55 protein-coding genes and 1 pseudogene (1 of these 56 running past the window's edge) are annotated in these 57,671 nt (G+C 37.8%); 15 read left to right on the top strand and 41 right to left on the bottom strand.

Annotated elements, in window-relative coordinates:
* From rlmN to MUB24_RS09820, 4 genes are all read right to left on the bottom strand, one after another.
* Nucleotides 1–957, bottom strand: partial view of a dual-specificity RNA methyltransferase RlmN gene (gene rlmN, locus MUB24_RS09835; protein WP_244703541.1) — the 5' portion only. It extends 108 nt beyond the left edge of the window; the window shows 957 of its 1,065 coding nt (coding positions 1–957); the start codon lies at nucleotides 955–957; its stop codon lies beyond the left edge, outside the window.
* Between the two features lie 270 nt (nucleotides 958–1,227).
* Nucleotides 1,228–2,133: a homoserine O-acetyltransferase MetA gene (gene metA, locus MUB24_RS09830; RefSeq protein WP_244703539.1), complete on the bottom strand. Its 906-nt coding sequence runs from the start codon at nucleotides 2,131–2,133 to the stop codon at nucleotides 1,228–1,230.
* A gap of 496 nt (nucleotides 2,134–2,629) precedes the next feature.
* Nucleotides 2,630–4,423 (bottom strand): ABC transporter ATP-binding protein, encoded by a 1,794-nt coding sequence (locus MUB24_RS09825; protein WP_244703536.1) that lies wholly within the window; start codon nucleotides 4,421–4,423, stop codon nucleotides 2,630–2,632.
* Nucleotides 4,413–6,146, bottom strand: a complete 1,734-nt coding sequence (locus tag MUB24_RS09820; RefSeq protein ID WP_244703534.1) for an ABC transporter ATP-binding protein — start codon at nucleotides 6,144–6,146, stop codon at nucleotides 4,413–4,415. The genes MUB24_RS09825 and MUB24_RS09820 overlap by 11 nt, the downstream gene beginning before the upstream one ends.
* Nucleotides 6,147–6,329: 183 nt before the next feature.
* Here MUB24_RS09820 and msrA point away from each other — a divergent pair, with 183 nt between their 5' ends.
* Nucleotides 6,330–6,854: a peptide-methionine (S)-S-oxide reductase MsrA gene (gene msrA, locus MUB24_RS09815; protein WP_280516943.1), complete on the top strand. Its 525-nt coding sequence runs from the start codon at nucleotides 6,330–6,332 to the stop codon at nucleotides 6,852–6,854.
* Between the two features lie 44 nt (nucleotides 6,855–6,898).
* Here msrA and MUB24_RS09810 read toward each other — a convergent pair whose 3' ends face one another.
* The 6 genes from MUB24_RS09810 to trhO form a co-directional block, all read right to left on the bottom strand.
* Nucleotides 6,899–8,473 carry an FAD-dependent oxidoreductase gene (locus MUB24_RS09810; protein WP_244703532.1) on the bottom strand — a complete coding sequence of 525 codons (1,575 nt, stop codon included), beginning with the start codon at nucleotides 8,471–8,473 and terminating at the stop codon, nucleotides 6,899–6,901.
* Between the two features lie 133 nt (nucleotides 8,474–8,606).
* Nucleotides 8,607–8,789 (bottom strand): cold-shock protein, encoded by a 183-nt coding sequence (locus tag MUB24_RS09805; RefSeq protein WP_244703529.1) that lies wholly within the window; start codon nucleotides 8,787–8,789, stop codon nucleotides 8,607–8,609.
* A gap of 189 nt (nucleotides 8,790–8,978) precedes the next feature.
* Nucleotides 8,979–9,809: a DUF421 domain-containing protein gene (locus MUB24_RS09800; RefSeq protein ID WP_244703706.1), complete on the bottom strand. Its 831-nt coding sequence runs from the start codon at nucleotides 9,807–9,809 to the stop codon at nucleotides 8,979–8,981.
* 60 nt (nucleotides 9,810–9,869) lie between these two features.
* Nucleotides 9,870–10,076, bottom strand: a complete 207-nt coding sequence (locus MUB24_RS09795; protein ID WP_244703515.1) for a DUF1657 domain-containing protein — start codon at nucleotides 10,074–10,076, stop codon at nucleotides 9,870–9,872.
* 59 nt (nucleotides 10,077–10,135) lie between these two features.
* The gene (locus MUB24_RS09790; RefSeq protein ID WP_244703514.1) at nucleotides 10,136–10,339 is read right to left on the bottom strand and encodes a DUF1657 domain-containing protein; all 204 of its coding nucleotides are present in this window, start codon (nucleotides 10,337–10,339) and stop codon (nucleotides 10,136–10,138) included.
* A gap of 125 nt (nucleotides 10,340–10,464) precedes the next feature.
* The gene (gene trhO / locus MUB24_RS09785; RefSeq protein WP_280516942.1) at nucleotides 10,465–11,439 is read right to left on the bottom strand and encodes an oxygen-dependent tRNA uridine(34) hydroxylase TrhO; all 975 of its coding nucleotides are present in this window, start codon (nucleotides 11,437–11,439) and stop codon (nucleotides 10,465–10,467) included.
* A 221-nt stretch (nucleotides 11,440–11,660) separates the two neighbouring features.
* Between trhO and MUB24_RS09780 the strand changes: the two genes are divergently transcribed.
* Nucleotides 11,661–12,578, top strand: coding sequence for a YitT family protein (locus MUB24_RS09780; protein ID WP_396426726.1), 918 nt, complete (start codon nucleotides 11,661–11,663; stop codon nucleotides 12,576–12,578).
* Nucleotides 12,579–12,592: 14 nt separating this feature from the next.
* Here the strand turns inward: MUB24_RS09780 and mobB are convergent, their stop codons facing one another.
* Entirely contained in the window at nucleotides 12,593–13,132 is a 540-nt protein-coding gene (mobB, locus tag MUB24_RS09775; protein ID WP_244703512.1) for a molybdopterin-guanine dinucleotide biosynthesis protein B, read from the bottom strand.
* Nucleotides 13,102–13,377: a hypothetical protein gene (locus tag MUB24_RS09770; RefSeq protein ID WP_244703698.1), complete on the bottom strand. Its 276-nt coding sequence runs from the start codon at nucleotides 13,375–13,377 to the stop codon at nucleotides 13,102–13,104. Before MUB24_RS09770 ends, mobB begins: the two co-directional genes overlap by 31 nt.
* Nucleotides 13,378–13,584: 207 nt before the next feature.
* Between MUB24_RS09770 and MUB24_RS09765 the strand changes: the two genes are divergently transcribed.
* Entirely contained in the window at nucleotides 13,585–14,334 is a 750-nt protein-coding gene (locus tag MUB24_RS09765) for a TPM domain-containing protein (RefSeq protein ID WP_244703509.1), read from the top strand.
* 205 nt (nucleotides 14,335–14,539) lie between these two features.
* Here the strand turns inward: MUB24_RS09765 and MUB24_RS09760 are convergent, their stop codons facing one another.
* The 3 genes from MUB24_RS09760 to MUB24_RS09750 form a co-directional block, all read right to left on the bottom strand.
* Nucleotides 14,540–16,456 (bottom strand): vWA domain-containing protein, encoded by a 1,917-nt coding sequence (locus tag MUB24_RS09760; RefSeq protein WP_244703506.1) that lies wholly within the window; start codon nucleotides 16,454–16,456, stop codon nucleotides 14,540–14,542.
* 12 nt (nucleotides 16,457–16,468) lie between these two features.
* Nucleotides 16,469–17,347 carry an ATP-binding protein gene (locus MUB24_RS09755; protein ID WP_244703504.1) on the bottom strand — a complete coding sequence of 293 codons (879 nt, stop codon included), beginning with the start codon at nucleotides 17,345–17,347 and terminating at the stop codon, nucleotides 16,469–16,471.
* A 93-nt stretch (nucleotides 17,348–17,440) separates the two neighbouring features.
* Nucleotides 17,441–17,914, bottom strand: coding sequence for a Rok-like winged helix domain-containing protein (locus MUB24_RS09750; RefSeq protein WP_244703501.1), 474 nt, complete (start codon nucleotides 17,912–17,914; stop codon nucleotides 17,441–17,443).
* Between the two features lie 239 nt (nucleotides 17,915–18,153).
* On the opposite strand from MUB24_RS09750, the gene sda reads away from it, so the two are divergent.
* Nucleotides 18,154–18,276, top strand: coding sequence for a sporulation histidine kinase inhibitor Sda (gene sda, locus MUB24_RS09745; RefSeq protein WP_244703498.1), 123 nt, complete (start codon nucleotides 18,154–18,156; stop codon nucleotides 18,274–18,276).
* Between the two features lie 122 nt (nucleotides 18,277–18,398).
* Here the strand turns inward: sda and odhB are convergent, their stop codons facing one another.
* Nucleotides 18,399–19,652 (bottom strand): 2-oxoglutarate dehydrogenase complex dihydrolipoyllysine-residue succinyltransferase, encoded by a 1,254-nt coding sequence (gene odhB, locus MUB24_RS09740; protein WP_244703496.1) that lies wholly within the window; start codon nucleotides 19,650–19,652, stop codon nucleotides 18,399–18,401.
* Between the two features lie 42 nt (nucleotides 19,653–19,694).
* A complete protein-coding gene (locus tag MUB24_RS09735; protein WP_244703494.1) occupies nucleotides 19,695–22,532 on the bottom strand; it encodes a 2-oxoglutarate dehydrogenase E1 component in 2,838 nt (945 codons plus the stop codon).
* 334 nt (nucleotides 22,533–22,866) lie between these two features.
* Here MUB24_RS09735 and MUB24_RS09730 point away from each other — a divergent pair, with 334 nt between their 5' ends.
* The gene (locus MUB24_RS09730; protein WP_244703491.1) at nucleotides 22,867–24,135 is read left to right on the top strand and encodes an MFS transporter; all 1,269 of its coding nucleotides are present in this window, start codon (nucleotides 22,867–22,869) and stop codon (nucleotides 24,133–24,135) included.
* A 149-nt stretch (nucleotides 24,136–24,284) separates the two neighbouring features.
* Here the strand turns inward: MUB24_RS09730 and xylB are convergent, their stop codons facing one another.
* Complete coding sequence (gene xylB / locus MUB24_RS09725; RefSeq protein WP_244703488.1) at nucleotides 24,285–25,784, bottom strand: xylulokinase; 1,500 nt, start codon at nucleotides 25,782–25,784, stop codon at nucleotides 24,285–24,287.
* A gap of 31 nt (nucleotides 25,785–25,815) precedes the next feature.
* Nucleotides 25,816–27,141 carry a xylose isomerase gene (xylA, locus tag MUB24_RS09720; protein WP_244703485.1) on the bottom strand — a complete coding sequence of 442 codons (1,326 nt, stop codon included), beginning with the start codon at nucleotides 27,139–27,141 and terminating at the stop codon, nucleotides 25,816–25,818.
* A gap of 131 nt (nucleotides 27,142–27,272) precedes the next feature.
* Between xylA and MUB24_RS09715 the strand changes: the two genes are divergently transcribed.
* Nucleotides 27,273–28,445, top strand: coding sequence for an ROK family transcriptional regulator (locus tag MUB24_RS09715; protein WP_244703482.1), 1,173 nt, complete (start codon nucleotides 27,273–27,275; stop codon nucleotides 28,443–28,445).
* Between the two features lie 69 nt (nucleotides 28,446–28,514).
* Here the strand turns inward: MUB24_RS09715 and MUB24_RS09710 are convergent, their stop codons facing one another.
* From MUB24_RS09710 to MUB24_RS09700, 3 genes are read right to left on the bottom strand one after another with little or no spacing between them, the layout of a single operon-like run.
* Nucleotides 28,515–29,492 (bottom strand): ABC transporter permease, encoded by a 978-nt coding sequence (locus MUB24_RS09710; RefSeq protein WP_396426725.1) that lies wholly within the window; start codon nucleotides 29,490–29,492, stop codon nucleotides 28,515–28,517.
* Nucleotides 29,489–30,436 (bottom strand): ABC transporter ATP-binding protein, encoded by a 948-nt coding sequence (locus MUB24_RS09705; protein ID WP_244703480.1) that lies wholly within the window; start codon nucleotides 30,434–30,436, stop codon nucleotides 29,489–29,491. The genes MUB24_RS09710 and MUB24_RS09705 overlap by 4 nt, the downstream gene beginning before the upstream one ends.
* Before the next feature lie 2 nt (nucleotides 30,437–30,438).
* A complete protein-coding gene (locus MUB24_RS09700) occupies nucleotides 30,439–31,599 on the bottom strand; it encodes a COG1470 family protein (RefSeq protein WP_244703478.1) in 1,161 nt (386 codons plus the stop codon).
* Between the two features lie 142 nt (nucleotides 31,600–31,741).
* Between MUB24_RS09700 and MUB24_RS09695 the strand changes: the two genes are divergently transcribed.
* The 5 genes from MUB24_RS09695 (at nucleotide 31,742) to MUB24_RS09675 (ending at nucleotide 36,967) form a co-directional block, all read left to right on the top strand.
* Nucleotides 31,742–32,338: an RNA polymerase sigma factor gene (locus MUB24_RS09695; protein ID WP_244703476.1), complete on the top strand. Its 597-nt coding sequence runs from the start codon at nucleotides 31,742–31,744 to the stop codon at nucleotides 32,336–32,338.
* Entirely contained in the window at nucleotides 32,328–32,996 is a 669-nt protein-coding gene (locus MUB24_RS09690; protein WP_244703475.1) for an anti-sigma factor, read from the top strand. The genes MUB24_RS09695 and MUB24_RS09690 overlap by 11 nt, the downstream gene beginning before the upstream one ends.
* Before the next feature lie 250 nt (nucleotides 32,997–33,246).
* Nucleotides 33,247–35,523, top strand: coding sequence for a ribonucleoside-diphosphate reductase subunit alpha (locus tag MUB24_RS09685; protein ID WP_396426729.1), 2,277 nt, complete (start codon nucleotides 33,247–33,249; stop codon nucleotides 35,521–35,523).
* Complete coding sequence (locus MUB24_RS09680) at nucleotides 35,508–35,951, top strand: flavodoxin (RefSeq protein WP_244703473.1); 444 nt, start codon at nucleotides 35,508–35,510, stop codon at nucleotides 35,949–35,951. Before MUB24_RS09685 ends, MUB24_RS09680 begins: the two co-directional genes overlap by 16 nt.
* Complete coding sequence (locus MUB24_RS09675) at nucleotides 35,903–36,967, top strand: ribonucleotide-diphosphate reductase subunit beta (protein WP_396426724.1); 1,065 nt, start codon at nucleotides 35,903–35,905, stop codon at nucleotides 36,965–36,967. Before MUB24_RS09680 ends, MUB24_RS09675 begins: the two co-directional genes overlap by 49 nt.
* A gap of 320 nt (nucleotides 36,968–37,287) precedes the next feature.
* On the opposite strand, the gene MUB24_RS09670 is transcribed toward MUB24_RS09675, so the two are convergent.
* Together MUB24_RS09670 and ku are read right to left on the bottom strand one after the other, a co-directional pair.
* Nucleotides 37,288–37,488 carry a cold-shock protein gene (locus tag MUB24_RS09670; RefSeq protein ID WP_244703470.1) on the bottom strand — a complete coding sequence of 67 codons (201 nt, stop codon included), beginning with the start codon at nucleotides 37,486–37,488 and terminating at the stop codon, nucleotides 37,288–37,290.
* Nucleotides 37,489–37,839: 351 nt separating this feature from the next.
* Nucleotides 37,840–38,667, bottom strand: a complete 828-nt coding sequence (ku, locus tag MUB24_RS09665; RefSeq protein WP_244703468.1) for a non-homologous end joining protein Ku — start codon at nucleotides 38,665–38,667, stop codon at nucleotides 37,840–37,842.
* A 131-nt stretch (nucleotides 38,668–38,798) separates the two neighbouring features.
* On the opposite strand from ku, the gene MUB24_RS09660 reads away from it, so the two are divergent.
* Nucleotides 38,799–40,637 carry a DNA ligase D gene (locus MUB24_RS09660; protein WP_244703465.1) on the top strand — a complete coding sequence of 613 codons (1,839 nt, stop codon included), beginning with the start codon at nucleotides 38,799–38,801 and terminating at the stop codon, nucleotides 40,635–40,637.
* On the opposite strand, the gene MUB24_RS09655 is transcribed toward MUB24_RS09660, so the two are convergent.
* Both MUB24_RS09655 and MUB24_RS09650 read right to left on the bottom strand, forming a co-directional pair.
* The gene (locus MUB24_RS09655; RefSeq protein ID WP_244703464.1) at nucleotides 40,634–41,344 is read right to left on the bottom strand and encodes a hypothetical protein; all 711 of its coding nucleotides are present in this window, start codon (nucleotides 41,342–41,344) and stop codon (nucleotides 40,634–40,636) included. The two genes, MUB24_RS09660 and MUB24_RS09655, sit on opposite strands and share 4 nt — an antisense overlap.
* Nucleotides 41,345–41,665: 321 nt before the next feature.
* A complete protein-coding gene (locus MUB24_RS09650) occupies nucleotides 41,666–42,016 on the bottom strand; it encodes a DUF4870 domain-containing protein (RefSeq protein WP_244703462.1) in 351 nt (116 codons plus the stop codon).
* A 330-nt stretch (nucleotides 42,017–42,346) separates the two neighbouring features.
* On the opposite strand from MUB24_RS09650, the gene MUB24_RS09645 reads away from it, so the two are divergent.
* The gene (locus MUB24_RS09645; protein ID WP_244703461.1) at nucleotides 42,347–42,910 is read left to right on the top strand and encodes a GNAT family N-acetyltransferase; all 564 of its coding nucleotides are present in this window, start codon (nucleotides 42,347–42,349) and stop codon (nucleotides 42,908–42,910) included.
* 45 nt (nucleotides 42,911–42,955) lie between these two features.
* On the opposite strand, the gene MUB24_RS09640 is transcribed toward MUB24_RS09645, so the two are convergent.
* Nucleotides 42,956–43,711, bottom strand: coding sequence for a CAP domain-containing protein (locus MUB24_RS09640; protein WP_244703460.1), 756 nt, complete (start codon nucleotides 43,709–43,711; stop codon nucleotides 42,956–42,958).
* Nucleotides 43,712–44,097: 386 nt separating this feature from the next.
* Between MUB24_RS09640 and MUB24_RS09635 the strand changes: the two genes are divergently transcribed.
* On the top strand, nucleotides 44,098–44,343 hold the full coding sequence (locus MUB24_RS09635) for a DNA alkylation repair protein (protein WP_244703459.1): 246 nt from the start codon (nucleotides 44,098–44,100) through the stop codon (nucleotides 44,341–44,343).
* A gap of 251 nt (nucleotides 44,344–44,594) precedes the next feature.
* Here the strand turns inward: MUB24_RS09635 and MUB24_RS09630 are convergent, their stop codons facing one another.
* The 8 genes and pseudogenes from MUB24_RS09630 to MUB24_RS23470 all read right to left on the bottom strand — a co-directional run.
* Complete coding sequence (locus MUB24_RS09630; RefSeq protein ID WP_313898439.1) at nucleotides 44,595–46,082, bottom strand: lmo1851 family serine protease; 1,488 nt, start codon at nucleotides 46,080–46,082, stop codon at nucleotides 44,595–44,597.
* Nucleotides 46,083–46,273: 191 nt separating this feature from the next.
* A complete protein-coding gene (gene deoD / locus MUB24_RS09625) occupies nucleotides 46,274–46,975 on the bottom strand; it encodes a purine-nucleoside phosphorylase (RefSeq protein WP_244703458.1) in 702 nt (233 codons plus the stop codon).
* A gap of 103 nt (nucleotides 46,976–47,078) precedes the next feature.
* Nucleotides 47,079–47,252, bottom strand: a complete 174-nt coding sequence (locus MUB24_RS09620) for a YozD family protein (RefSeq protein WP_244703457.1) — start codon at nucleotides 47,250–47,252, stop codon at nucleotides 47,079–47,081.
* A gap of 53 nt (nucleotides 47,253–47,305) precedes the next feature.
* Nucleotides 47,306–47,527, bottom strand: a complete 222-nt coding sequence (locus MUB24_RS09615) for a YozE family protein (RefSeq protein WP_244703456.1) — start codon at nucleotides 47,525–47,527, stop codon at nucleotides 47,306–47,308.
* Between the two features lie 406 nt (nucleotides 47,528–47,933).
* Entirely contained in the window at nucleotides 47,934–48,089 is a 156-nt protein-coding gene (locus MUB24_RS09610) for a YjcZ family sporulation protein (protein WP_244703454.1), read from the bottom strand.
* 172 nt (nucleotides 48,090–48,261) lie between these two features.
* Nucleotides 48,262–48,849: a YpmS family protein gene (locus MUB24_RS09605; protein WP_244703452.1), complete on the bottom strand. Its 588-nt coding sequence runs from the start codon at nucleotides 48,847–48,849 to the stop codon at nucleotides 48,262–48,264.
* Between the two features lie 21 nt (nucleotides 48,850–48,870).
* Nucleotides 48,871–49,668 carry an SGNH/GDSL hydrolase family protein gene (locus MUB24_RS09600; protein ID WP_244703450.1) on the bottom strand — a complete coding sequence of 266 codons (798 nt, stop codon included), beginning with the start codon at nucleotides 49,666–49,668 and terminating at the stop codon, nucleotides 48,871–48,873.
* Nucleotides 49,669–49,857: 189 nt separating this feature from the next.
* Nucleotides 49,858–49,977 (bottom strand): annotated as a pseudogene (locus MUB24_RS23470) (fatty acid-binding protein DegV); the annotation flags it as partial.
* Nucleotides 49,978–50,275: 298 nt separating this feature from the next.
* Between MUB24_RS23470 and trhA the strand changes: the two are divergent.
* Nucleotides 50,276–50,926: a PAQR family membrane homeostasis protein TrhA gene (gene trhA / locus MUB24_RS09590; RefSeq protein ID WP_244703447.1), complete on the top strand. Its 651-nt coding sequence runs from the start codon at nucleotides 50,276–50,278 to the stop codon at nucleotides 50,924–50,926.
* A gap of 66 nt (nucleotides 50,927–50,992) precedes the next feature.
* Here the strand turns inward: trhA and MUB24_RS09585 are convergent, their stop codons facing one another.
* The 6 genes from MUB24_RS09585 to MUB24_RS09560 form a co-directional block, all read right to left on the bottom strand.
* Nucleotides 50,993–51,478, bottom strand: a complete 486-nt coding sequence (locus MUB24_RS09585) for a dihydrofolate reductase (protein ID WP_244703446.1) — start codon at nucleotides 51,476–51,478, stop codon at nucleotides 50,993–50,995.
* Nucleotides 51,475–52,269 (bottom strand): thymidylate synthase, encoded by a 795-nt coding sequence (locus tag MUB24_RS09580; RefSeq protein ID WP_244703445.1) that lies wholly within the window; start codon nucleotides 52,267–52,269, stop codon nucleotides 51,475–51,477. The genes MUB24_RS09585 and MUB24_RS09580 overlap by 4 nt, the downstream gene beginning before the upstream one ends.
* A gap of 20 nt (nucleotides 52,270–52,289) precedes the next feature.
* Entirely contained in the window at nucleotides 52,290–52,976 is a 687-nt protein-coding gene (locus MUB24_RS09575; protein WP_244703444.1) for an anthrax toxin lethal factor-related metalloendopeptidase, read from the bottom strand.
* Nucleotides 52,977–53,094: 118 nt separating this feature from the next.
* Nucleotides 53,095–53,706: a YpjP family protein gene (locus tag MUB24_RS09570; RefSeq protein ID WP_244703443.1), complete on the bottom strand. Its 612-nt coding sequence runs from the start codon at nucleotides 53,704–53,706 to the stop codon at nucleotides 53,095–53,097.
* 371 nt (nucleotides 53,707–54,077) lie between these two features.
* Nucleotides 54,078–54,908: an ATP-binding cassette domain-containing protein gene (locus tag MUB24_RS23820; protein WP_483869167.1), complete on the bottom strand. Its 831-nt coding sequence runs from the start codon at nucleotides 54,906–54,908 to the stop codon at nucleotides 54,078–54,080.
* Between the two features lie 951 nt (nucleotides 54,909–55,859).
* Nucleotides 55,860–57,425, bottom strand: a complete 1,566-nt coding sequence (locus tag MUB24_RS09560) for a polysaccharide deacetylase family protein (RefSeq protein WP_244703440.1) — start codon at nucleotides 57,423–57,425, stop codon at nucleotides 55,860–55,862.
* Between the last annotated feature and the right edge of the window lie 246 nt (nucleotides 57,426–57,671).

The following is a 57,671-nucleotide window of genomic DNA, read 5'->3' as shown; positions in this document are numbered from 1 at the left end:
TAAAGTATCGAAGAATGCCATAATGTCCTTTTGTTCGCTTCTTTCATACTGGATATGTTCATTTACTGGATTATAAGGGATCAGATTCACATAGGTTAAATGTCGTTTATTTTGTAGTAATTTAGCAAGCTGTAAAGCTTCTTCTACATGATCATTTACATCCTTCAATAAAATATATTCAATCGTCACTCTTCGATTATTTCTCTCTAGATAATAATCAAGAGCTGACATTAATTTTTCAATGGAGAATGCCTTATTTATTTTCATAATCTGCGTTCTTAGTTCATCATTTGGTGCATGTAAGGATAAGGCCAAATTCACTTGCAAATTCTCATCGGCAAATTCACGGATCTTGTGGGCAAGTCCACTCGTTGATACTGTAATATGCCTTGCACCGATAGCCAGTCCCTTTGGATGATTGACAACACGAAGAAAATTCATCAGGTTTTTATAATTGTCAAATGGCTCGCCAATGCCCATTACAACAATATGACTAACTCGTTCCTCTTCCCCTTTTTCATCAAGATGCTGCTGAACCTTCATAATTTGTTCCACAATTTCCCCGCTGTGTAAATCTCTGTTCTTCTTCAATAATCCACTTGCACAAAAACTGCAACCAATATTACAGCCAACTTGTGTCGTGACACAAACGGAAAGACCATACGAAAAACTCATTAACACTGTCTCAATGAGATTGCCATCCTGCATCTCAAACAAAAATTTAATCGTTCCATCTGCAGATTCTTGCTTGACTGCTTGTTTTAGCGTTTGAATCGTAAAATGTTCTTCCAGTAATTGTAAACATTCTTGATTAATATTTTTCATATCTGAAAAGTTGGTCACTCTTTTTCTATACAACCAATCCCAAATTTGTTCTGCCCGATACTTTTTCTGTCCTCGTTCCAACAACCATTCTGTCAGTTGATCGCTGGTTAAACCGTAAATCGATTGTTTCACTTTGAATACCTCATTTCAAAAAATGCATGTAGTTATTATAATACTAAGGTTGAAAAAAGGAAACAACCCTCTTACGAAACAGATCCCAAATTAAAGTTGGATATACGAAAAGTCCAAGGTTCATCGAAAACGTAGACACAATGTGGTTGGATGTACGAAATGTCATTACAAAAAAAGAATGCCTCAGTTGAAAATGAGACATTCGGGCCTACAGGATGTTGGTCACTTAGGCGAAGACGTGCGGATGCGGCGAATTTAGCCCTAAGACCATTATTTCCATTCATATGGAGTTTCTTGATAAACATAATAGTTTAACCAATTGGAGAAAAGTAAATGGCTATGCGAACGCCATGTATGAACAGGTTTTTTGGTATAATCATTATTCGGAAAATAGTTCTCTGGTGGTTGGATAGAGATCCCTTTATTTAAATCCCTTTTATATTCCTCTGCCAGCGTTGTTGCATCATACTCTAAGTGACCTGTTATCATAATATTTTTCTCATCTTTAGACATGATCATGAATGGTCCAGCCTCCCCTTTAGAAACAAGAAGTAAATCTGGGTGTTGGTCAATCTCTTCTTCACTAACACTAGTGTTTCGTGAATGAGGGGCCAAAAATACATCATCAAATCCCCGAACTAATTTCAGTTTTGGATATTTAAGTTCATGTGCAAAAATCCCCGAACATTTTTCCTGTAATTCATATTTGTCGATGCCATAATGATAATAAAGGGCTGCCTGTGCTCCCCAGCAAATGTGCATAGTAGATGTTACCTGGGTTTCTGTCCATTTCATAATTTCTTTTAATTCTTCCCAATATGTCACTTGTTGAAAAGGTAAATGTTCTATAGGTGCCCCAGTAATAATCATTCCATCAAAATATTTGTCCTTTACTTGGGAAAACGTGGTATAAAATTGATCTAAATGCGTTTTATTAACCGTCTTCGATTGATGTGTAGCCATATGTAAAAAAGATACATTCAATTGAAGAGGAGTATTTCCTAATAGGCGTAATAGCTGCACCTCTGTTTTTTGTTTTTCAGGCATCAAATTTAATATTAAAATATTAAGTGGACGGATATCTTGTGTAATGGCTCTGTCTTCATCCATTACAAATATTTTCTCTTTCTCTAATATTTCTTTAGCTGGCATTTTTCGCGGTATATTAATAGGCAATCCATATCCCCCCTAAAATATTCTAATATGAATTATTATAGGGTTGAATAGGCATTTCGGCAAGCGATGTTGGAAAATATCTTTCTTTTATTTAACTTGTATTCACTTTAAGGGATATATTATTCGTTCACAATCCTTCCGCTTTTCTTTACAGGATAGGAAAGTATAAATTTTGGCTAATGTTGGATCTAGCTCCAGCGCCCAGCGACTAGCAAACTTTCGGTGCCTTCCTATGATAAGTCAACATCGATTCACCCTTCGGGTTCATCGTGTTTCCTTTATCTCGTCAGGCCCCTAAAAAGTTTGTACGTCGCTAAACGGGCGCTTGCGCTTTTCTTACGGGATAGGAAAGTATAAAAATTGGCTAATGTTTGGATCTAGCTCCAGGCGCCATCGGCTCGAGGTCAAATAACCTGAGACAATAAAAGTCAAGACCGGACTTTTCTTGTCTCAGAACATTTGCTTGTCGCCGATAGGCGGGCGCCTTGCGCTTTTCTTATGAACCTACTTCCTCCTTTATTTGGCTATGGAATAAATCATAATAGAAGCCATGTTGTTGGAGAAGAGATGTGTGTGTGCCTCGTTCGATTAACTGTCCTTGATTTAGTACGAGAATCTGGTCAGCATTTTGGATTGTATTCAGTCTGTGGGCAATTACCACACTTGTTCTGCCTTTCATCAAACGAAACAGTGCCTCCTGGATTTTCATTTCTGTAATGGTATCAATATTACTTGTAGCCTCATCTAATATAAGCAAAGATGGGTTGGAAAGCATCGCTCTCGCTATCGACAGAAGTTGTCTCTGCCCTTGGCTAATTCCACTGCCATCCTGTTTGAGAATAGTATCATATTTGTTTGGTAATTTCATAATAAAAGAGTGAGCATTTGCCATTTTGGCCGCTTCTTCCACTTCTTCATCTGAAGCATCTAGTCTTCCATAGCGAATATTTTCTCGGACGGTTCCTTGAAAAAGATACGCATCCTGCAAAACAAAGCCCATATGCCTTCTTAGATCATTTCTTTTTATTGTCCGAATATCCATACCATCGATTAATATTTCACCTTGATTGGTTTCATAGAATCGGGCTAGTAGATTAATAATCGTTGTTTTCCCTGCCCCAGTCGGTCCTACAAGTGCAACGGTTTCCCCTGGTTTCACGCGAAAGCTAATATCTTTAACCGTTTGATCTACATCATTCAGATCATAAGAAAAAGATACATGTTTAAATTCAATCTCCCCATTTATCTGCGCGATAGAACGACTGGATGCTTCATCTCTTTCTTCCGGTTCACCCAAGATTTCAAAAACTCTTTCCGCACCAGCTACGGCAGAAAGTAATGTGTTAAACTGGTTCGCTAATTCATTCAAAGGACGGGTAAATTGACGGGAGTATTCCGTAAACACGACAATGGTTCCAATACTAACATATTCGTTCAACGCCAGTAGTCCCCCGGCACCTGCAATGATCGCAAAATTTAAGTTGTTCAGCATATTCATCAACTTTGGAATAAAACCGGAGTAAACTTGTGCCCAGTAACCGGCATTTTTTAATCGTTCATTTTTTTCCATAAATTCCACAATAATTTTTTCCTCTTGAGAAAAAGTTTTCACAATCGTTTGGCCGGCAATGGTCTCTTGAATAAATCCATTTAAATCCCCAAGATGTCTCTGTTGCTCTTTAAAAAGTCTCCCTGTACGATTTGTGATCCATTTCATTCCGAAATACATGATAGGTACAACAATCATCGTAATCAATGTCAACAAAGGACTTAACATCAACATAACGGTGATGGTCCCTACAAGGGTAATAATACTTGAAGATAATTGGATCACAGATGTATTAAGCGTTTGACTGACATTATCAATATCATTCGTTAAACGACTCATTAACTCCCCGTGTTGACGTTTATCAAAGAACTTAATAGGTAATTTATGAAGCTGATGAAACAACTGTTTCCTCATTGTAAAAACTGTTTTTTGACCAATTCCAATCATCCAATAGTTTTGTATAAAGCTGGTGAATGAAAAGAAGAAGTAGACAAAAGCAATCATCACAAGAATAAAGACTAACGTATTTCCGCTATTTTCCGCAATATATTTATCGATGGTTTGACCAATTAAATAAGGTCCTAAAAGCCCAAGCCCCGAGCTCGCTAATACAGTGAAAAAAACAAGAAATAATTGGCCTCTATAGACATCAAGATATCGCCAAATGCGAATTAACGTTTTTTTCCAGTTCTTTGCTTTTTCAACCTTCAGGGGCTGACCCATTCTTCTTTTATTGGACATCTGCGAACGCCCCCTTTGCAAATTGGGACTGATAGATATTTTGATAAAGGGGGGAGGTTTTCATTAATGTATCATGGCTTCCATATGCTACTAATTCCCCTTCATCTAATAATAAAATTTTGTCTGCTCTCATGGCTGTTGTTACCTTTTGTGTAATGATAAATAGCGTACAATCATACTTCTCGATCGCTTCCAATAATTTTCCCTCTGTTTTCATATCAAGTGCACTCGTACTATCATCTAAAAATAATAACTTAGGTGTTCGAACAAGCGCTCTCGCGATGGAAAGCCTTTGTTTTTGACCACCGGATAAATTGACCCCTTTCTGGCCAATTTTCGTTTGATACTGCTGGGGCAATCTTCGGATCGTTTCATGTATTTGCGCATCTGTTGTGCTTTCCATAATTTCTTCCATGGACGCATCTTCTTTCCCCCAAGCAATATTGCTTTCAACGGAACCAGTAAAAAGAATGGACTCCTGTGGAACAAAGCCGATTTGTTTCCTTAGAGAAGTTAATGTCATCGTCTTAATATTATGATCATCAATCTTTATAGATCCTTCATTCACATCATAAAGTCTTGGAATTAGCTGGAATAAAGCTGACTTTCCTGCCCCCGTTGCCCCCATTACAGCGATGGTTTCACCGGGATTTGCTGTAAAGGAAATATTCGAAAGCACAAAATTATCTGTTCCGGGGTATTTAAAACTTACATTCTGAAATTCTACTTTTCCACTTTGGATCTTTTTATCCGATAAAGCTGATCCATCATCTTCCAAATCTACAGAAGTTTTGAGGACTTCCGTAATTCGTTCGGAGGATGCTTTTCCCCGAGAAAAAGCTGTAATGATCCACGATAACATGGATAAAGCCATTGTAATTCGAAAACCATAATTGACAATGGCTACAACCTCTCCAACATTGATTCTCGCTTGGTGGACATCTGCAGCTGCAAACCATAATATAATTAAAATAGCTAGATTCATAATAAATAGCAGAAGCGGTCCAAGCAATTCTACAAGTCTCAACGTTTTTACTGTCTGCTTTCGCAAATCTTCATTAGCCCCGCCAAAACGTCTTTCTTCAAAATCCCCCCGAATAAAAGCTTTAATCAAGCGCATAGAAGCTAGATTTTCTTGCATGACATTATTGACTTTATCCAATTTATCTTGTACCAATCGAAATAGCTTACCCGTTATTTTCATCATCCAAAACAGTAAGACGACAAGAAAAGGAATGGGAACAATTAAAATGAGTGCTAACTTGACATTGACAAAGAATGCCATCGTCACTCCACCAACGATGAGTAAAGGTGTTCGTAAAGCGACTCGTAAACTCATGTGAACAGTATTTTGAATTTGCGTAATGTCATTTGTAAGGCGGGTGATAAGAGAGGATGTTTGGAATTGGGCTAAATTATTAAATGAAAACGATTGCACCTTTTTGAACAAAGCAGCTCGTACATCGTACCCAAACCCCTGACTTGCCTGGGAGGAAAAAAATGAATTCGTAATCCCAGCTACAAATCCAAGCAAGGACATGCTAACCATAATCCCTCCCCATTTCATAATGGCATTTAGATCCTCTGTTAATATCCCCTCATCAATAATATTTGCCATAAACATCGGATGCGATAATTCTACTGCTAATTCCACAAGCATCAGCATCCAGGCAATAATCATGGCCCACCGATAAGGTTTTAAATAAGAGATGACTTTCCTCATTTGCATTCCCCCGGATCGTTCGTATATCTAAATATAATGTCACTACCTATCTTAAATGAAAATCAAAAAAATGTCATCTGATCATGCTGGCTTTTCAAAACTTACAAAATAATCTTGTTGGTGGAAGATTGTTAAAAAATATGATTAAATAAAAAGATCAACTTTGTTTTGAAGGGATATATAATGAAAAATTTTGAAAAAGCAACATTTGCAGGCGGCTGTTTTTGGTGTATGGTGAAACCATTTGATCAATGGGATGGGATTGAAAGCATTATTTCCGGTTACTCTGGAGGAACTCTTTCTAACCCTACCTACGAAGATGTGAAATCAGGAAAATCCGGACATTATGAAGTTGTTCAAATCACTTATGATCCTCAGTTGATGCCCTATGAACAACTACTTGAAATTTATTGGCAGCAAATTGATCCAACAGATGCTGGTGGACAATTTCATGACCGAGGTCCATCCTATCGAACGGTTATTTTTTATCATAACGATGAACAAAAGAAGTCAGCAGAAAGGTCGAAAGCTCAACTGATTGCAAGTGGGAAATTTAAAAAGCCCATTATCACTGAGATACAACCTGCTCAAAAATTCTACCCTGCGGAAGAGTACCATCAAGATTTTTATAAAAAAAATAAAGAAGCCTATTTAGAAGACCGAAAAAAGTCAGGGCGTGATGAGTTTATCCAAAGATTTTGGAAATAGGGCTGTTCCGTAAGTGCCAAGCACTTATGGAACAGCCCTGTTTTCTAATCTTTAAAAAGGATGTTTGAAGTTGAATAGTCAATGTCGTCAGGATCGATCGTTTTTAATGGCGTTTCTGCAGGGCCTTCCATGACTTCCCCTTTATAAGTAAAGCGGGAACCATGGCAAGGGCAATCCCAAGAGCGATCACCACCATTCCAATTGACTTCACATCCCATATGGGTGCAGGTGGTGTCAACAATATACAATTGGCCCTGTTCGGTTTTATAGGCACCAGCCCGTCTGCCCTTAATGCTTATCGCAGCCCCTTCTCCCTCTTTAATATCTTTTAACTCTTTATCCGGTGTCTCCAATTTTCCACTGACAAGCTGCGAGGCCACATTTACATTTTCTTTGATCACCTTTTTAAAACTAGGATCGGCCTTAAACCTTGCAGGTGTATACAACTCTTCATAAGGATTCGCTTTACCTGTAATTAAATCTTTAATGATATTTGCGGCTACATGGCTGTTCGTCATCCCCCACTTACGGAAACCTGTTGCAACATATACATTATTTCCTTGCGATAACCGGCCAATATAGGGGACTTTATCGGGTGTTACTAAATCTTGAGTGGACCATCGATATAATACTTGTTGAACTCCAAAGTTTTCCTTAGCAAATTTTTCCAATGCCTGATAATGTTTGAGTTCCTCTCCGCCTTGCCCCGCCTTATGACCATCGCCACTAAATAAAAGCATCTCCTCGCCTTCGATAAGGACGGGTCTAATAGAACGGGTTGGTTGCTCCACATTAATATACATTCCTCCGACAAAAGGCTTAGCTGGTTTGGCAGCAATGACATAGGAGCGTTCTGGATAAAGACGGGCAAAATAGCCGCGTCCATCATGAAATGGAAAATGAGAGGCAGAGATCACGTACTTCGCCTTGACTCTTTTTCCATTTTTAAAGCGGATCGTTGCTGGATTACCGTCCTCTAATTGGCTTGCAACACAATTTTCATACATTTGAACACCTTGCGCTTGCATTAGTTCGACCATCTTCGATAAATAATGAAGGGGATGAAAATGAGCCTGATCTTTCATAACAACAGCACCTTTGTGTGGTACGGGAAGGGGAATTTCATTCCTAAATTCGCCTTGAATACCTAATCTTTCATAGGCATCTGCTTCCTGTTTCAATGTTTCTATATAATCATCTGCATTTGTATAAACAAAAGCGTCCTCTTTTTGAAAATTGCAATCCACCTCATTGGTTTTAATCCATTCTTCCATCTGGTTCATCGCATTCTGGTTAGCCTGATAATACAGTTTTGCTTTGTCTTCCCCAAAATGCTGGATCAGTTCTTTGTAAATCAGAGCGTGTTGCGCTGTAATCTTTGCTGTTGTATGACCTGTCGTTCCATTGAAAAGTGAATTCGCTTCAAATAGGGCTACTTGAATCCCTTCTTTCGCTAACAAATAAGCGGTTGTAATTCCAGTAATACCGCCTCCAACAATTGCTGCTTCTACGTTCATATCTTCTTCTAATATTGGAAAATCAGGCATTTTTGTTGAATGAATCCACCATGATTCAGGTGAGTTGGGAAGTTGTCCTTTTTTATCAATAAATTGGTCCATTAAGTTAAGCCCCCTCTTATGGTTTCTATTCATTGATATTCCCCAATCATAAGAAATGTATGTATAAAAAGTAAAAAGGATTGCCCAAGTGGACAATCCTTCATTCTAGTTCTAACATGCGTTTTGTTTAGAATTAACTGATTACAGGTAAAACTCGTATCTCTTTTTCCATTTCTGATTTACATATAGGACAAATGGTTTTTTCGTCGGTAGAAAAGGCATCCCTCATCCAACATGAGCATTCTTTATTCGTACATGACCAAACAACTGTTTCCTTTTCTGGGACTGGTTCCCGTGGTCCCCTTCTGTAAGCCATGGCAAGATCCCCTTTCTTATTATTACTCTTATTATACGCCATTTAGATCCATAAACCAAATTACCCTGGCGAGTCGAATCTATGTATGAACCCCTCTATTAAGAAAAGCGCAAGCGCCTTGGTACGGATGAATAGCTTAGTGTGAGATTACCGCCTTTCAGGGCTGGACGCCCGCGCTAGACCTGAAAATCAGGGGTTTTTTTGCATTAGAAGATGTTCCGATTTCTGGATGATGGCATTTAATATATCCGCATTCCTTTTGTACATCTGTTTCGCTTCCGGCGAATCTGTATCAAGTGAAAAAGATTCTAAATCAGCCTGGCACTTTTTCAATGAGGTCAAAAGGGCTTGTCTCGGTTTCGTTTTAGGAATTTGTATCTTATCATCATAGATATCCACAGTTAATTGACCATACGCATCCACTTGGCCCACATAAACATTATCAAGAGCCACACCAAGTTTTTCCAATTCTGTATCAAGCCAAGCCCTGCTTAAACCTCTTGCAGACAAAGCAACATCCATTACCTTCCCTTCCATGATCACGGTTTGAGGTATTTTTTCTGGAGCTACATCAAGTTGGAGATCTTCAGGTGTAACGGGGCGCTTGTCTTTTTTAAGCATCACATTTAAATCCCCATTTGGTTCTAAAATAGCAAATTCAACATCAGCAACCTGAAAAGCATCTTTCTTTCTAAGTAATTGTAATAATTCATCAACGGTATATTGTTCTTTTGATAAATTTTCTTCTTGTATTTTTCCATTTTTAATCACGACTGTTGAGGATCCTTCAATAAAATTACGGAACTTTTTGCTTTTCATTCCAATTAATCCAGCAAAAAAAGGGATCGCTGTCCACACTATAAGACTGTACACTCCATTTATGATATTACTTTCCAATCCTGTGGAAATTTCTGCCGCTATACTCCCAATTGTAATACCGACAATATATTCAAAAAAGGATAGATGAGATAATTGCTTTTTTCCCAACCATTTTGTTAATAAAAATAGAACAACAATCATAGCCGATGAACGAAGGATGATTTCAAGCCAGTTCGGAATATCCACTTCATGTTCCTCCTTTTACGAATTTCGATATTGCTGTTCTTCTGCCTTCATAAATTCCACTCGATGATTCAACTCATAAATAACGGAGTCCATATCCTCCATACATTCGTGAAAGATTCTTTTCGCATTATCATCTGAAGTTGATTCAGCAAGACGGCTAAATTCTGCTTGAATGGTTTTGGCTGCCGCTAATGTTCCTTTTACATTGCTAAAAACAGTCATTTAGTGATTCCTCCTGGAATTTAGGGGAACAGAGTGACCTCTGTTCCCTTTTACTAACATTATTGATTATATTGAGGTTCCTCTTGAATAACTTCTTGAATACGTGGTTCCAGCGAGTCAATAATGGCTTGGGTTTGTTGAGCACATGTTTTGTAAAGTTGTTTTGCTTGTTGATTATCTGTATCTAAGGCAAATCCCTCAAAACTCGCTTGTGCCGTTTTTAATCCGGTTAATGTTTGTTGTACTTTTGTAATAACTGTCATAGAATATTGACCCTCCTAAAGCTTTTTGGGAACGTCTTTATTATGTGGCTTTTTCAGAAATACATGTCATGAAAAATATGGTATAGAAAAAGCCGATATCCTTTTACGTAGGACATCGGCTTCTTTTAGTTTACGCTAGGTTCTAATTTGTGTTTAAGATTCTCTATTCTTTCTTTTACTTCTTCCTCGGTAAGATTATGCTCTTTCACATATAAATTTCTAGGATGAATACGGCATTCATCTGTACAACTTCTCATATATTTATGTTCATTCTCTTCTGAACACAAGATTTGTTTATTACATTCAGGATTCGCACAATTCACATAACGTTCGCATGGTGTGCCATCAAAATAATCACGACCCACAATCACATGTTCTTTTTGATTAATCGGAACAGCAATTCTTTCGTCAAATACATAGCATTGACCATCCCAGAGTTCCCCTTGCACCTCTGGATCTTTTCCATAGGTGACAATCCCTCCATGAAGTTGCCCTACGTTATCAAAGCCTTCTTGCTTCAACCACCCGGAAAATTTTTCACAGCGGATACCACCTGTACAATAGGTTAAAATTTTCTTACCTTGTAGTTGCTCTTTATTTTCTCGGACCCAATCAGGGAGCTCACGAAAGGTTTTAATATCAGGTCGAATGGCCCCTCTGAAATGACCTAGATCATACTCATAATCATTACGCGCATCAAGAACAATGGTCTCCTCATCCTGCATCGCTTGGTAAAATTCTACTGGGCTTAAATGTTTCCCTGTTATTTCATTAGGATTGATGTCATCTTCCAAGCGTAAAGTGACAAGTTCAGGACGGTGACGTACATGCATTTTTTTAAAAGCATGACGTTCAGACTCATCAATCTTAAAGACCATCGATTCAAAACGGGGATCTTTTTTCATTTCATTCATATAGGTTTCTGTCTGTTCCCATGTCCCAGAAACGGTCCCATTAATCCCTTCTTTGGCGACAAGAATTCGTCCTTTCAATCCAAGGCTTTTGCAAAATTTCAAATGTCTTTTTGCAAATACATCTGGTTCTTCCATTTCTACATACTGATAGTACAATAATACTCGATATTTAGGATTTTTTTCCAAAAAAAATACCACCTATCCTGTTATATTTGCAAGATATAAACGTGTTTAGGAGGATTCATGTTCGGTTTCCCGAATATACACTTTACTCTTACAATGATTATTTTACCGATTCTTTACCAAAAAATCAATATGAACAGCCTTGACGAAAAATTTACTAACTCATGGAAAAGGAAAAATATTTTTCATGCCCGCTAGTTACGTTTATAATAAAAGTATGGATTATGAATAGAAAGGTTGATGAGATGAAGGAAAACGAGCAAAATGCAATATTAGTGAAACAACACCACAAAAAATTAAAAAGGAGAATCCTTTTTTGGCGTATTCTATTCGTGACAATTGGTGCTATTTTAATGGCCACCGCACTTGAATTGTTTTTAGTTCCTAATAATATTTTAGACGGTGGGATAACGGGAATATCTATTATTTTCTCCCATCTTACAGGTTGGCGAGTCGGGTTTATACTGTTTGTATGTAATCTTCCCTTTATTTACCTCGGTTATAAGCAAATCGGAAAAACATTTGCCTTGACCACTCTTTATGGAATCTTTGTTTTATCCCTTTCATCAGTCCTTTTACATGATGTATACGTTGTCACAAATGATCTCTTACTGGATACCGTTTTCGGCGGAATTGTTTTGGGCATGGGTGTTGGTATAGTGATTCGTTTTGGTGGATGTCTAGATGGCACGGAGGTTCTATCCATCCTTCTTAATAATAAGCTCCCATTCTCAGTTGGAGAAATTATTATGTTTTTTAATTTCTTCATTTTTGCCTCAGCAGGTTTTATTTTTGGCTGGGAGCGTGCGATGTACTCTATTATCACGTATTTTATCGCTTTTAAAGTAATTGATATTGTTGTAGAAGGATTAAATGAATCGAAGGCAGTATGGATTATAAGTGACTATGCAGATGAAATTGGTGAGACGATTTTGGCTAGATTAGGACGAGGTGTCACCTATTTAACCGGACAAGGAGCTTATACGGGCGATACTAAAAAGGTCATTTTTTGCGTGATTACAAGACTGGAAGAGTCGAAATTAAAATCCATTCTGGAGGATCATGATGAGTCGGCATTTTTAGCGATTGGTCATATTTCAGAGGTACATGGCGGTCATTTTAAGAAAAGACATATCCATTAAAAAGCGAGGTTCCCTTAGAGAACCTGCTTTTTAAGTGGCCATATATTTGTTCCTATCCGATAAGAATGCATCAAAATTAACAAATCCTTCACTATTATGAATGGAATAAACCGGCAGCGTTTGTGGCTGATGAATAGGGATCCAAGAAATAATCCCCTTAATATTGGATAATTCGTTAAAAGATGCAAATCCTCCTGATGACGAGTCATTACAATTTTTGGAAAAGCAGCTTTTTTATAGCCTTCCACTAAAATAAGATCAATCGGTAATGATTGGTAAATAGATAAAATGTCATCTAAATTCCAAGAAGAATTCCGCGCTTCCAATTGCAACATTCCATCCCCTTCTACGGCTGCAATCATTGCCCCAGCTTTTACATGCTTTTTACTATCTTTATGGAGCATATTTCCTTCGGGCGGACCGCCATGTCCGTGCTGCTTAATTGTCCCCAGTCGAAATTCCCGGTTCCTTCCGTAAGAAATTAATTTTTCCATTAGGGTCGTTTTCCCGCTATTTTGAAAGCCTACAATTTGGAAAACTTTGGTTCGATCCATGGATGTTCACAACCTTCTTGATCTTCTAACAATAAAATATCGACAGAATCTCCTGCTTCAAACCCTCTAGTTCCTCCAGGAAGGACAATAAGGCAATTCGCCCATGCTAATGAAGTGACCACACCCGATTTATCTAAACCGACTGGAGCGGCATAAACTTGTGCTTTTTCAAAAGAGAGCTTCCCCCGGACAAATCGACTAAATGGATTTGGTTTAGGGAAATCATTTTTTAATCTACCTGTGATTTTTTTAAAATAGGTTTTTTTGGAATAAAGCCAATAACGCAGATAAGGCCGTACATATAATTCAAAACCAATATAACAAGCAGAAGGATTCCCTATTGAAATTAGTTACAAAGAAGGATAGACTTCATTCTTAATTTCGTTAACACTTAAAAAGGATATTCAACTTTTGAGCAAGATTTTTTAAAGGCTATGAAAGGAAATGCCGTAATGAAGAAAATTACATATTTCATCGTTCTCATTCCTCTTCTCTTTTTTTCAGTTACTCAAGTATTAGCAGCAGATATACCTGATCCTCGTGGTGATATTTATGCCCAGGACTTTGCTGATCTTTTGCCAACGAAGGTACAGGAAGAGCTGATAGAGTTAGGTTCCTATCTTGATGAACAAACTGGTGCTCAACTAAGTGTCCTTACCATCCCTTCCCTAAAGTCTGTCCCTATAAAGGATTATGCAGAAGAGGCATTTCGAAAATATCAGCTCGGAAACCAGGACCAACAGAATGGGGTTCTATTATTATTTGTCGTTCAGGAGCGGAAAATATACATAGAAATTGGGAAAGGATTAGAGGAAAGATTCTCCGGTGGAAAAATCGGAAAAATTTTAGATACGTATACCTTACCTTTTTTAGAAAAAAATGATTTTGAACAGGCGATTACGAATACCTATAACAAGTTATTTAATGAACTTGCAGTCGAATACGATCTTGATAAGCGCGCTGAAGCCAAAGCGTATGAATATGGCTATCAAAACCGAACAGGCTTATCGATTCTAACCATTATGATCGTCGTCCTGTTTTTTTTAGGAATGATCTTTCTGGATTTCAAATTCTTAGGAGGCGCTCTGTCGCTTGCAATTCTTCGAGTATTCACTACCATTATCCGAAGAAGACGTAAGAATAAGCGTAAATCACACAAGCGAGAAAATAAGCAAAGAATTCGGACAAGATACAGAAGATGAAAAAAGCTATCTAACGTTAGATAGCTTTTTTTCATAGGGATAAAGTGAAACTTCATTCAGTGGGGGTTTTTTTCATCCCCCACTGAATGTTAGTTGAACGAATCGGGGATTTACTGGCAGTTGACCCCCACTTGCAATTCTTGTTTTCCCTCGAATTCTCGAAGTGGTGGTCTTACTGCCAGTTAATTCGGGATAAAATATATGCTCACGAGTGAAGGGATTGGAGCAATAACTTTTTTAATAGTGGAAAGAGCAGTTCAGGTAATGCTTCAATGGTTGGGGCAATTAAGCTATAGGGCCCATAAATATTATGGAAAACTTTACGCTGTTCATCCCCCACTCCATTCATGGATAAAAATATGTTGATGACTTCAATTCCTTTTTTACGAGCGTCCATAACGGCCATATGGGTATCGACAATCCCATTTTGACTATACCCAAAAGCAGCAGGTTCCCCATCAGAAAAAATAATCAAAAATTTTTGTTTTTCCATTCTTTTTAAGAATCTTTCGGTTATCACTCTTATCGCAAAACCATCTCTGTTATCCTCTTCTGCTTGCAATTGCATAATTTCCGGGCCGGATTTCCTTTTTAATGAGTTCGAAAAAGGAATGGGCTGCTGGAAGTAATTAGGTTGTCTGTTCTGATTTGCCTCATTTGCATCTTCCCAAAACCCTGTAATTTCATGAGGGACCTGAACGGATTTTAAGGCTTCGTGAAATAAGGTGATCCCTTTCTTCGTCTCTTCCATTTTATCTTGCATAGAAGCTGAACAATCCACTAATAGACTAAAAGCAGCATCTATTTTTTTCGAGTTTTCTGTCCTTTTATAAAAAAGCCTCTTTTGATTATCCGTGAAAAAACGAATGATATTTTTATCTAGACGGCCAAACAGTAATTGAGTTCGTGGAAACTGCTTCCTATGTTCCAATGTCATATCAATCGTCCGCTTTAATTTTTTTTGGTACAAGGTCATCGAATCTTTATATAATCGGTATTGATTCATTTCTTCTTTTTTTGGTTGGGCAGACGAAATAAAAATAGCCTCTGCATTCCGATTTTCTCTACCATACGGTGCACTCGTATTATCCGCGCCCTCATTTTTTCGCCCCATTTCTTCCATGCTTGTGTAATCCTGATAACGACTTTTCCCCGTTTTCCCTTTGACGATCGCTAAAGCTTGATCACCCGCTTCTCCTTCCCTTGCCTCATTCGCCAGTATGTCTGTCTGTGTGCCCTGTTCAAGATCGAATTGTAAAAAACTTTTACCAGGTTCACTTGTCTCCCGATGCCATGTCTTCATTTCCTCTTTGAAAAATTCTTCGTCTCCCTCAGCTTTTTCTTTCGCTTGATCATTATTGATAAGGGTGTCTTTTCTTAATAAATCCCGATAATCCGCGGATTGATTTTCTTTCTGGTCATGATGGAGATGATAATAGTCGTTTAATAAATCTCGTTTTAAATCATTCTCTAATAATGTCACAATAGCCATACAGTTTTCGGCCACATCGTTTGTAGAGGCAGCATCAAAAAAAGATTCCAAATTCCTTCGATATAAAGGGATCAGTGGATTCAATTTCGGATGAATTCCTGGAATTTCAAAAAAAGGTGTTTGGGCATTCCAAACTAAATAAGCAAGATTAAAAAGGAGATCCGTAAATAAACTTCTTTCTGTATTTACCTTCCATTGCGTCTGGAAAAATTCTAAATAAACCTGCCTGCGAACTTGGAATTCTTTTCTCATCCCAGGCCTTTTTCTTTTGCAAATTTCCTCTACTCTTAAATCCTCTGCAAGGGAAAATAATTGTTGAGCAAAGCGAGGAAGGCTTGTATTCTGGGACCATTCCACAAAATGATCGACCACCTTTTGGTCCGTATAATGAAAATTCCCCATTGCCCGCAAATAAACGTCACTTTTCATCCCTGAGACCGTTAATGGTTCAGAGCGATGATTCCAGAAATGACTCACATATATTTTTTTGTCTTCCTTACTTACATAGGAGTGAACACGTAGCTCTACCTCATAGTCCGGATCTCTTACAAGCGTTTTGGCGAGATCTGATAATTCCATTATAAGCAGAGAATCTATTTTTTCATCATTAAAGTCGATAAAGCGATACAATTTTTTCCCTCCTCACTCGAACAAGGTAGCCGCAATATTCATAATGGCAGCTCTTTCTCTTTCCTCTTCCAGTTTGTCAGCTATTCCCCGCTGAATGGCCCTTAATGGTGGTAAATAGACTGACAAATCACAGGTATCAATAAGAGCCCGAATGGATGCTGCCTCTTCCGGCACTTGCCCATTACGCACTTGGGTAACCAAATCTTCGGATAATAAGACATATTGATCTAATAATGTTTCATCCTCTAAGATGCTTTCCGTTCTTAGTACCGTTTTTAGAGTATCTCCTTGAATATAAGGAACATCAAGAACAATAAATCTATTTTTTAAGGCTTCGTTTAAAGGAACCGTTCCAATATACCCTTCATTAATCGCCGCAATCACTCCAAATTCTTTTGCGGCATGAATGGTCTCAGCGGTAAATGGGTTAAAAACGGATCTACGGTAATCGAGAAGACTGTTTAAAATCGGTAATGTTTCTGGTTTCGCCATATTAATCTCATCAATATATAATAAATGTCCATTTTGCATCGCCTTCACGACTGGACCAGGGACAAACTCGATTGTCTGCGTTCCTTCCTTTTGACCAATCGTTTTAAAACCTAAAAAAGCCTCTGCATCCAAATCAACGGAGCAATTGATACTATGCATTGGTTGCTGAAAAATGTGTGATAATGTTTCCGCCAATTTCGTTTTCCCGGAACCTGTAGGTCCTTTAAGCAAAAGGTTTTTTCCTAATGCCACTGAAATAATGGCATCGGTTAATAATTCATTATCCTTAGATAAAAATCGACCTGTTTGCTCCTCTTCTATTTGCGATTGATGTGAGAACTTTGAATTCCTTTCTTTTACAATTTTCTCAATTGCATGCGGCAATGATAATGCATTCATCTCATGATATCCTCTCTACATTAATAAATATCTATTCTAACAAAAATAGAAAAGACTTGCTCTCAAGCAAGCCTACGTTCATATGGAAACTTTTTACTGATTCGTATCCTCTTGTGTATTTTGGTCATATAGATAAAGTCCGCGTCCCACTTTTATAATATTGGGATCTGATTCGCGAATCGTATTCATAAAGGTTGTCATATTCGCAATATGGGAATCTGTAGTCGATTCAATTTTCTCCTTTAATTCTTTCCCACGTACAGGAGCATTTGCCTCTTTTAATATATTTATCACTATTTCCCCTAATTTTGTTGTTTTACTGCGTCTGGAGGGACGTCCTTTACGTATTCTAGGAATAGATGCTGGGGAACTTTTTGAATCATTCGTTTGGCTCAATCGATTATTGTTCGGTATGGAGCTCGTTTTTTCTACTGCCTCTTGTTCATCTAATTCTCTTAATCGATTAAAAATATAATTCCGTTCTTTATGTATTTCTGCTAAAATCGTTTTCTCTACATCATTCATTTGCTCTAATCGAACTTTCAACGCGTTCCTCTCATCAAACAATTTAATGCCCTCCTATCAAACCTATCCTCAATTGTCAAATAATATTTCTTTTATACCTTCGATTATGAGCATAATTTTTAAGAAAGGCAAGATGATTTTGAAAATTTATCTAAGTTCTTTTTTGCCATCGATAACTTTATTTGAAAATTCAAGCAACCCCCTTTTCTTTTCGTCCAAAAAGAGGTAAAATATGTAGTAGCAATTGAATAATCCAACTTCACGAGGAGGTTTTACTGGCAATGAAAATTATGAGTAATGAAATGCTAGTTGCTGCCTATCGAGATGCAAAGAAAAATAATCATGAGAGTGAATGGATTAGATTACTTAAGTCAGAAATTAGGAAACGTGGATTAAAAGCTTAAACCAAAAAGAAAATTATATATCTATCAACATATGAGCGTGCCACATGGATTGTGACACGCTTTTTTTATTTAAACATACAATCCAAAAGAGCTGGCACATGGTGTCAGCTCTTTTGCTATGGTTATCCCTCTAAAAGGAGATCCTCAGGATTTTCCAACAATTTTTTAATCGTAACTAGGAATCCTACCGCTTCTTTTCCATCTATGACGCGGTGATCATAGGATAAAGCAACATACATCATTGGACGGTTTTCCATCCGTTCCGCATCAATGGCAATAGGTCTTGTTTGAATGGTATGCATGCCCAAAATCCCAACTTGTGTACCATTTAAAATCGGAGTAGATAAAAGAGAGCCAAATACACCACCGTTGGTAATCGTAAATGTTCCACCAGATAAATCACTTAACGTTAATTTATTGTCCCTCGCTTTATTGGCAACAGCTAAAATATCTGCTTCAATTTCTGCGAAGTTTTTACGGTCACAATCGCGAATAACGGGTACAACTAAACCTTCATCCGTTGAAACAGCAACACCAATATCATAGAAGTTTTTCATAATTAACTCGTCACCATCGAGCTCAGAGTTTACAGCCGGATATTTTTTAAGTGCAGCGACAACCGCTTTTGTAAAGAAAGACATAAATCCTAACCGAACATCATGCTCTTTTACAAAATTGTCTTTTTTACGTTTACGCAGATCCATTACAGCCGTCATATCAATTTCGTTAAATGTCGTTAACATGGCTGTATTTTGCTTCACTTCTAAAAGTCGTTTTGCAATCGTTTGACGCCGTCTTGATAAACGTACCCTTTCAACAGGCTTGCCGTCTTCAGGAACAGCTGGTGCCGCTTTTTGCGCCGGTGCAGACGGTGCTGCCTCCTGTTTTGGTTGATTAGAGTAGGAGGTAACATCTTGTTTTCTGACACGTCCCATCGGATCAATAGTTGGTACTTGGGAAAGATCAATCCCTTTTTCTCTTGCCAGCTTACGTGCAGCAGGCGAAGCAATGGTACGGTCTTTTTTATCTTCCGTCACTTTTTCAGGTTCCACTTTTTCATTTTGTTCTTTGTTGTCAGCTTCATTTGTCTTCTCTTCTTTTACTTGTTCATTAGCTGATGTCTCTGCTTTGCCTTCCCCTTCTCCAGCTTCGACAATGGCAATAACATCACCTACTTGAACAGTATCACCTTCAGAAGCCTTCAATTCTTTCACAATCCCCGCTTCTTCAGAAATCACTTCAAGATTGACCTTATCTGTTTCAAGCTCTACGATATATTCTCCCTTATCCACATGGTCTCCGGGTTGTTTCAACCATTGCGCGATTGTACCTTCCGTAATCGATTCTGCTAATTCAGGTACTTTAATTTCAGCCACTTTGAAAGCCTCCTCTAATTGTTGCCATACATTGAATTTTGATTAATTTCTGCTTAGTGCTTCTTTCATGATCCGATTTTGCTCTTTTCTATGAATCGTCGGATCACCTTCTGCAGGACTAGAGCGTCTTCTTCGACCCGTATATTTTACGTCAACGCCACTTGGAGCAAGCTTGCGCAAATAAGGATCCACATGTGTCCATCCGCCCATATTCTTCGGTTCTTCTTGTACCCAAACAAGCTCTTTCACATTTGGATACCGGGACAATATTCCTTTCACTTTTTCTGAAGGGAATGGATATAATTCTTCAATTCGCAAAATATGAAGCCAATCCAGATCCGTTTCCTTTTCTACTTGCTCAGCCAAATCAATACTAATTTTCCCACTGCAAAGAATCAATCTTTCGACAGCTTCTTTATTCTCACCAAGCCCTTTTTGTTCCATAACAGGCTGAAAGCTTCCTTTCACAAGATCCTGTACATCCACTGAAGCAAGCGGATGACGAAGCAAGGATTTAGGTGTCATAATGACAAGTGGTTTGACGTTTTCTTTCCCAAGAGAAGCGGCCTGTCTTCTAAGAAGATGGAAATATTGAGCGGCACTTGAAAGATTCGCAACAGCCCAGTTATTTTCAGCAGCATTCTGTAAAAATCTTTCTACTCTTCCACTTGAATGTTCCGGTCCTGCCCCTTCATATCCATGTGGAAGTAATAATACCAATCCGGATTTTTGTCCCCATTTGGCCCTTCCAGATGAAATAAATTGGTCAAAATAGACCTGTGCCATATTGGCAAAATCACCATATTGAGCTTCCCAAAGCACAAGTGTTTCTGGGGCGTAAACATTATAACCATATTCAAATCCTACTACCGCTGCTTCCGTTAATGGACTGTTATACACAGCAAATGAAGCACGAGCATCAGGAATATGATGCATTGGGATGAGCTCTTGCCCATTTTTCTCATCATGCAAGACAAGATGCCGTTGGGCAAATGTTCCTCTCTGCGTATCTTGACCTGTAAAGCGAATAGGAGTACCATCCCTTAAAATAGTCGCAAATGCTAGTGATTCTGCATGTGCCCAATCAATTTTTCCTTTTCCAGAAAATGCAGACTCTCTGCGTTTTAATATCCGGCTTAGTTTGTGAAAGACATTAAAATCTTTTGGCCAGTCTAATAATGCATCATTGATTCTTTTTAAATCTTCCTCTGAAACAGCCGTTTGCTCATCCAATAAAGCCTTCATGACATTTTCAGGCGGATTCATCGAAATATCCCGTTCATCTACATTTTTAGCGGCACGATCATATTCCTTTTGCAGTGTTTGAAAGATTTTTTTATCTATCTTATTCACTTCTTCTGTTGAAATGATCCCTTTTTCCATTAAACGTTCTGCGTATATTTCTTTTACGGTTGGATGATTATTCACAACATTATACATAATAGGATTGGTTACCATCGGTTCATCCGTTTCATTATGTCCATACCGTCTATACCCGATTAAATCGATGACAAAATCTTTATGGAATTTTTGACGGTATTTATAAGCAAGTATTCCTGCTGCCAAAACGGCTTCAGGATCATCTGCATTAACGTGAACAATCGGAATTTCAAATCCCTTTGCAATATCCGATGCATATTTCGTTGATCTGGAATCAGAACTTTCCGTTGTGAAACCGATCATATTATTCGCAATAATATGGATCGTTCCGCCGGTATCATACCCTTTTAAATGTCCCATATTTAAGGTTTCTTGGCCAATGCCTTCCCCCGGAAACGCTGCGTCTCCGTGAACCGCAATCGCTAAGCTGCTTGACATATCCTGTTTAGGAATTCCAGGTTCACTTCTATCTTCCTGTGCAGCGCGTGTGTAACCGTCAACAACAGGACCCACAACTTCGAGATGACTTGGATTATTGGCGAGTGTAATTCTTGTTTGTGTAGTATCGCCTCGTTTCACCCTTCTATCGGCACCAAGATGATATTTGACATCTCCTGTCCATCCATACGTAATCCCAATCGATCCCTCCGAAGGAACCATATCCTTGTTTGGTGCATGTTGGAATTCGGAGAATATTAATTTGTATGGTTTCTCAAGGATATGAGCCAGTACATTTAATCGTCCACGATGGGCCATCCCAATATTAATTGTTTTAGTACCTGTTTCCACAGTAGACTGAATAATTTTATCAATTAAAGGAACAAGTGTATCCAATCCTTCAATCGAAAAACGCTTTTGACCGACAAATGTACGATGGATAAATTTTTCAAATCCTTCTACTTCTGAAAGACGATGCAATACTTCGATCCGCTCTTCATTTGTAAGGGAAGGGTAAAAACACTCAGATTCTATTTGCTCTTTGAGCCATTTTTTTTCTTCTAATTCATGAACATGATTATATTCAAACGCAATCCTCTTTGTATATACCTTTTTTAAATGATTCATGGCCTCTAACCCATCTTTTAAAGCAGATGGTGCGTTCGGTGAAATGAAAGAGGCAGGAATTTTTTTAAGATCTTCCTCTGTTAAGTCAAATTGAGACAATTCAATATACCTTACATCGATATCTCGAAGTTCTAAAGGTCTAATATCTGCGGCTAAATGCCCATATGTACGAATATTATCAGCAAGCTTAATGGCGCCGGCAATTTTGCTATACATGTTAGGATTTTCTGGAAATGAAATATCTGATTGACTTATTGTTGTTTCCTCTGCTTCTACTGCTTGCGGTGCGCCCCATTGATCAAATAACTTTTTTAATTCATGATCAATACTACTGGGGTCTTTGACATACTCATCGTACACTTCCATCACGTAACCAAGATTCGGTCCTGAAAACTTTTGCCAGGGTGACGCTTGATATGAAGAGTGTTTACTCATTTGTGATACGCCTCCACGATTCCAACCATAATTTGTTTTAATAAAATGTGAAACCCTACCCAATTATTCTAGCACTGTGCATGCATAATATAAAGGGAAAATATCTATTTTAAAAAGGTTTTAAAATAGAGATCTCGACGGGTTTTTCATAGATAAATTCAGCCATATCAATCTTACTATGATTTCATAAAAAATCAATGATTTTGCCTTCCGTTTTTGACGTTACTTTCATAACCAGTTTACTTGAAAATTCCTTTCTTTAGGTACCTTTTAGTTGGGATAAAAAAACGAAATCAGTAAATAGTAAAATTATTATTGTCGAAAGGAAAAAACAATGGAATTTAATCACGAACATCTCAAAGCAAATACTGGCCAAAAGAAAACAAATAAAAAAATGGCCATTATGGCCATTGCGTCCATACCACTAATTATGACACTTGGGAATTCGATGTTAATTCCGATCCTTCCTTTAATGGAGGAGCAACTGAATATCTCTACATTTCAATCAAGTTTAATTATTACCGTATATTCAATTGTCTCCATATTTTTGATTCCAGTTGCAGGATTTCTTTCTGATAAGTTTGGACGGAAAGTCGTGATCATTCCTTCGCTTATTATGACAGGGATTGGTGGTATTATTTCGGGCTGGGCAGCATGGCAGCTTGATTCTGCCTTTTCTTGGATCATAATGGGAAGAATTTTACAAGGAATTGGGGCAGCAGGTGCCTTTCCCATTGTTTTACCTTTGGTTGGTGATATATGCAAAGAGGAAGCGGAGGCAAGTGCATCACTCGGTATAATCGAAACTTCTAACACATTTGGAAAGGTACTTAGCCCGATCCTTGGTTCACTTATTGCCGGTATTATTTGGTTTATGCCATTTTTTGCCATCCCTTTGCTTAGCCTTCTTTCCTTATTATTAATGCTCATCTTTGTAAAAAAACCCGAGGGAGATGAACATGAACTATCCTTTGGTCGGTTTATTAAAAATATAAAGGGAATTTTCGAACAGCATTGGAGATGGCTTATCGCTGTTTTTATTATTGGGGCCATACTGATGTTCATTTTATTTGGATTACTTTTTTATTTATCCTCGGTCTTAGAGGATAAATATCATTATGATGGAGTCAAAAAGGGGTTTTTACTTGCGATTCCTTTAGCCGCTTTATGTATATCATCTTATATTGCTGGGAAGGTTATCAAAGACAATTTAACAAGGATGAAGTGGATTGCGTTTTTTGGAGTTATTTTAACCGGAATTTCAATTGGGGCTACCATGATTTCCGAAAAATTCATTTATTTACTTATCGTTTTTCTTGTTTGTGGGATTGGAATCGGAGCTGCTTTACCTTGTCTTGATTCGATTCTGAATCAAAGCATTGAAAAGGAAATGCGAGGAACAATTACGTCCATATTTAGTTCCATGCGTTTTCTTGGCGTTGCTGCTGGTCCACCTATCATTGCCTTAGTTATGAAAGGGAAGATATTGGATATGATTATGCTTTTAGGGTCGCTCAGCCTCATTGGAGCCTGGCTTTCTTTTAAGGCGATCAAACCTGAAAAAGAAAAACAGGCCGCCAAAACCAACCCTATTTTGGAATAAGGCCTACCTCAATCAAAATCGGTTTCGATATAAGGATAAACATAACAAAAGACAGGTAGTACAACCGTGAGTTTCCCAAATGAATCTGCGCCTATTTACTTAGATATTTCTTTTTAGAGAAAAAAATCATCAGCCAAGGCTGATGATTTTTATTCGCGAAACGATTTAAGTTGTTCGTTTATTTCTTTTGTTTGCGGATAAACCTGTTGATAAATAGCAAACAACTTTTTATATTTCTCTACATTTTCTTTATTCGGAAAAACTTCCTTTTCTTTCTTTAGAAATGTATTTGCACATTCCTTTACTGAGTCAAACCATTTACACCCATAGGCAGCCAGCATTGCAGCTCCCATACCAGGACCTTGTTCACTAACTAACTTCACGATCTTTGCACCAAAGATATCGGCTTGGATTTGCAGCCATTCTTCATTTTTAGCTCCTCCACCGATCGAAATGATGGTATCAATTGTTTTTCCATTTTTTCGGAAAATATCAATCGATTCATTCAACGAGAAAGTGATGCCCTCCAGAACAGCTCGTACAAAGTCCTTGCGTTCCTGCGAACCATCCATACCAATAAAGCTGCCTCTTATCGTTGCATCAGCATGTGGCGTTCTTTCTCCTACCAAATACGGGGTAAAGAGTAATCCTTTTGAACCTACAGGAACCGTATGAACTTCCCCCAGTAAATCATCAAAAGATTCTTCATGGACAAACACCTCTTTAAACCAACTAAGGCTATAGCCAGCAGCTAATGTGACTCCCATCGTATAATAGACTCCAGGTGCTCCATGATTAAAATAGTGAACCTTCCCTTGGAAATCTTTCTCATTACTTGCTTCATAGGACAATACAACACCAGATGTCCCAATACTGCAAAGTGTGCGACCATCTTCTAGGATTCCTGAACCAATTGCTCCACAGGCATTATCAGCTCCACCTGCAAACACTCGAGTGGATGGAGAAAGATCAGTTGCTTTTGCTATTTCCGATGTAATCGTTCCTACTTGATCATAAGCTTCAATTAATGGAGGGCAGAGTGTCAGGTCCAACCCAACTAAATCACAGATCTCCTTACTCCATGTTTTTTCACGAATATTAAGTAAAAGTGTGCCAGCAGCATCAGAGTAATCCATATGAATTTTCCCTGTTAGTTTATAGCGAAGATAATCTTTTGGTAAAACAAAGGTTGCTGCTTTTGCAAAGACTTCTGGCTCATGTTTTTTCACCCATAAAATTTTAGGCAATGTAAATCCTTCTAATGCTGGGTTTTTTGTAATGGCGAGTAGCCGTTCCTTTCCTACTTGCTCATAAATTTGCTGGCATTCAACAGTTGTTCGAGTATCATTCCAAAGAATGGCAGGACGCAAAACCTCATTATTTTCATCTAGCAATACAAGCCCATGCATTTGACCAGAGAAGCTAATTCCTTCAATATCTTCTGGGTCGCCACTGAAATTTTTCAGGAGGTCAGATAATCCAGCGACTGTCTGATCGACCCAATCCTGTGGATTTTGTTCACTATAGCCTGTTTTTTCTTGATAGAGCGGATATGTCTTGGAAACCTCATCTACCACTTCTCCTACCTGGTTCACAAGTAAAATTTTCACGGCGCTTGTACCCAAATCAACACCAATCACATATTTCATAGCTTCACCTTCATTTCGATCGTGGGTATGATTATTCGCCAGCAAAAGCTGTTAATAAATATTGATTAATGGTCGCTTTGATACTTTCCAGACGCCCTGATTGATGTTTGATATCCGTGAGTCCTAATGCGTGTTCTTCTAATGTATGGAAATCTACTTTTCCTTGAACAATATCTAAACCAATTCCCTCTTTGTAACTGCTATACCGATCTTCCAATACACGATCAAGCACCTTGTCATCGACTAGTTTTTGAGCGACTTTAAGTCCTACTGCAAATCCATCCATTCCGGCAATATGGGCGTGGAATAGATCTTCCGGTTCAAAGGAACCGCGCCGGACCTTCGCATCAAAGTTTAATCCGCCTTTTCCTAGCCCGCCATTTTTAATAATTTCATACATAGCTAGAGTGGTCGAATAGAGATCAGTCGGAAATTCGTCTGTATCCCATCCCAATAATGGATGCCCTTGGTTTGCATCAACGGAGCCTAACATCCCATGAATTCGTGCATAATGTAGTTCATGTTCGAAAGTATGACCGGCAAGTGTAGCATGATTGGCTTCAATATTAAATTTAAAATGATCTTGGAGATCGTAATTTTGTAAGAAAGCATAGCCACTTGCCACATCGAAATCATATTGATGCGTTGTCGGCTCTTTTGGTTTTGGCTCGATTAGGAATTGACCATCAAAACCAATTTCTTTCGCATAATCAACAGCCATATGAAAGAAACGTCCTAAATTATCCAATTCGAGCTTCATATCTGTATTTAGAAGCGTCTCGTAGCCTTCACGTCCTCCCCAGAATACGTAGTTTTCAGCTCCTAATTCCTTTGCAATTTCCAAACCTTTCTTAACCTTAGCTGCGGAATAAGCAAATACATCCGCATGGTTAGAGGAAGCAGCACCATGGATAAAACGTGGGTGTGTGAAGTTATTAGCCGTATTCCAAAGTAATTTTGTCTTACTATCTTTCATATAGTCTTTCATACTAGCAACAATTGTATCTAAGTTTTTATAGGTTTCTCTCAGATTACCTCCTTCAGGTGCTATATCTACATCATGGAAACAAAAATAAGGAACATTTAACTTTTCGAAAAATTCGAACGCTGCTTCAAGCCGCGCTTTGGCAAGATCCATTCCTTCGTAATGATCCCAAGGTCTTTGCATCGTCCCTACTCCAAATGGATCTGACCCATCAGCAACGAATGTGTGCCAATACGCAACACCGAAACGGAGATATTCCTCCATTGTTTTGCCACCAACGACCTCTTCCGGATTGTAAAATTTAAATGCGTAAGGGTTCGTAGATTTCGCTCCTTCATACTTAATTTTGCCGACTGTGTTAAAATAACCCATATTGAAACCTCCTTGAAATTGAAATAACATGTAAATGCTTGCAAAATTATTATAGCAATCATTTAGTAGTTTGTCTATCGGATAAACTAAGTGTATACTATTTATAATCATAATGGAAAGAGTTGAATGTTATGAAGGGTGAACGAACATGGAATCAGCATGTTGTCAAGAAAGAAAATAAATCATTAGTTTTAAAAACCATCATTCAATCCTCTCCCCTATCAAGGGCAGAGATTGCCAATATAACAGGTCTTAATAAAGGAACAGTGTCTTCCCTTGTTCATGATTTAATCGAAGAAAAATTTATTTTCGAATCAGGTCCTGGCACATCCAGTGGTGGAAGAAGACCTGTTATGCTCCTCTTTAACGAGACCGCTGGCTATTCGATTGGGATAAATATAGGTGTCAATTATTTATTAGGCATTTTAACCGACTTGAATGGGGATATCTGTCTAGAAAAACAAATGAAAATGGATGTACAGTCCTTCCCTATTATTAAAGACCAGCTATTCTCTATGATTCGGGAATTAATTGAGGCTGCGCCAAAGAGCCCATATGGCGTTGTTGGTATTGGGATTGGCGTTCCTGGAACCGTTAGTAAGGACGGAAAAGTATTATTAGCTCCAAATTTGAACTGGAAAAATATTGATTTACAATCCGTATTAGAAGAGAAATATAATATTCCGATTATAATCGAAAATGAAGCCAATGCAGGGGCCTATGGCGAGAAAAAATTTGGAGCTGGGAAAGAGTCAGAGCATCTGATTTATGTAAGTGTAGGGATTGGCATCGGAGTTGGAATGATTTTAAATGGAAAGTTATATAAAGGAAATAATGGCTTTTCAGGCGAGTTAGGTCATATGTCTATCAATGTGAGTGGTGATCTTTGTCGCTGTGGGAATGAGGGGTGTTGGGAATTATATGCCTCAGAACAGGCGCTGATTCAGCAAGCAAAAAAATTAAACATTCTTCCCGTTGACGATCAAGATGTTTCACTTGAATCACTCATGGAGCTTGCCGAAAAAGGAAACAAAGACGCCATTCATTTGTTTGAAAGGATAGGAAATTATTTAGGGGTAGGAGTGAACAATATCGTCAATATTTTCAACCCCCAAGAGGTGGTGATTGGTAATCGGATGGCAAGTACCGAAAAATGGATCGAAGCCTCATTAACAAAACAATTGGCCGAGCGGATTCAGTCCTTTCAAGAGCAAGGCTTACAAATAAAATTTTCCAAGCTCTCTTCTTACGCTGCCGCTCTAGGGGTTGCTGCCTTCTCATCGGAAAACTTTTTACAGAAGTGAAGGAGGATGTTCCGCAAGCAAGGAACATCCTCCTTCTTCTTAATAGAATGATCATTGTATGAAATGAGATTAATTGCGGATTTCCTTCCGCATAAACAAAGCATAGGAGATCCCGAAACAGATCGTCGTTGCTGCCATTAAGCCAATCAATTGCGACATAATCAGCAACAGACTCTGGCTTAATGGCAAGGCGCTTGGAATCGCTCCAACTACCTGCTCCATTGTTAATGGGCCGAGCGTCCGAATCGTCGGTGTAAGTAGCGTCATGGTTGCTTCACTGTACAATTGACTCGGCGATATTCTCATCAGATTTTGACTCAAAACCTCATTGTGCAAGGACTTGGCTATAATGTTGATCATCATGGAATAGAAAACACTAAAAAATAACCAAATCGCAATGCTGCTTAAAGCCGAGGTTGCGGCTTGCTTAAAACGAATCGAAAATAAAATCGACAGGTTGAGCCAAAACGCAATATAGAAAATACTAAGCACGAGAAAGCAAATCACCCGTAAAAATTCCTCAGGAGTTGGAGGAATCCCTGTAATCATAATGCCAAGCGCTAGAACTAAAAATCCTAAAGCAAACAATAACACACTGATAATCGTTATGGAAGCGGTGAATTTGGCATTGATAATATAGTCGCGCGGGATTGGCTGGGAGACAATCCGACTAATCGTCCCTTTATTATATTCAGAGTTGACGGCATCAAAGCCAAGCGCAATTCCGAGCAATGGTCCGATAAAACTAACAAATACAAAAAATGGCGGCAATGTTCCATCTGAGATCGTAAATAATTTTAAAAATAGAAAGGCATCATCCGCACCAATTTCTGAAGCGGCATCACGCAGCCCAGTCAATGCTGTATATAATGATCCTAAACATGTTAATGCCAGCAAGATGACGATGATGTTCACCCGCCAACTTAAAATATGATCTGATACTTCTTTTTGAACAAGTACCCAAAAAGAATTTTGTGGCTTTGCCGATTTTTCCATCTGTTTGCTTGATGCGTCTTTAAGTCTTTTCAATGGGAAACTGATGTTCAATCTTCAACACCTCCCGCAAAGTAGCGTTGGTATATTTCGTCTAGCCCAACTTTTTCATGAGTTAAGGAGGATAAATGGCATCCATTTGCAATAATCGTATCGACAATATGCTGTAATGCTGCCTCCCCCTTACACCAAATGGTTACTTCGTTCTCCTCCCGTACAACGACTTTTTGTACTTCTTTCAACTCTTGAATTTCTTCAATCATGCTATCTGTAACGGCAGAAAGCTTCACTTTTATTTGTTGTCCTTCTTCACCAAATAGTTGTTTTGCTAATGCCTCCACTGTCCCTTCGGCAAGAAGCTTACCGTTGACAAAAAGACCCACACGATCACAAATTTGCTGCACTTGATGCAGTTGATGAGAGGAGAGCATGACCGTGATCCCCTGCTCTTTACTAAGTTTTTGAATCAATCGCAATAATTCCTGTATCCCTTTTGGATCAATCCCAAGCGTCGGTTCATCCAAAATGATGATTTCTGGATCTTTAATAAGGACATCCGCTAAACCAAGCCTTTGTTTCATTCCTCTTGAATAGGTGCCTGTTTTTTGATCGGCTGCATAAGCAAGACCCACTTCTTCTAGGAGTGTCTTCGCCCTTTTTTCTCCTTCTTTACGTGAAAAACCATTCAGGGAGGCTGTCAACATTAAATTTTCCATTCCTGTCCGATTTTCATAAAAGCCGACTTGGTCTGGCAAGTAACCAACGATTCTTTTCACGTGTAACGGTTCCTTTGTGGAGTCATATCCGCAAACGCGAACGGCTCCGCTTGTCGGCTCAGATAAACCAAGAATCATTAAGATCGTTGTTGACTTTCCAGCTCCATTGGGCCCTAACAGTCCAAATACCTCCCCCTTGCCAATGGAAAGATTCAGATGGTCAACGGCTATCTTATTTTCATATTTCTTCGTCAATCCTTCCAATTGAATAATCTTATCCATTTTTATCTCCTCCCATATTTACGGATAAGATAAAAAATACCGCCGAAAACTGCGATGATAATCAGAACTCCTACCCATCCCCATATGAGGGGAGTTTTTACCGCAATCCTGAACTGAGCATCTGAACTGGCTTCAGGCGAACTGGCTTTCAATTCAACAACATAATCACCGGCAATGGCATTTTTATTTGACTCCATGTTCACTTTAATCGTTTCAGACTGATTCGGATTAATTTTACCAATTTTTCTTGGTTCAAACGTAACATCCCAACCTTCTGGTGCGTTTGCTGTCAAAGAAACATCACCGAGTGGAGCGGTACCTGTATTCTTCACAACAACAGTCATATTTTTACTCTTGCCAGCGGTAATATTATCACTTAATTTCCCAGAAGGGGTTGTCAACTCCATTCCATATGAACCGGTAATTACAGCCTCAAGTTCTAAATCAGAGGATGTTTTTTCATTTACCGCTTTGATTGGGATTTTATACGTATCCGCTTTTACTCCTTCAGCAGGCGTCACATTGACAGTAACTTCTTTCGAGGCATTTGTGTCAACAGTTAAAGATGAAACGCTTTTTCCATCTACTTTAAAATCGACCGTCCATCCCTTCGGCGTTTCCGCCCGTAAAGCATAGGTTTGTTTTTCAGCCGTCCTATTTCTTAATTCTGCTTTATAATCAAAGGAAGAATCTGAATGCCCTTCCATACTTGCTTGATCAGACGTTAATTCTGTTTTAAATGTTCCTTTTTCACTAATTTTAACCGACAGCGGCAGCTCGGTTTTTCCACCGTTTTTCGTTGCCGCGATTGCTTTAAACTGATACGTTCCCTTATCTACCTTTAGCGGTACCGTTAAATCAATAGTGAAATCTTCAGACTCACCAGGTTTGACGGATAATTCTTGTAGGTCCCAGCCCCCTGAGGTAATCGCATACTCCCAGTCTTTTGCAACATCTTCCAAAGAAAGGTGAACTTGCTGAACAGAAGAAGTATGGTTGATCACATTGAATGAATAATTAATCGTCTCACCTGGTGTTACGGAAATCCCGCTATAAGGTGTAAACAGCTCAATTCCTTCCGCGGCCTTAGCCGAGGATAATGGCAACACACAAAATACAAGCAAACTGAACAACACAATGAAACTAGTAAGTTTTTTGAACATCTCAATACCCCCCAATTTATTGTTTTATATTCGATACGCATAATCGACTAATTTGGATTTACTTTTTTTAAACTTTTTTTGTTTTCTTCTTCCGTTAATTTTGTACAATATAGGTAGAGACCTAGTTATGGTGGTGATATAAATGGCGAAAGAGGAGAATAAGGAAAGATATTTGCTCGAAGGGATGGCAAGCGGTTCTGTTGAAGCGTTCACTGAGTTTTATGAAAAATATCATGGATTTATTTTCTCTATTGCTGTACATATCGTAAAGAATTCTTCTGAAGCTGAAGATATTTGCCATGATATTTTGCTAGAAATTAGCCAGAAAGCCGACACATATGATCCAACAAGGGGAAGTATCGAAGCCTGGATCGCCATCCGCACGAGAAGCAGATGTATGGATCACTTAAGAAGAAAAAGAGAAATCCCAACCGATTCAGAGATTGATCATGATTCTCTATCTATTCGAGAATATATTTCCATGGATGAAACCGTGATGCGCCACTGGGATAAAAAATTGGTTTCGTTGGCCTTAAAGAACTTACCCGATCCCCAAAGAAAGGTAATTTATGGCAGTTATTTCAACAACTTCACCCAAAAGGAATTGGCCGCACATCTAAAACTTCCGCTCGGGACAGTGAAATCACTTGTCCGTTACGGTTTGAAAAATTTACGTAAGCAATTAGTCAAATCAAAAACGCTAAATTTTTTAAAGGGGGAGGATAAACATGATGTGTAAACATTGGACCGATGAAGAAATGATTGATTATATTCTTGGAAAATCGACTAAACAACAAACAACTGCTATTCAGCTAAGTATAAAAGAATGCAATCACTGTCGTTCCTGCTATCACACATGGAGAGAAATCTTACCTTTAGAGGAATGGGAGCAACCATCTCCCCAACTAAAACGAAGAGTGGTAAAAAGCTATATAGCAAAATTGAAGAAAAATAGAGTGATGGTCCCTTCATTTGTTTGGAAGGTAACAGCATTAGCCGTCCTCGTGATCGCTTTAAGCGTTGCTTTGTTTACTGATCATCATTCCACACAAGAGCTTGCCCTTGACCAGAAAGAGGCATCTGTGTATGAAATGATTCCTGAGCCTAGTCAGCATACAAGTGGCTACGTGATGGTTAATAATCGAACAAATGAGTTTTATTTAACCGTTGACGGTCTTTTGCCGATCATCGATAAAGACTATCAAGCATGGGTAAAAACATATGATGGATTTCAAAATATGGGGGTTTTGCAGTTTGAAAATGGCAAAGCGAGCATTTATTCAGATGAAAAACAACTGGAAAAAGTGGAATATATTCTGTTCAGCATTGAACCAAAAGGTGGCAGCTCATCCCCCTCACAAGAACATTCTTATATAATCAAATTGATTGCCAAATAATAGATAAAAATGGCATGATTGTCTTTGTGGGTTTTTTTTTCAAAAAAAATGTTAGATGTTGCCATTGATCAGGAATCATGTTAATATCAATACAGACACAATATTTTGTGTCTACATCTGAAGATCAACACTATATATTGATTTTAATAAGGAGAAAACGTAGAGTAAAGAGTTTGCTCCTGTCAACCGAATGGCAACTTAGCCGTTCTATGTATTACAAATGTTGTTGATTACATTGATAGAAAGGTGAATCTCATTGACTACTATTATTGCAAAACAAGAGGAAACACATACTGCCCATTTCGATAAAAATCGCATCCAAGCTTTTATCGAAAAGATCACGACGATCCGCTCCCAGGAATATATGGACAAAGTGATACGCACGATTGAATCCAAAGCAGAAATGAAGACAGATGAAATTACTTCTGTCCTTATTAATACTGCTTTGGAAAACGTTGATGAGGTAAATGCCCAATGGAGCTTTGAAGCAGCTAAAATTTATTTACATAAGCTATATAGACAAGCGAGCCTCCATCGGGGTTATAATCCTGAATGGAAATACGGAGATTTTTATCAGTTATTAAAACAATTAACAGCTAAAGGCATCTACTCACCTCGTATTCTAGAAAAATATACTCGAGGAGAAATCGAGAAATTGGCGACATTGATTGATCCTGAAAAAGATTTTCTGTTCGATTATATTGCTTTACACACTTTAGCGACAAGATATTTGGCCACTGATCATCAAAAAAACACTTATGAATTACCGCAAGAACGCTGGCTTGTCATTTCTATGCATTTGATGCAGGATGAACCGGTTGAAAAACGTTTTGAACTTGTTGCAGAGGCTTACTGGGCTTTATCCAATCTTTATATGACTGTAGCAACTCCTACATTGGCCAATGCTGGACTTGCGCACGGACAATTATCCAGTTGTTTTATTGACACTGTCGAGGATTCATTGATTGGCATTTACAATAGTAATACAGATGTAGCTAGACTTTCGAAAGATGGCGGCGGAATCGGCGTCTATATGGGAAAAGTGAGGAGTCGTGGTTCCTCCATTAAAGGCTTTCAAGGCGCCTCCTCTGGAGTATTGCCTTGGATTAAACAGCTAAATAACACTGCTGTCAGTGTGGATCAACTTGGCCGTAGAAAAGGGGCTATTGCTGTCTATCTTGATGTTTGGCATGCTGATATTCTCTCCTTCCTAGATTTAAAATTAAATAACGGAGATGAAAGACAACGCGCCCATGATATTTTTACAGGTGTATGTCTCCCTGACTTATTTATGGAACAGGTAGAAAATCGTGGGGATTGGTATTTATTTGATCCGCATGAGGTTAGAAATATAATGGGCTTCTCACTGGAAGATTTTTATGATGAGGAGAAAGGTCAGGGCAGCTTTAGAGAAAAATATGAAGAATGTGTGCAGCACCCGCAGTTAAAAAAGACAAAACTTCCAGCGATTCAAATTATGATTCGTATTATGAAATCTCAACTTGAAACAGGTACACCATTTATGTTTTACCGAGATGAGGTAAATCGGAAGAATCCAAATAAACATGTTGGAATGGTCTATTCGAGTAATTTGTGTACCGAAATAACCCAAAATATGTCCCCTACTATTCAAAGTGAAGAAATCATTGAGGATGGAACCATTATTACGTATAAAAAACCCGGTGACTTTGTCGTTTGTAATTTATCTTCCATTAATTTGGGCAGAACGGTTCAGTTAGAGGGCCGACAGGAAATATTAGAACGATTGATTCCGATCCAAGTTCGGATGCTCGATAATGTCATTGATCTCAATACGATTGATGTGAAACAAGCGATGATTACCAATAAAAAATACCGGGCAATTGGTTTAGGTACATTTGGTTGGCATCATATTTTGGCATTAAAAGGGATTAAATGGGAATCAAAAGAAGCCGTTGCATTTGCTGATCAGCTTTATGAATCGATCTCTAAATTAACGATTCAAGCAAGTGTTGCTTTAGCTAAGGAAAAAGGTGCTTATCCAAATTTCGCTGGAAGCGATTGGCAGACAGGAGAATATTTCAAACAGCGTGATTATGAACATGACCCAGAGTGGCGTTCGATCATGGAGGAGGTCGCAAACTTCGGAATCCGCAATGGCTATCTAATGGCTGTTGCTCCTAATTCTAGTACTTCTGTCATTGCCGGCTCAACAGCAAGTATTGATCCGATTTTTAAACCATTTTACTATGAAGAAAAGAAAAATTATAAATTGCCATTTGTAGCACCGGATTTAGATCACCGTACGTATGATATTTATCGCCGTTCTGCTTATATAGTGGATCAGCGTTGGTCTGTTCAACAAAACGCAGCAAGACAGCGTCATATTGATCAATCGATTTCTTTTAATTTCTATGTGCCCAATAATATCAAAGCAAAAGTGCTACTCGATTTACATTTGCAAGCATGGGATTCCGGTTTAAAAACAACTTATTATGTCCGATCGACTGCATCGGATATCGAGGAATGTGAATGGTGCGAATCTTAATTTGTTACGCCAGTTATAGTGGAAATACAAAGGAAGTAGCCGAATTAATAAATAAAAAGCTGCAACAGGAAGGTTTCTGCACCGATCTCTATTGGATCGGTGCAGGAAGAATCCCTGATCCCTCTCATTACGATGCGATGATTGTAGGAACCTTCACATGGGATAAAGGAGCAACACCTGATGAGGTGAAAGATTTTGTTTATGATATTGGCTATAAGCCTCCGAAAGTTTTTGTATTTGGAACAGGTGATACCCAATTTGGCGGGGACGACTTATTTTGTCATGCAGCTCAAAAACTAGCGAAATTTTATCACTCCCCTCTTCCTCCTTTAAAAATTGAACAAAGCCCCAGAGGTTCACAAGAGGAAAAAGTGATCCGATGGACGGAAGGAGTTATCGAACATTGTCCACAGTACTTAGTAAAGTAAATATATTAGATCCAGTCAATCCGAACCGCTCTACAGCCCTTTTCGGTGGAAAAGCGAGTGGGATTTTAAATTGGAATGATTTAAAATATCCTCACTTTTATAAACATCGGGAACAAATTCGGGCGCTTTTCTGGCGAGCAAGTGAAGTGGATATGACTCATGATACGAAGCAATTTCCTAATTTAACGGAAGCAGAACAAACAACCTTTCTTAAAATCATAGGATTATTAGCTACCTTGGATGGTCCTCAGACCGATATGGCAGCGAGAATTTCTCAATATTCAACAGATCCATCAGTGAAATCTGTAATGGCGACAATTGCAGATCAGGAGAGTGAACATAACCATAGCTACGCCTATGTCCTTTCTTCTGTCACGACTTTGGACAAACAAATTGAATCATTTGAAACAGGTCGAACAGACAAAGTATTATTGGAACGAAACAATCGGATTATGGAAGTCTATAATGAATTTGCGCAAAATCCAACGATTTTAAATGTATTAAAAGCAATGGTGTATACTTCTTTATTAGAAGGATTATTCTTCTATTCAGGTTTTGCCTTTTTTTATAACTTAGCTAGAGACCAAAAGATGGTAGGCACGTCTACAATGATCAGTTATATCAACAGGGATGAGTTGCAGCATGGACGCTTTATTAGTGAGCTCTTTCGCGCAACCTTAGCAGAGCATCCTGAATACAACACGGATGAATTGACAGATTGGGTCTATGACCAATTCCGTCATTCTGTTCAGCAGGAAACAAAATGGAGTCACTACATCCTAGCGAAGATTGAGGGAATTGACTTAACGGAAATGGAAGGCTACATCAAATATCGAGCCAATAAAATGCTGCGTCTATTGGGGTTAAGTGAGATTTATCCGGATCATACGGACAATCCAATGAAATGGATTCGAGCTTACGTGGATAATTTTGATGATACCAAAACAGACTTCTTTGAACAAAAATCAAGACAATATACAAAAACAAGTGACTTAAACGGATTTGATGAATTATAATAAGAAAAGCGCAAGCGCCCGTTTAGCGACGTACAAACTTTTTAGGGGCCTGACGAGATAAAGGAAACACGATGAACCCGAAGGGTGAATCGATGTTGACTTACGCAAGCAGGCACCGAAAGTTTGCTAGTCGCTGGGCGCTGGAGCTAGATCCAACATTAGCCAAAATTTATACTTTCCTATCCTACAAAAAAAGAGATCCCTAGCTTTATTAAAGCTTTCATACACTTGCGCTATCGTCGAAATAGAAAAAATGCTATTTGTAACAGATAACAAACAAAAAACCTGACCCATATAGGATGAGTCAGGTTTTTTTCGTATTATCGTTTTACAACGTTTTCAGCTTGGGGGCCACGTTGTCCTTCAACGATATCAAATTCCACTTGTTGACCTTCGTCAAGAGTTTTGAAGCCTTCTTCACTGATTGCACTATAATGGACGAATACATCATTTCCACCTTCAACTTCAATGAAGCCAAAGCCTTTTTCACTGTTAAACCATTTTACTGTACCTGTTGCCATTCGTATAAAACCTCCAAAAAATTTTTAATATGTTCTTCCTATTTACAAGGTAAATAAAAAATCACATATTATAATCAATACCCACTTTTTGGAGTAGATATTCATTATAACATGTGAATTTGAACTCCATATGTAAGGAATACAGACGGGGTAACGCCGTAAATATTGAACTATAGCCACTTGCTAAGCATTTTTATTCTACATGAGAAAAAATGAAAAAGCAAGAAAATGGCGAAAAACTTTTTCGTCTTTTTTCGCCAAAATCCTTGATTATTCTTGAATTTCGCTGGCTATTTTGTCTGTTTTTCACCCATTCATTCCTGAATCTAAAGGAATGAAATAAAGTTCACTTTATTTAGAATCTGCTACTTTCTTTGTTGTTTTCTTTCTCTTCGTTGTTTTCTTTTCAGGTTTCGTTTTATCAATCGAAGCTTGCAAAGCAGCCATTAAGTCCGTTATATTTTCTGTTGGTTTTTCCGTTTTTGCAGTGACCATCTTTTCCCCTTTTTGCTTCGATTGGATGAGATCCATTACTTTGTTTCGATAATCATCCTGGTATTTATCCGGTTCAAAAGAAGTTGTCAGTTGGTCGATGAGTAAAATGGCTGTCTCAATTTCTTTTTTTGATACGTTATCCGAACTTGGTACATTGGGAACTTCCGCTACATTTCTCACTTCGTCTGGATAATGGATCGTTTCCATTAATAAGGTTTTTTCATACACTCTAATCACAGCTAATTGTTCCTTCGACCGAATCATGATTTTAGCCAATCCAGCCTTCTCCGTTTCCATTAAGGCTTTCCGCAGAAGACCGTAAGCTTTAGCTCCTCCATCAGGAGACATATAATAACTTCGATTAAAATAAATGGGGTCAATTTCACTTAAATGAATGAAATCGATAATCTCGACAGCTTTCTCTCCTTTTTCTCCTTCTAACGCTTTCAATTCATCCGGATCTACCACAATATACTTCCCTTTTGCCAATTCATACCCTTTTACTATGTCCTCTGCCTTCACTTCTTCTTCACATACAGGACATACTTTTTGATATTTGATCGGGGTATTACATTTATTATGAAGGGAACGAAATTTTACATCTTTATCTTCTGTTGCGGCATGTAATTTAATTGGGATATTAACAAGTCCAAAACTAATGCTCCCTTTCCACATCGTATGCATGAGTACACCTTCTTTTCAACCTTTTTCTATAGCGTTTACGATAAAGAAAAAATTAATCCCCAGTAACAAATGGGAAAAATACCAGAAAAGATGGGCATGCTACAACTACATCAATAAACAAGGGAGTGCTTATGTTGAAACCTATGCTTCCTACATTAGTTTTTGAACCGCCACAGCAAGGACGATGGTTATATGAGATCAAATATGATGGATTTCGCGGCATTCTTGATTGGCATGAAAAGGGATGCTTTTTGTGGAGCCGTAATGGCAAAAATCTGCTACCGCAATTTCCAGAGCTGGAAGAATACTTAAAATCTCATCAAGATCAATTTTCCCAATGGTTTCCCTTAAAATGGGATGGGGAATTAGTGATTCTTGACAACGATTATAAAGCGAATTTCTCACAAATTCAGATACGTAATCGTTTAAAAACAAAAAATAAAATAAAGGAATCCGCCCGCTTGCGTCCTTGCCGATTTTTAGTTTTTGATGTATTGGAATCAGCCGGTCTGATGAAAACTGGAATTCCCTATCAAAAAAGAAAGCAAATGTTGGCGTCCATTTTCAAACAACTAGAACTCCCTTTATCTCCAGATTATCAGGAGAAGGAGTTAATCCAATATATCCCAAATGAAGCCAATTATAATAAACTGGCCCAAAAAATGTACGACTATAATAGTGAGGGCATTGTCGCAAAGCAAGATAATAGTCTATGGGAAGAAGGAAAAAGAAGTAGAAATTGGGTGAAAATAAAGAACTGGAAAACCGTTTCTTGTTTTATCACCGGATATGATGAGGAAAATCAATACTTTCACTTAGGATTATATAATGAGGATCAAACCATTATGCCCTTAGGTGTTTTTGTAAATGGCCTAGATCTTGAAACGAAAAAAGCCCTTCGTCAGTCAGTCATAAACAATGCTCAATCTAAAAAAGGGGCTTTGTTTATAATGAACCCTGCCATTTGTTTAGATCTATATTTTTTAGAGTGGCAAGGAGAACAATTAAGAGAACCTTTTTTCAATCAATTACGTCTGGACCTTATCCCTGATCAATGTTCCTATCATCGTTTTCTCATCCAAGACGCGGCTTTTCCCAATGAAGTTGAAATCTCTCATCCCGAAAAATTATTATGGAAAAAACCGGATGTATATAAAATCGATTATTTACGATATTTAAGGAGAATTTCTCCTTATCTCTTACCCTTTTTGAAGAATCGTTTATTGACCGTGATTCGCGCACCACATGGAGAATTCGGTGAGTTTTTTTATCAAAAGAACAAACCTGATAGTGCGCCGAATTTTGTTGAATCGATTCAACATGACGATAATCAAATGATTGTATGCAATCATTTAAAAACATTAATTTGGCTCGGGAATCAATTAGCGATCGAGTACCATATCCCTTTTCAGACGATTGAACATGACTTTGTTAGTGAAATTGTGATGGATTTAGATCCACCCTCCCAAGAGCACTTCCAACTAGCCGTGCAAGCTGCTCAAATGATCAAAAAAATATTGGATTCTTTTTCATTGATCGGTTATGTGAAATTTTCTGGAAATAAGGGTATACAGGTTTACATTCCCTTACCTGATTTTCAATTCACTTGGGAAGAGACTCGGGTGTTCACAGAATTCTTAGCGACATTTCTAGTCTCCTATCGTCCAAATTTATTTACCATTGAGCGATTGAAAAAAAATCGGCATGGAAAGCTTTATGTCGATTTTCTTCAACATGCGGAAGGAAAAACGATTATAGCCCCCTATTCCGTCCGCTTACCATCTAAAGGGCTTGTAGCCGCCCCTTTGTATTGGGAGGAAATAAACAAGAAGCTGAATCCAAAGAGCTTTACAATCGATAAAGTGATCGAACGGGTTGAAACGATGGGAAATCCTTTTTCCGGATATTTCGCAAGTAAAAAAAAGCAACCCTTTGATAAGGTTCTGAAAAAGATTCGAAATGATTCCTAATGTACAAAATAAATAAGCAAACAAAAGATGCGTTCTTCTTCTCTCGCTTGCCGATCAAACTTTATAATCGGAGTGCTAGCTGAAAAGATTCGCTGCATACTGAACGGCATTAATCCTCGAGAAACAAACATAAGCGTTTTTCCGTTCTTTTTAATGGCAAAGGTGTAAGCTGATTTCACGATCCGATAAATTTCTCCATTAGTAGTACCATATTCTCGTCTATCGACTTTAATGGCTTTAAAAGCCGATGTGTCCCCTGCTTTCATTAGCTGAATACGATGATGGTTTATGCGCGCACTCCAATATGTATTTTTTCTGTGATCCGTAATCGTGAAAAGTTTCTCTTTTACAAATAATGAAACAGCCTTTCTTTTTCCCTTTTTAATGGAGAAGTGGCAAAAGCCGCTTCCGGAAAATAACTTTCCTTGGTACGCGGTTACGGGTGATGGTTCTAGCATAAGGAGAGTTTCTCCCTCACCATTAAATATCGATGGATTTGGAAGTTGGTGACTTTTATAGGAAAAATATATATGGCGAAGCACATAATAAATAAGTAAAAAAAACAGCAAAATCCCGGCTGCAGTTGTAGAAGCAAAGCTTGTTATATGTAATGCTGGAAAAACGATTACGAATAAAACAAACACACATAAGATACTTTGATGAATGTATAACCTTGACATTCCCGAGTAGTAATCCTTTATGTTCATAGACTCACCTTTTTAGAGGATGTTCAAAAAGTCCGGTAAAAATGACACTGCGAATTTCTTCGTTGGCTTGCTTTTCCGCTGCTCACGTATTAACTGCATACGTTCCGCTGCTCAAAGCTAAGCCGCCTCGAACTTCTGGGTCCTTTTTATCCTCCTTTTTGAACACGCACTTTTATATAATATACAACCATTATATGAAAAAACGGACAAGCATATGACAATAAAGAAAAGTGGAAGGCGTTTGTCTAGGGGCGACAAGCTGGACGATTGAAAACAGCCCTTGATAAAAAATCTTTATCAAGGGCTGTTCGATATCGTATCCTATTTTATGATCCGGAAGATGAGTGGAATGCGGTATGCTTGGCCATCGTACGCTTTAACCGCAGCAATAATCGTGAAAACTGTTCCCGCAACTGCAACAATTGGTGCAAGGATAAAACCAATTAAAACGAACATTAAAATACTAGCGACAATCCCATAAACGGCATAAGAGATGAAAAAGTTCATATATTCTTTTCCGTGATAATCAATAAAAGCTGATTCATCTTTTTTGATCAACCAAATGACTAAAGGACCGATAAACGCTGTAAGGAAACTAATAATGTAAATGACGGCTGCAAGCACCCTGTCATTATTATTATTTTCCACTCTGTTTTCCATATTGGTCTCCATTGATATCCCTCCATTTCTGATTGCTTATATGATTCTACGTATTAACTATATTATAAGTTTCACCTAATTACACCTCTCAATAAAAAAATATGACTTTTGTCGTTTTTGATGTATTTTTCTCTATGCAAATTGGAATTTTTTTTGTATGATGTCATTACATAGATTACAATTTCATATCGCCATAATGGAGGGAAGGCAAATGGTGCGCCACCAGTAATTGACTGGTTCTAGTGGGTTCGATTCCCACCCCGAAATTTTTTATGCAAGTTTAAAAAATTTCGCGGGGCAGAATCGAATGCCACAGAACTGCCCCAAATAGGAGGGTTCATTATGCTCAAAAAACGCGAGTTAATCGGGCATGAATGTCAAGTACTTTTTGATTTAATGACGCACCCGGATGTCTTCCCTTTTGTGCGTCAAAAATCCTATTCCTACGAAGAATTTTTGTTTGCTACGAAGCAAACGGTAGAAGCCGAAGAGCGGGGGGAACTATACTCACGAACCATTCTGGATGAATGGGAAAACCCGATTGGGACGATTAATTTATTTGATATCCATCAGGGGGCTGGTTTTCTTGGGACTTGGATTGGTAAGCCATATCAGGGCAAAGGATATAATAAACTCGCAAAAGAATTATTTCTAGCAGAACTATTTTTTGAAAAAGGGATTGATCTAATTTATATGCGGATAAAAAAAGAAAATCTTCGTTCAAAAAAAGCCGCCGAAAAATTAGCTTATGCCCTAAATGTAAATAAAACAAAACCATTTGTTTTCCAACAATTAAACCCACATGAACATGTATATGATGTATATGAAGTACCAAAAGATTTATTTACAATGAATTATCGAAGGAATGAGGAGCAAAACGAATCTTTCCAGTCAATGGAAGCGTAAAAACAGTTGGTTCTAGAACCAACTGTTTTTTGAAATCTTACTATCTTATTTTCCGATAAATTCTTGTGTCCAATAATTTCCATTGGAAATATAACCAACGCCAATATGAGTATAGCTGCTATTCAAAATATTAGCACGATGTCCTGGGCTATTCATCCAACCATTCACTACTTCTTGTGGTGAGCGTTGACCCATTGCAATATTTTCCCCTGCTGAACGGTAGCTGACACCATATTGTTTCATCATATCAAATGGTGATCCATAAGTTGGGCTATTATGATCAAAATAATGATTCGCTGACATATCGCGTGATTTTTCTCTAGCCACTTTACTTAATGTTGCATCTACTTTTAATGGAGCCAGGCCATTTTTCGCTCTTTCTTGGTTCGTTAAATCCACAACTTGTTGTTCAAACTCATTTAATGCATTATTCGATTCGGTTACCTGTTCATTATTTTGTGGTTCTGAAGGTTTTTGAACTGGTTTTGAAGGTTGTTGTTCAGGCTGTTCAACCTTTGGTGGTGTTTGAGTTGTATTTTGTTCCGTATTTTGCTCATTTTTGTTTGTCTCTTGCTTTTGATTTTGATCTTTATGAGTATAGTGATCTTTGTTTGATTGATTCCAATCAAACTTGAAAACATAGTTACACCAATTAGATTGGTTTGATAGATCCCCATTAATATAGAAAACTTTGGCTTGGCTTTGATCGGTTCTTTCAGCTGCATCCGCATTTCCTACAAAAGGAAGCGCCATTAAAGCCGTAGCTGCAACCGTAGATAAAACGACCTTCTTAATTTTCATTTTTAGTTTCTCCTCTCAGAATCTGTTTTTCTCTTGCTCTAGTATAATAACATATGATTTTTTGTAATAATGGAGGAAGATAATCCCATTCGCTCTAATGTATACTTGCAAATATTATTTTCATAGCTTCATTTTTTAAAAGTCTTATAAAAATAATACTTTTACCATTTGAGTCCAGATGACAATCATTTCCATTTCCTCCTTCGTCTAAATAAAATTCCAAAATTTGGGGTAATTTTGCTATTGACAACTTTTAAAACGAGTCGTTTTATGTCTTTTATTACAAAAAAATGTCATATATAACGTTTTAATAATTGGAGGATCGGGATCATTTTCACAAAAATTGGTTAACCTAAATAGAACAGATGATATAAAGGAGGATTTCAATGGCTACCCCGTATTGCTGTCCGAATTGTAAAACCAATCGTTCTCGATTTAATATTATCGAGCAAGTCGTGAATGCTGTTCGCTTAGATCCGCAATCTGGAGAAGTAATGGAAAGTTACAACGAGACCGATCCTGGACCATTCCATGCCAAATATCAAGGTCCTGAAAAAAGGATTCAGTGTGGCTCCTGTGGATTAATCGAAGATGAAAAAACCTTTATCAAATTCGGTGAAAACCAAAGATGAGGTATCCCACTTTTTTAAGACAATACTTTTGTATCACGTATACAAAAAAAGGAAGCTGAACGCTACAACTTGTAGACATTCAACTTCCTTTCTTAAAAGGTAAGAAAGCATAAAAATTGGCTAGTGTTAGGATCTAGCTCCAGGCGCCATCGGCTCGAGGTCAAATAACCTGAGACAATAAAAGTCAAGACCGGACTTTTCTTGTCTCAGAACATTTGCTTGTCGCCGATAGGCGGGCGCTTGCGCTTTTCTTATTTCGAATCTTTTTGTTTTGTATCCTTTGTTAGTACCTCAACGGCTTTTTTCACTTGTGGGTCTTCTTTTGTGAGATGGTCACTCAGTTTCGTCATTAATTTCATTGTTGTATCTCCAGATAGAACTCCAGTCTCCTTCAGTTTTTCATCCTTTTGGAATTTTTGTACGGCCTTCTTCGTTTTATCATCAAAAAAGCCGTCCACTTTTCCTGGGTCATAGCCTAATACCTTCAGCATTTGCTCAGCGGCCTTTACCTCTTCAGATGTTGAGGATACTTTCCATTCCTCATCAGGGCTAATATAAGGAAGATTGGCGTAATCAGGAAGCTTCACCTCATAATCAGGCTGAATTCCCTTTTCATGAATCCAGTTGCCATCAGGTGTTAACCATTTTGCCATCGTGTACTTCACATTCGAGCCATCCGAAAATTCCTTCATCGTCTGGACAGTTCCTTTTCCAAAAGATTTTACACCAATTAAAGGAATATCAGCGGTCTCACTTGCAGCGGCTGCTAGTATTTCGGAAGCACTCGCACTCCCTTCATCAATTAACATTACAGTCGGAACATCTATTTTCTGATCACTTTTAGCAATCGTTTCAGTTACCGCACCATTTCGTTGTTCAACTTGTACTATTTTTTCCCCTTTTGGCACAAAAAGTTCTGATAATGAGATTGCTTGGTCTAACAAGCCACCAGGATTCCTTCTTAAATCTAAGATTAAAGAGGTCATCCCCTTCTTATTCATTTCTTCCAAGGCATCTGCTAATTCTGTATCGGTATGTTCAGAGAAACTAGTAATCTGTATTTTAGCAACACCGTTATCTAACATTTCAGCGTATACTGTGTCAATCGGAATTTCAGCTCTTGTGAGGGAGACTTTAATTTCCTTGTTCTTTTCCCCTCTTAAAATAGTTAAATTGACTTTCGTTCCTTTTTTCCCGCGAATGAGTAGCACAGCCTCATTCGAACTCATCCCTTGGATATTTTTGTCGCCCACCTTGATAATTTTATCATTCGGCTGAATTCCCGCTTTCTCCGCCGGAGAATCCTTGATTGGCGAAACAACGACAATATTTCCATCTCTTTCTTGAATTTCTGCACCTATGCCTTCAAAAGAGGAAGTAATACTCTCCTCAAATTGATCATTTTCTTCTTTTGTCATGTAATCAGAATAAGGATCCCCAAGTGCACCAACCATCCCGTCTATCGCACCATTGATTAAATCTTCTGGGTTAACCTTTTGATAATAGTTCTGTTCTAATTCATCATATGCCTGATAGAGTTTTTTAAATTCCTTTCTTTCTTGAATAATTACATTGGCCGGGCTTTCTCCTCCTAATGACAGAGCTAGTAGTGTCACTCCTGCCGTAGCAAAAACTAAAATAAATATTAGCATGATAAATTTAAATTTTTTTATGCGAATATAACTATTTTGCTCGGGAATATCATTTTTTGTCTGATTTTCATCTTCCAATCTGCTCACCACTTTCATCGTACAAGTAAATTCTAGTATGATCCCTAATTTTTTATGATAACTTCTTCATTTTAACAGTTTTCACTGAAATATGAAAGAAGCGCCTTTTCCCCTTCTATCATATATTTTAAAAAACGATAGTAAAAGCCAGGCCTCCCTTATGGTGGGCCTGGCTTCCTTCACATATTCGTCAAAAATGATTATTTTGTCGCCGTTTTCAGTGCAACGTGAATCATATCATTAAATGTTGTTTGTCTTTCAGCAGATGTTGTAGCTTCCCCTGTCAAAATATGGTCACTAACCGTTAGGATGGATAGAGCTTTTCTCCCATATTTCGCAGCAAGCGTATAAAGAGCTGCCGTTTCCATTTCAATGGCCAAAATTCCATATTTTGCCCATTTTTCATGCTCAGCATTGTCATTATAGAACATGTCTGCTGTGAATACATTTCCCACTTTCACATGTAGGCCTTCATGGATCGTTTGTTCATAAGCTTCTTTCAAAAGATCAAAAGAGGCAGTTGGAGCATAACTCACTCCCCCAAAAGTTAAACGATTCATTTGGGAGTCTGTTGAAGCCGTCATCGCAAGAATAACATCCCGAACCTTAACATCCTTCTGAATCGCGCCACATGTTCCAACACGAATTAAATTTTGCACACCATATTCTTGCATTAGCTCATCAATATAAATCGAGATGGAAGGGACACCCATCCCTGTCCCTTGAACAGATATCTTTTTTCCATTATATGTACCTGTGTAGCCAAACATATTTCTTACTTCATTATAACAAAACACATCTTCTAAATAAGTTTCAGCAATATACTTTGCTCGCAATGGATCTCCTGGTAATAATACCGTGTCCGCTATTTCACCTTTTTTCGCACCGATATGAATACTCATCGCTTTCCCCTCCTATCTATCCTTTATTTTAATTCTTTCCTATCAACCATGCAAATCAAACTGTTTCAAGTGGAGGATAGAGTGGGGAGGACGCCTAAAACGGTTAACTTTCTTCCCATTCTTCATCAATGATCTGTTTGGATATGAGATAATCAAACATAATATCTGCCAGTTCTAAGACTTCATGATTCCCGGGTGTAAAACCCCTTTTCATTAACTCATGATAGATAAATTCTGCGATCTCTTCTGTATCAATATAAACCTCCATTTCGCCCATTCCTTTCGCTCCCTTCTCAATTCCTACAAAGCCTAATCTTGCAGTTAACGATTTTATTTCTCTGACTCTATATATAACTCCCAGACATGATCAAAAAGAGAAACGGTCGGTAAATAGTCTACATGTAATTCTAAATAATTACTAAGCTCATGATAGTCGGATGAATGTTTGGGGAAGCTATGGTCTTGATAGGCGTTATTGGCAAATTGGCTAATTTCATCTTTTGCTTTAGCTTGACGAAATTTCATTAAGAATTGATAAAACGATTTTTTCATTCTGTGGCACCCGCCTTTTCTGGACTTATTCATTTTATCCCGAATTAACTGGCAGTAACCCCCCCACTTCAAGAATTCGTGGGAAAACAAGAATTGTAAGTGTGGGGAGCAACTGAAAGTCAAATTCCCGATTCGTTCGGGCCTGCAGGAAGCAGGTCATAAAGGCGTTGCAACAGGATGTTGCGAATTTAGCCTTTGATCCTTATTTTTTCAGTGGGGGATGAAAAAAACCCCCACTGAATGAAGTTTCACTTTATCAGTATAGCGGATTGTCCCTTATAGGCAAATACCTATTTTAGAAATAAATATTAGTCTATATGTATGCAAACCCGTTCTATTCATGCATCAAAATATGCAGGAAAAATAAGCAGCCTGATCACTAAAAAGTGAAAAGGCTACTTTTCATTTATTTAGGAAAAGCCCAGCAAGCACCGATAATGATTAACAAAATAAATAATACAACAATCAGTGCGAAGCCGTTTCTCACAGGATAGCAATAATCGCCATAGCCATATGCCGGATAGCAACCATCGTAACATCCATCATATCCGCCAGAGTACATAGAAATCCACTCCTCAATTCTTTTATCTTTCGTTTATAGCATATGTATCAACTGGGTGGGCAGTTTGTGTGTTTGCCCATACGATTTAAGAATTTATTATAGTGAGCAGAAAGATAAGCTTGCGCTCAGGTACGAACGGCAAGCTCATGATCATTTTAAACCTATATTAGCTTTATTCAACAGGGACCAGCATTTTCATTACAATGTCATTTTCAGGAAGATTGAATTTTTCCGCCCGTACTTGGATACCATTACTCAATCGCATGCTTTGTAAGGAAACATAAATTTGTTTGTCACTTGGTTGGATTAAAACCCAATCCGGTAGCTTATACGCGTCACGAATAATGTTAAGCACTTGAGTTACAGGAAGCCGAATCCCCCCGAGGGAAAGGGATTTTTGATCAAGTAATAAATCTCCATTCTCTAAAGCATAAGCCTCGAACGTCATTTTTAGTTGGAGTGTACTAGAAAAAACATTTAATTCTCCATATAATTCCACTTCATCCGATAATACGATTGAATATTCAATAGGTCCATTTAAATTCTCTTTTTCAATATAATGGTTGATTAATTCATTTAAATCCTCTTTACCTGTTTGGATGGAAAACTCCGACATCTTTTTCTGATTTTCAGCTTGTGGATCAGGGAGCGGCTGCTCCTCTCCAGCAAGAAAGGTAAACACGGCAATGGCGAAAAAGAAAAGAATATTCACTGTTAAAAGGACAAGAAATAAGATTTTCCAAACATCCTTCTTTTTCATATCATCCTCTACTCCTAACATTTAACCATTTTGAAGAGCTTGTTCTATAATACGATGTTCATTAAAATACATATAAAATCGGTCAGCAATTAATTCATATCCTTTATTATTAGGATGAAAATAATCCTTATATAGGAGATCTTCTTCGAAATTATTAAAGATATCCTCTACAGGAACAAAACTTGTATGTGCAAATTGATCCACTACTTCTGCGCTTGTATCATTCCAACTAGTAATAATTTGATCCATTTCTTTAATATCGGCAAACCATTTCATAAAAGGATTATAAATCCCCATTAAAATAATCTCTGCCTTATTATTATAAGTAGAGATTGTTTGAATAATATTAGTTAATCTCTCACGATAATACTTTTCTTCTTCTAGAAATGTATCCACTTTTAAATGGGTAATATTTTGTTTAAAAACCTTCATTACATCATTTCCACCGATAGTAATAATGATGATGTCTGCATTCTGAATCGCCGTTTTCACTTTAAATTGATCCAATCTTTTTAACAATTGATCTGTCCGATTACCCCGTACTCCCAAATTGATAAAATCAGCCGTTTTTATACTTTTTTGACTTTCAAGTTTTTCTTTTAAATAAGGAATATAGCCACCCGATTCTTTCACATCGCCGACTCCCCGAGTTAAAGAATCCCCGATTGAAACAATAGAAAGATCATGTGGAATAAAATCGGCTGGTGGGGGCTGCTTATATTCATGAGAGAAGAAATGCCTTCTCTGTTCTTGATAGGGGGTTGAACATCCAGAAAGAACAAACATCAAGCAAATGAACAATAGAACAAATCTTTTCATTGATTTAGTAGCCCCCTTAATAAGATGGAGTTTTATTATAACATACGAACATAATGAGCGAACAATCATAAGTTATTATGGAAAAAAGCGATGGATGTTGACTTACGTAGGCAGAGACCGAAATTGTGCTAGCGCTGGTGCTAGAAGGTAAAAAAACGATCTAAATTAGACCGTTCAGATGAAGCCGTATTAATCAAAATAATACATAAAGCCTATGGCTCCGGGACCTGTATGGGTACTAATAACGGGGCTTGGATAATCAATCTCTACTTTGGTAAAGCCTGTGATCTCTTCAATTTTCGCTTTCATTTTCAAACGATAAACATTTCTGGTGTTAAATCTACTCCATCCAAATAAACTTCTCCATCTACGAAAATAGATAATGGAATAAACATGTATATTTAAATATTCGATTTCCTCAACAGTTAAATCAGATGTTGAATCCGTTACAATTTTTATTTTTTTCAATGTTTCACATCCATTATCATTATCTTCATTATACAGGTTTCAGGTCTTAGACGATAGAATAAAAAATTTCCTCATTGAAAATAATAATTGCAATTATCCTTATAAACCACTATGATGAAAAGAGAATGGAGGAATTATGATGGAAACCTCGTTTTATACCGATGGCCAAACCTTCAATTGGAAAGAAGAGCTGGCTAACGCCATTACACACGGAATTGGATTTCTTTTAAGCATTCCTGCCCTTGTTGTTTTAATTGTTTCAGCCGTTCAAAATGGGAATGCCATGCATGTAGTAAGCTTTACGATTTTTGGGATCTCAATGATCTTACTTTATTTGTTTTCCACAATGCTCCACAGCTTCAAACCTTCTAAAGTTAAAAATGTATTTGCCATCCTAGATCATTCGGCCATTTATATTTTAATTGCGGGAACGTGTACACCCCTTACTCTCGTTACTTTAAATGGAACTTTAGGTTGGACCTTGTTTGGAATTATTTGGGGTCTTGCTGTTGCCGGAATCACGTTTAAATGCTTCTTAGTGAATAAATTCAGGGTTTTATCCACAGTATTTTATCTACTGATGGGATGGCTCATTATTATTGCGATTAAACCATTATATACAAGCCTCAGTCCCGCTGGATTTTATATGCTTTTAACAGGCGGAATTTTTTATTCTGTTGGGGCGATCTTTTATATATGGCGCAATTTACCTTATTCCCACGCTATCTGGCATTTATTTGTCATCGCCGGAAGTACTTTTATGTACTTCTGTGTGTTGTTTTATGTTTAGGAAGATTTTGATGAACACAGAAATGGCTTGGGAAAGCTCCCCAAGCCATTTTTTAATACTGTTTTTTTATTTGCGAATATACTTTCTAAACTCATAGTCATAAGGATTTTTTTCATCTTTTTTTCCTAACTGAGTAGACACTAATTGCCAATTCGCCCAATCTAGCTGTGGAAAATATTCATCCCCTTCAAAATGGTGGAATATTTTCGTCACATAAAGTTGAACTACCTCATCCATAAAAAGACGAAATATTTCCGCTCCACCAATCACAAAGATTTCCTCGTCAATCTGTTCCGCCCACTGCAAAAAGGCTTCTTTTGAATGGAAGATCTCACATCCGTTCGCCTGAAAAGAAGGATCTCGCGTTAAAACAAGATTTGTCCGCCTTGGTAACGGTTTTCCGATTGATTCATAGGTTTTTCTTCCCATTACAACCGGATGGCCCATCGTCGTCTCTTTAAAATAATGTAAATCAGCCGGAAGCCGCCAAGGCAGTTGATTATCTCTTCCGATTAATCCATTTTCATCTTCTGCCCACAAAAATGAGATCATACACTGACAACCCCTTTAATGGCTGGGTGTGGATCATACCCTTCAATCGAAAAATCATTATATTTAAATTGAAATAGGTCTTTCACATCAGGGTTTATGACCATACGCGGCAATCGGCGTGGTTCACGTTGCAATTGCCGTTTGATTTGTTCCAGATGATTTAAATAAATATGGGCATCCCCGAGAGTATGAACAAAGTCACCGGGTTGTAAACCTGTTACCTGTGCGATCATCATCGTTAATAACGCATAAGAAGCAATATTAAAAGGTACACCAAGAAATATATCAGCAGATCTTTGATAAAGCTGACATGAAAGCTTCCCGTCAGCCACATAGAACTGAAACAGACAATGACAGGGAGGTAAAGCCATTTTATTTATGTCTCCCACGTTCCAAGCACTCACAATCATTCGGCGCGAATCGGGATTAGTTTTAATTTGTTCGAGGACATCTTTTATTTGGTCAATCGTTCTTCCATCAGCTGCCTCCCAAGAGCGCCATTGCTTCCCATAAATGGGTCCTAACTCGCCTTTTTCATCTGCCCATTCATTCCAAATTCTAACTCCATTTTCTTGTAAATAGCTTACATTCGTATCACCAGCTAAAAACCATAAAAGCTCATGAATAATTGATTTCGTATGAAGCTTCTTTGTCGTCAATAATGGAAATCCTTTTTGTAAGTCAAATCTCATTTGGTGTCCAAAAACACTAATCGTCCCGGTTCCCGTCCGATCCTCCTTTTTCAATCCGTTATCTAAAACTTCCTTACATAAATTCAAATATTGTTCCAAATCATCCACTTCCTAACCCTTTATAACTTTGCAAAATATTGATATGTTTTTGGCGCATTTTGCTTTAAGACTTCTCTTGTTTCAGGAGAGAAAAAGTAATAGGCGAAGCATTCTGCAAAATATTCCTCTTTATAATTTATAAAGTACGAATTCCCTGGAAACATAGAGGCGGCTTCTTGCGACCAAAAAGCGTTTATTTTAGTTGAATGTACTTTATCATTATACACTAAATTCATCAAGGAATGGGCAAGCTCATGATATTCTAAATTAACGGAACCATGTCCTTTTCCTTTTTCACTACTTCCTATTTTTACATAGACAAATTCAGTTCCACCTATTCCAGGAACATCATCCCATACGATCGGTTCTATATAGCCTCTAGGTGTCTTCTCATGAAGATAGGCAACATGATCATTATCTGTTAATTTACCATTAAATAGAATAATTTTTATATCTTTTTGAGCAGCTTTTTGTAAAATGGAGTGTGGCAATTGATCCAACCTATGGATTATTTCTATTGCCCTCTTATGGTTATAAGAGGTTTTAGGAAGAACCACCATCTTTTTAAGTAAAGTATCAGAATGAAGTTGTAAATTTGGATATAAATTGCTTTCAGCTAATAAGATCCCTTGGTATTCAGCACGGGTTTTATCCGAAATAAAAAAAACAGCAAAAAGCAGGACTGGAATAATGAACCATTTTCGCATGTGCATCCCCTACTTCCAATTCTAATCTATGTATCTATCATTATATCATGATTAAATGGAAGAAATAATGGAAAATGAAAGAAAGCAAGCTCGATCAGTGAATATCGAACTTGCTCTCTTATACGGTTTGCCAATGGGGGGGCGTATCTTTACTCCAGTAAATAGTTCCCATTGTATAATGGGTCTGAAATTGATCATGATAGGTATGGTAATGAAAATTAAATTGATACCCTTCTAAAGGCGGCTTTTCTCTTCTAACATGGAATAACATAAGATCCTTCCCTGTTTCTGCATGATAAATATTAAAGATTTTCTCACTAACTCCTCCCCCAGGTTTTTCTGTTATGGCTAGATTCTTAAGTTCTTCCCCAGGATATTGCGCAGCAGTCATTTCAATTGCCCCAATAATATGAGGCATAATCACTTCGTTAAATTCAGATTCAATCACATTTGAAATTTTCGGGCCGAATTTGATCATTGCTTGCTGCTCAGCTTTTCCGATCAAAACATCAATAATTTGATCCTCTTGATCCCTCTCCGCCATGGTGACAGAAAGTTGCATTTCTTCATTAGAGGAACGATTTTGTGACGTTGCATTTGAACTAGAACTACGTTGTAAACTTTTCGGTGATTCTTGATTTTGGGACCAGAAGGCATGGGAAGGGTTGACCATACCAAAGGTAAGGATGGAAACGAGTATTATCAGTGATTTACGAATCCACATTCTCATAGTAAACGAATCCCTTCTAAACTTTTATATTTCTATTTTATACTATTCCAGTTATAATAGGAATAAAAAAATGACAAATTTAGTAAAAATGGTAAAAAAATAATATTCGGTTATAATGAGTGTATCTCAACTCATATAGGGAGGCTATAATTGTGACTAGTGCAATTATTACAATTGGCGCTTTTATTATGATTGCTTATTTTGTCTATTTGGCAATAGCTGATTAAATAACTTTGGGCTAACGGCCCAAAGTTATTTTTCATTTTTCTATTTAGCTATCAAATGAGATATTCTGATAGAGTATTTATTTTATAAATTGAAAGAGCCTGTTTGAAATATCCTTTCAAATAGGCTCTTTTTAAAAAGTTTTATTATCTGTACCAAGATGCTTGCTGATTATACATTTGTGAATAAACTCCCGTGTATTTCATTAATTCATTATGTTTGCCAAACTCTACAACCCTTCCGTTCTCAAATACATATATACAATCGACGTTTTTTGTCCAGCCTAATCTGTGTGAAATAAAAATCGCTGTTTTATTCTGGCAAAGTTCGATTAATTTATGAAATATTTTCACCTCGGAATTCGGGTCAATGGCCGATGTCATTTCATCAAAGATAATCAGCTCCGCATCATGATAGAGTGCTCTAGCGATCGCCAGTTTTTGCCATTGCCCTCCCGATAGTTGCCTTCCTCCCTCCATTACTTGTCCGACAACGACATCTAATCCGCCAAGTTCGTGATACAAATCCATTAATTCGCATATTTTTAATGTTTCTATGATTTTCTGATCGTTATGATGTTCGTTCATATTTCCCAAAGTAATATTTTCCCTTAATGTCAGCTCAAATTTAATAAAACTTTGAAAAACGACAGATATATCGCCAGATAATTCTGGTTTACCATTCCACTGTATTTCACCAGAAGTGGGCTTATATTGGCCTAAAATCAATTTTATTAAGGTAGATTTACCGGCCCCATTTTCTCCGACAATTGCAATTTTTTCCCCCTTTCCAATCTTCATATTAATATCCGAGAGTATATATTTTTCGGCATTCGGATACCTGAAGCATAATTTTGATATTACTATTGGGACTACCGAGTTGGAAATTTCAGTTTTTTGTGTGTTCTCATGCGTTCCCTTGATCCCCTCCCCCCATTTTAAAACTTCATGCAGATCAGACAATTTGTAACTACTCATGTATAATCGGCTTAGCGGCCAAGATAAACTCATCACTTGTCCTCCAACAGATAGTAACGCTAAGAATAGAACAGATATTCCCCCTATTGTCACATTATTGGATGCATTCATTTTACTAAGTAAATAGACTAATACGATAAAGATGGCGGTGGTCTGAATGATCGCAAGAAACATACCTATTTTAATTTCATATTTTCTAGCTCCATGACTCTGATTATATTGCCTTAGTGTAACGTTCCCCCATAAGTCAAGGAAAAAATGAAAGGCGTTATACACTTTTAATTCCCTAAGAACATTTGATTCTAAAAGTGAGTTTGAAAAATATTCACTCATTCTTCCATCAAAGGTGACTTCTTTTCCGACCTTTCTAACTTTCACCTCTGCCATCATCCGTATGATTAAATTGCTTACGATCAAAAGTGAAACAATAAACGTAATAACGAAGTATCCGTTTGTTGCAGCAAGCCATACTACACTGATTAAAGAAGATACCGTACCAACTGTAGCAACCAAAAACCCTGTTATTCCGTCCATGTCTTCACCTACTACGCTCTTTGCCCTTTTTAAAGTATTTCCAAATTCTTTATCATCAAATTTCTTGAAATCAATTTTACTCGCCACGTTCGCAATTTCCGATTGGAACGAATAGGTGATAATAGCATTCATCTTAGACTTCAAGATGTTCGTTACACTACTAGAGAATGATTGAAGAGCATAGATCGAGACATATACCAATATCGGAAACATCGCTAGGTGAAGTAAGTCTTTCCAATCTGAAGTTCCTGAATGATCCGGAATTAAATTGATCAAATTTTTCTGTGCAGAAAAGGTATAAAAGGTTAATAACCCGCTTACCAATGGGATAATAAAGGTAAGCAAGGAAATAATAGGTGTTTTCCTGAAAATTTTTAAAAGGAGTTGGAAAATATTGTATAACTTGAAATTCAATCGTTACACCTCTTCTTTTCTTGGTGCATATAGTGTGGATTGCTGCCTAAACATTTTTTCATACTTTCCTTTAGCATTGATAAGTTCTTTATGTGATCCGCTCTCCACAATCTCACCATTTTCAAACATAAATATTTCATCTACGAATTTTGTAATATAAAGCCGGTGAGTCACAATAATCGACGTTTGCTGGTCACCTAAATTTACAAAGATGTCAAAAGCTTTTTTTTCTGAATTAGGGTCTAAGGATGCCGTCGGTTCGTCAAAAATTGTGAGTGAACTCTTCTTAAGATATGCTCGCCCTATCGCCAGTCTCTGCCATTGCCCACCAGATAAATCCACACCACCAAATTCAGGGCCTAAAAAAGTATCCAATCCTTCAGAAAAGCTATCTGCGTCTGCCTTCTTTAAGGCCCGTAATAAAGCCGCATCATTATTTATCATCGATATATCCCCGATTGCTACATTTTCACGGACGGGTCTAAGCAATTTTATGAAGTCTTGAAATATGACTCTGCTTTCATTTGCAACATTGTGTATTTGCACTTCACCATTTTCATTACACCACTTGATTGTGCCAGAGGTAGGCCTGTATAAACCTAATATCATTTTGACGAGTGTTGTTTTCCCTGACCCATTTTCTCCCACAAAAGCTACACTGCTTCCCGGTTTAATCGTGAAATTTATATTTTTCAACGTATCATGGTTATTGGCTGGATATCTAAATATCAATTGATCTGCCATAATCCCCAGTCCTTTAGACTGAATGAAAGAAGCTTCATCCGGAATTGGTTCTTCTTCCATTGTCAAATAGGAGGAATAATCTTTAAAACGCATAGACAAATGATTAGCTGTGTTTTGTTTATCATGCATAAGAACAATTGGTGTCACTTTTGCATCAACTTGCGCCTCTATTTGTTTTATGGCCCTATTGACATACTGATCGCCTGGTAAGGACCAATCATCGCTGTCAACAGTCCAATCCCACACTTTAAATCCATGGTTGTCTAAAACCTCTCGATATGTTTCAGTTAAATACGGAACGCTGCCATATGGTGTCCGGATCAGATTGGACTTTATTCCTGTAATCTGTTGAAGTGTCTCCTGAGTGGTAACCATTTCTTCAAGAGCATTTTCTTCAGATTTATAAAATTGGTTTTTGTCGTGTGTCACACCATGTAAACCCATAGCTTGACCTTCCTCTGCGATTTTGTTTACAGCCTCTGGTAATTCCTTCATAGCAGGTTCCAGCATAAAAAATGTTGCTTCAGCATCAAATTGGTCTAAGGTATCCAAAATATCGTTTGTCGCTGAAGAAGGACCGTCATCAAATGTTAAGTAGATGGTCTTTTCTTTATCTGGAGAGGCCGGCAAATCATTTGCTTGTGACTTCTTAATTTCCTTCTTTTGGTCACCTGTTGAATCCTTATGTGTCTTAGATGTTTCATCAGGTTTCGACTTTAAATGCTGACCCGTTATAATTGGTTCCACCTGATTGTGTTTACTTTGGCAAGCAAAAAATAATATAACCAAACAGGCAAGTGGAATAAGTAGTCTAAGTTTTCTCATGTAATGACCTCATTTCTATTTTCGAGGTAATTGCGATGTCTCACACCTCAAGTGAGACAAGGGGTTAAGGAGAGACCAGAATTTATTTTCCCCCAAAATGTGACGGTATAATGCACTTTTAAGAGAAGGGAATGGAAAAAATGTCGAAAAACCACCCCAAAAAATAAGAAAACAGATGAAACCTTGCCCTATAAGGTTTAAAATAGTTAGTAACCAAAAAACCATTAAACCGAGGGGGTTCATCTG

The organism is Lederbergia sp. NSJ-179, assembly GCF_022867885.1.
Classification (GTDB): Bacteria; Bacillota; Bacilli; order Bacillales; family Bacillaceae_C; genus Lederbergia.
Note: the sequence above shows the minus strand (reverse complement) of the source record. Positions and strands in the feature narration are given on the sequence as shown.

Bases quoted from the DNA above. Each gene is read 5' to 3' on its own strand.
- MUB24_RS09675 (WP_396426724.1), top strand. From the start codon at position 35,903: ATGGACGGAAGGAGTTATCGAACATTGTCCACAGTACTTAGTAAAGTA.
- msrA (WP_280516943.1), top strand. From the start codon at position 6,330: ATGAAAAATTTTGAAAAAGCAACATTTGCAGGCGGCTGTTTTTGGTGT.
- MUB24_RS09610 (WP_244703454.1), bottom strand. From the start codon at position 48,089: ATGTACTCTGGCGGATATGATGGATGTTACGATGGTTGCTATCCGGCA.
- MUB24_RS09800 (WP_244703706.1), bottom strand. From the start codon at position 9,809: ATGATTGTTGTTCTATTTTTATTAACAAAATGGTTGGGAAAAAAGCAA.
- MUB24_RS09795 (WP_244703515.1), bottom strand. From the start codon at position 10,076: ATGACTGTTTTTAGCAATGTAAAAGGAACATTAGCGGCAGCCAAAACC.
- MUB24_RS09805 (WP_244703529.1), bottom strand. From the start codon at position 8,789: ATGGCTTACAGAAGGGGACCACGGGAACCAGTCCCAGAAAAGGAAACA.
- MUB24_RS09620 (WP_244703457.1), bottom strand. From the start codon at position 47,252: ATGGGCGAAATGGAGGTTTATATTGATACAGAAGAGATCGCAGAATTT.
- MUB24_RS09650 (WP_244703462.1), bottom strand. From the start codon at position 42,016: ATGGAGACCAATATGGAAAACAGAGTGGAAAATAATAATAATGACAGG.
- MUB24_RS09705 (WP_244703480.1), bottom strand. From the start codon at position 30,436: ATGGATAAGATTATTCAATTGGAAGGATTGACGAAGAAATATGAAAAT.
- MUB24_RS09690 (WP_244703475.1), top strand. From the start codon at position 32,328: ATGATGTGTAAACATTGGACCGATGAAGAAATGATTGATTATATTCTT.
- MUB24_RS09655 (WP_244703464.1), bottom strand. From the start codon at position 41,344: ATGAACATAAAGGATTACTACTCGGGAATGTCAAGGTTATACATTCAT.
- trhA (WP_244703447.1), top strand. From the start codon at position 50,276: ATGGAAACCTCGTTTTATACCGATGGCCAAACCTTCAATTGGAAAGAA.
- MUB24_RS09615 (WP_244703456.1), bottom strand. From the start codon at position 47,527: ATGAAAAAATCGTTTTATCAATTCTTAATGAAATTTCGTCAAGCTAAA.
- MUB24_RS09670 (WP_244703470.1), bottom strand. From the start codon at position 37,488: ATGGCAACAGGTACAGTAAAATGGTTTAACAGTGAAAAAGGCTTTGGC.
- MUB24_RS09640 (WP_244703460.1), bottom strand. From the start codon at position 43,711: ATGAAAATTAAGAAGGTCGTTTTATCTACGGTTGCAGCTACGGCTTTA.
- MUB24_RS09735 (WP_244703494.1), bottom strand. From the start codon at position 22,532: ATGAGTAAACACTCTTCATATCAAGCGTCACCCTGGCAAAAGTTTTCA.
- MUB24_RS09585 (WP_244703446.1), bottom strand. From the start codon at position 51,478: ATGATCTCATTTTTGTGGGCAGAAGATGAAAATGGATTAATCGGAAGA.
- MUB24_RS09605 (WP_244703452.1), bottom strand. From the start codon at position 48,849: ATGAAAAAGAAGGATGTTTGGAAAATCTTATTTCTTGTCCTTTTAACA.
- MUB24_RS09660 (WP_244703465.1), top strand. From the start codon at position 38,799: ATGTTGAAACCTATGCTTCCTACATTAGTTTTTGAACCGCCACAGCAA.
- MUB24_RS09730 (WP_244703491.1), top strand. From the start codon at position 22,867: ATGGAATTTAATCACGAACATCTCAAAGCAAATACTGGCCAAAAGAAA.
- deoD (WP_244703458.1), bottom strand. From the start codon at position 46,975: ATGAGTATTCATATCGGTGCGAAAAAAGGTGAAATAGCGGACACGGTA.
- MUB24_RS09635 (WP_244703459.1), top strand. From the start codon at position 44,098: ATGGCTACCCCGTATTGCTGTCCGAATTGTAAAACCAATCGTTCTCGA.
- MUB24_RS09560 (WP_244703440.1), bottom strand. From the start codon at position 57,425: ATGAGAAAACTTAGACTACTTATTCCACTTGCCTGTTTGGTTATATTA.
- sda (WP_244703498.1), top strand. From the start codon at position 18,154: ATGAAAATTATGAGTAATGAAATGCTAGTTGCTGCCTATCGAGATGCA.
- MUB24_RS09790 (WP_244703514.1), bottom strand. From the start codon at position 10,339: ATGACAGTTATTACAAAAGTACAACAAACATTAACCGGATTAAAAACG.
- MUB24_RS09810 (WP_244703532.1), bottom strand. From the start codon at position 8,473: ATGGACCAATTTATTGATAAAAAAGGACAACTTCCCAACTCACCTGAA.
- MUB24_RS23820 (WP_483869167.1), bottom strand. From the start codon at position 54,908: ATGAGTAGTTACAAATTGTCTGATCTGCATGAAGTTTTAAAATGGGGG.
- MUB24_RS09715 (WP_244703482.1), top strand. From the start codon at position 27,273: ATGAAGGGTGAACGAACATGGAATCAGCATGTTGTCAAGAAAGAAAAT.
- MUB24_RS09575 (WP_244703444.1), bottom strand. From the start codon at position 52,976: ATGCGAAAATGGTTCATTATTCCAGTCCTGCTTTTTGCTGTTTTTTTT.
- MUB24_RS09755 (WP_244703504.1), bottom strand. From the start codon at position 17,347: ATGAATGCATTATCATTGCCGCATGCAATTGAGAAAATTGTAAAAGAA.
- MUB24_RS09695 (WP_244703476.1), top strand. From the start codon at position 31,742: ATGGCGAAAGAGGAGAATAAGGAAAGATATTTGCTCGAAGGGATGGCA.
- xylB (WP_244703488.1), bottom strand. From the start codon at position 25,784: ATGAAATATGTGATTGGTGTTGATTTGGGTACAAGCGCCGTGAAAATT.
- MUB24_RS09820 (WP_244703534.1), bottom strand. From the start codon at position 6,146: ATGAGGAAAGTCATCTCTTATTTAAAACCTTATCGGTGGGCCATGATT.
- ku (WP_244703468.1), bottom strand. From the start codon at position 38,667: ATGCATACGATGTGGAAAGGGAGCATTAGTTTTGGACTTGTTAATATC.
- mobB (WP_244703512.1), bottom strand. From the start codon at position 13,132: ATGGATCGAACCAAAGTTTTCCAAATTGTAGGCTTTCAAAATAGCGGG.
- MUB24_RS09700 (WP_244703478.1), bottom strand. From the start codon at position 31,599: ATGTTCAAAAAACTTACTAGTTTCATTGTGTTGTTCAGTTTGCTTGTA.
- MUB24_RS09765 (WP_244703509.1), top strand. From the start codon at position 13,585: ATGAAGAAAATTACATATTTCATCGTTCTCATTCCTCTTCTCTTTTTT.
- MUB24_RS09570 (WP_244703443.1), bottom strand. From the start codon at position 53,706: ATGAGAATGTGGATTCGTAAATCACTGATAATACTCGTTTCCATCCTT.
- MUB24_RS09825 (WP_244703536.1), bottom strand. From the start codon at position 4,423: ATGTCCAATAAAAGAAGAATGGGTCAGCCCCTGAAGGTTGAAAAAGCA.
- MUB24_RS09600 (WP_244703450.1), bottom strand. From the start codon at position 49,668: ATGAAAAGATTTGTTCTATTGTTCATTTGCTTGATGTTTGTTCTTTCT.
- MUB24_RS09780 (WP_396426726.1), top strand. From the start codon at position 11,661: ATGAATAGAAAGGTTGATGAGATGAAGGAAAACGAGCAAAATGCAATA.
- xylA (WP_244703485.1), bottom strand. From the start codon at position 27,141: ATGGGTTATTTTAACACAGTCGGCAAAATTAAGTATGAAGGAGCGAAA.
- MUB24_RS09645 (WP_244703461.1), top strand. From the start codon at position 42,347: ATGCTCAAAAAACGCGAGTTAATCGGGCATGAATGTCAAGTACTTTTT.
- MUB24_RS09680 (WP_244703473.1), top strand. From the start codon at position 35,508: ATGGTGCGAATCTTAATTTGTTACGCCAGTTATAGTGGAAATACAAAG.